We start from the raw sequence: 56,266 nt of genomic DNA, 5'->3' as shown, positions 1-56,266 counted from the left end.
AGCTTTCGCCGGGGTTTGTCCTGTACTGCTCGTCGATGTCGGCACTGTTCGGCGGCGCGGGGCATCTGGATTATTCGGCAGCCAGCGGCGTGCTCGACGGCTTCGCGCATTACCGTCCGGATACGTCCAATACTTGCCTGCGCTTGGGGATCAACTGGGACATCTGGCGTGACATCGGCATGGCCACGACCAGCAACGGCGGGGACGCTGCGCATCAAGAGCATCTGACGGTCGGCTTGTCGGCCGAAGAGGGTTGTCGGGTGTTTGAGCTGGCGATGACGGCGCAGTTGCCGCAATTGCTGGTTTCCACCACCGGCATCGACATCGCGCGACGCTTCTATCCGGTTCGCCATGGCGCTATTGCTGTACCGGTCGCAGTGCCGAAGGGCGTGGATCTTTCCGTGCGCCTGCGTGAATGCCTGTGCAAATGGCTCGGCGTGAGCGAGCTGGGGGACGACGACTCGCTGTACGACCTGGGCGCGGATTCGCTGACCTTGCTGGATCTGATCGATGAACTGCAAGCGGCCACCGGCGAGGTATTTCAGTTGTCGCAATTTAGCCACAAGGTCAGCCTGGGCGAGGTGTTGGGGCTGGTGGCGGATTCTACGGCGGAGGCTTCAGATGACGCGCCGCACAGCTGGAACGACGCGGTGCGGATCGATCAATGGCATGCCGGCGCCGGTCGCGAATGGCTGTATTTGATCCATCCGGTGGGCGGCGATGTTCAGGCCTATCGGGAACTGGTCTCGGCGCTGCCAACTGATCTGGGGGTGTGCGTGATTGCCGACCCTGCGTTGCGTGTACCGGCGCTACCGAATATCAGCATTGTCGAGCGGGCCCGGTTGTATCTGCAGGCGATCAAGACCCACCTCCCGGACGGTTGCGCCTGGCGCCTGGCGGGTTGGTCGTTTGGTGCCTGGGTGGCGCAGGCGCTGTGTCAGCAAGCCCAGGCTGACGGATTCAGGCAACCGCTGCTGTACCTGATCGACCCGCCGGCTCCGGATGCCGGTGCGGAACTGGCCGGCATCGACGAGCGGACCATCGAGCAGGTGTTCCAGCGTGAGTTTGCCCAGCGCTGGCCTGACGTCGAAGGGCAGGGGATGTCCGAGGAACGTCAGGCTTATTTGCAACGGCTGACGGTGTGCTGCCGCAATAACATGGCCAGCATGGTCGACTTCCAGCCTCCAGCGCTGAGCAACACACGGGTGCAGATGTTCATCGCGGGGCACGCCAACCCTTATGGGTTGGGCAACGCCTGGAACATGAATGACCTGCAACGCAACTGGCAGGCCTTGCTGCCGCAGTTGCAGAGCTGGCAGCGACTGGACACCGACCACTACGGCATCGTCGCGGGTCGTTGGGCGCGGTTGCTGGCCGAGGTCGTTGGCACGGAGGGGCCGTCGAGATGAATGAGCCGATCTTTATGCCCCGGTGGTTGCCGACCTTGGCGCAGGTGCTGTGTGAAGAGCAGCCCGAAGTCTTGCTTCAAGGGATTTACAGGGTTGATGAACCACAGTCGCTTCGTCTGATTCATCGTTGGCAAGCCGATGTTGTCGTGCCGATGTTGTGCGAGGCATTGCCGAAACACCGGCCAGCGCTGTTCGCATTGCAAAGCCTGCATCAACGGGCGGCCCTCGGTTTGTCCGGGCGTCAGGGCGAGTGGCGGGCCACCCTCAAACCGGTGTTGCTGGCGCTGTATCGTCGGGCCTATGCCTACGACGCGGCGTACACCCAAGCCCATGCCAGTGCGATGACTTACGGCCTCGCGCCGAGCAACACCGCCATGATCGCCGAGCACTTCGGCGATGCCGAGGCGTACGCGGTGTATTACGCGCAACTCAATACCGACGCCAGCGCCTCGGCGTTCGCTCAGGCCCATGCCACCGCCAATGTTGAAATCTCGTCCCGGGCCTTCGCGGCTGAAGACGCGGATGCGTATGCGCAGGTTTGCGCAGCGTCGGCGCGGGTCTACGTCTGGGCCTGTGCCCAGACCGACGAGCAACGGCGTGTGCTGTTCAACCATCTCGCAGAAGGGCTGGTCCGGCACCTGCAGTCCCATCCAACAGGAGAAACGACATGAATGACGCACAGCTGCAATTCGATGTGGTGATCAACGCTCAGGGTCAGTATTCCCTGTGGCCGGCGGGCAAGCCGATGGCCAGCGGCTGGAACGCGGCCGGGATGCGTGGCGAACGCCAGGTCTGTCTGGATTACATCAATGAGCACTGGATCGACATGCGCCCGCGTTCTCTGCGCGAGCAGTCATCGGTGTCGTTCCAATAAGAAAGGTGAGAGAGCATGGATCAGTTGGCACTCAAGGCAATCGAGCGCATCGCCGCAGAAAAACGTGCGCCGTATCAGCGCATCACGGTCGACCGGATCACGCCGATCATCGGTGCGGAAATCGGAGGCATCGATCTTTCGCAGCCGCTGGATGACGCTCAGCTCGCGGAAGTCCGCCGGGCCTTTCTGGAGAACCACGTGCTGGTGTTTCGCGATCAGCATCTGACGGTCGAGGAGCACAAGGCATTTGGTCGGCTGTTCGGCGAATTGCGGGCGTTGCCGGTGGAGGACATCGACGGCGATGACCCGGAACTGGTGGTGATTCGCGCCAATGCGCAATCGCGTTACGTGGCCGGAGAAACCTGGCACACCGACGGCACCGCCGACCTGGCGCCGTCCATGGGGTCGATGCTGTACGTCAAGGAAACCCCGGCCATCGGCACGGGCGGCGATACGCTGTTCGCCAACATGCACCTGGCGATTGAAATGCTCTCGCCGACGATGCAGCAGTTTCTCGGCGAATTGACCGCGATTCACGACGGTGCAATTCCGTGGAAAGGTTATGAGGCGCCGGCCAACCTGCCCAAGACCGAACACCCGGTGGTGGTTCGTCACCCGGAAACCGGGCGCAAGTCGTTGTTCGTCAATTCCGGATTCACGTCGCACATCGTGCAGTTGTCCGGGGGCGAAAGTCAGGTGCTGTTGAACATGCTGTTCGACCTGGTGGCCCGGGAGCCGTCCCTCAGTTGCCGTGTTCGCTGGGCGCCGAACACGCTGGTGTTCTGGGACAACCGCTGCACCCAGCACCACGCGATCTGGGACTATTTTCCGCATTCGCGATATGGCGAGCGGGTGACGATTCTCGGCACGCAGCCCAAGGCTTGAAAACATCGGAGGGAGCAATGCGCTCCCTCTTTTTCTAGACGCCGCGCCGGATCAGCTGCTCGACGATCAACTCACCGAACGCCAGATTGCCGTGCAGCGGATCATCCACTTCGCAGAACGCCTCACGCTTAAAACCCTGCTCATCGTTCGCCGCCTCGCGCACGTCGATCAGCTCGACGCCAAGCCCTTGCAAACGTTCGATCAACAATGACTGCGCCGCCATGAACACGCGCGGGTCGGACAACTCCGGCACCCGTTGCGGCGGCAGCGCGGCGTATACCTTGAGGTTCAGCGCCAGCGCCTGTTCATAGAAGGCCAGGGCGGGGCGGGACAGGGTGTCGATGACCGCCTCGAACAAGGGCCCGGCGAGAAAACCGTCGTCGAACTCACCTTGCGCATTCTGGTAACAGGTCCAGTTCGGCGCGGTGGCCAGATAGTGCAGGCTCAGGCCGATCGTGCTCACCAGCGGCACCTCGATCTTTGCCAGATGCGGCACTTTCAGCGTGTCGAGAGCCTGGCGGTACAGCCGATCCATTTCCGCATCCCGAAAGGTCACGTCATGACGGGTCAACTGGAAGAAGTCGACGGCGAAATCCCGACCGGTGCCCAGCGGACCACCACCGAAAGACACCTCGCGAGCCTGCGCCGCCTTGCCGATGACGCCGGCATGGGAGTCACCCAGCAGCAGAAACCTAGGCGTAGTAATCGAGTACGGCGTCTTCACAGACAAGATCCTCGCTGGACACACTAGTGGAGGTGGTCGGCGCCTGCACCGACTGGACGGCTTCAAGTCCGGCAAAGAATTGCTGCATCACGAACGCCACACCCTCGGGTGTGACTTCCCGCTGGTTGGGCTGGTAGAACGCGCCCTTGAACGGCGTGCCGGTGATGATTTCGTAGGACGGGAAATAGTCGACGTCGGGCAGGTCTTCACACAACTGCCCGGCGACGGCGCGCAGCACCGATTTGGAGTAGGTCGTGGCGCTCAGCACATGTTGCCCGGTGGCGGTTGCCGTCAGGGGCACCGGTGAAACGGTGAGCAGCAGACGCAGTTGCGGGTTGATCGAACGCATCAGTTCCAGCGCCCTGACCATGTCGCCGTAAGTGTCCATGAAGCCGAAGTTGCAGAACCGGTGGAGCAGCGGATCGAAGGTGCCGCGCACGGTGCCGGGGCATACGGGATACACCAGACCAGTTTGCCGATGTTGCCAGGCTTCGGTCAGACCGAGGGTGAACACAAACACTTTGGCGTGGCGCAGTGCTTCGCGAATGGCGTCCAGGGTGGCTTCGCGCGATTCGAACAGGGCCTGCTCGCTGGCAAAACCGTCGGGCTCCACGGCGGGGCGGAACGGATCGTAGAAGCGCCCGTCATGAACCCAGGTCTCATCCGGCGGAGCGCTTACGCCTAGCGCCCATTCGAGCCATTGGCACAACATCGCCGGGGTATAAAGATTGCCGGTGCGGAACGAAAACACCCCGTAGTTGTGGGCTTTCCAGTCGGCCTCGGGCAACGCGTCCGGGGCGGGTTCCGCGTCCAGCCAGTTCATGCCGCGCGCAACCAGCGCGCGGCCGATGTGCTGGGCGAAACAGGAACCGGCGGTGACGATGGCGTCCTTGTTGCCGATCTCGAATTGCGGGGTCCACAGTTCACCGATGTCCGGTGCGGACTTGTCGGCGACGGCCGTACGCCAGAAAGCGCGGGGTGGCAGGCATTGATAGGGATTCACGACGAGAGGCCTCCTTGGCGAGTCGTTGAGCGAAAGGCTCAGCGGATTTGATAGTGGTAGATCAGATCGTCGAACCACCGATCACCGATCTGGTAGGCCTGCGGCACACGACGTGCGAACACAAAGCCGCATTTTTCCAACACCTTGCAGGACGCGATATTGCCGTCGGTCACGGTCGATTCCAGCGAGTTCAGCCCGATGGCCGCAGCGTAGTCGATGATCGCTTTTCGCGACTCGGTGCCGAAACCTTTGCCCTGATGCTCCGGCAACAGCAGGCAACCCACCTCGGCATGCCCCGGCGAAAGAATGCGAAAACCGGTCACGCCCAGCTCGTGCCCGCTGGCCCTGTCGGTCACCACCAGGCACAGCCAGTGCTCCGACTGTGGTCCCCACGCCGGAAGCCGGTGCTCGAAGCCTTGGCGAACCTGTTCCTCGGCAATCTCACCGAACACGTACTGCATGGTCTGCGGCTCGGAATGCAGCCTGAGAAACAACGGCCAGTCGGACTCGACCATCGTGCGCAGGTCCAGTCGATCCGTGGATAGCTCGAGCATCCGCTGCTCCTTGCGAGGGTGGAAAAAAGGAGAGGGTTTTTTACTTGGTGTGAGGGGAAAGATCAATGAGCGGATGGGGGGATGTTGAAGGTAATGGAGGGTGCCGGCCATTGATGGGTACTGGCACGCAGACTGGAGGGCTCGTTGATGAAGGGAAGTCCCGGTTGGCGGGTCGGTGCGGAGAAAGGCGTTCGTGTCCGAACGGGCAGGCGCAACGCCTCTCTCCAGAGGTGCCTGTCAGCCCGCCAACGTCGCGTTATCAATCACAAACCGATACTTCACATCGCCCTTGAGCATCCGCTCATAGGACTCGTTGATCTGATCCGCGCGAATCAGTTCGATGTCCGACACGATGCCGTGTTCGGCACAGAAATCCAGCATCTCCTGGGTCTCGGGAATGCCGCCGATCATCGAGCCGACGATGGTGCGGCGCTTCATGATCAGGTTGAACACGTTCGGTGATGGATGCGGCGAGGCGGGGGCGCCCACAAGTGTCAGTGCGCCGTCGCGCTTGAGCAGGACCAGGAACGCATCGAGATCATGAGGGGCGGCGACAGTGTTGAGGATGAAGTCGAAGCTCTTGGTATGCGCGGCCATTTCTTCCGGATTGCGCGACACCACCACTTCATCGGCGCCCAGTGCTTTCGCTGCTTCGCGCTTGGATTCCGACGTGGTGAACGCCACCACGTGTGCGCCCATCGCGTGGGCCAGTTTGATGCCCATGTGGCCCAGACCACCGATGCCGACCACGCCGATTTTCTTGCCCGGCCCGGCGTTCCACTGACGCAGCGGCGAATAAGTGGTGATGCCCGCGCACAGCAGCGGTGCGACGGCGGCCAGTTGTGCTTCGGGGTGGCGGATGCGCAGCACGTAACGCTCATGCACCACGATGTTTTGCGAGTAGCCGCCGAGGGTCCAGCCGGGGGCGTCCGGCGTCGGGAAGTTGTAGGTGCCGATCATGCCGTCGCAGTAGTTTTCAAGACCGGTTTCGCAGTCTTCACAGTGTTTGCAACTGTCGACGATGCAACCGACACCGACCAGATCGCCGACCTTGTATTCGGAAACATGGGCGCCGACCGCTGAAACGCGGCCGACGATTTCGTGTCCTGGTACGCAAGGGAATTGCGTGCCGGCCCACTCGGAGCGCACCTGGTGCAGATCGGAATGGCAGATGCCGCAGAAGGCGATGTCGATCTGGACGTCATGGGCCGCAGGGGCGCGGCGATTGATCTGGATAGGCTCAAGGGGTTTGTCGCCCGCGTGGGCACCGTAGGCTTGTACAAGCATGGGAGCGTACTCGATGGATCTGTCGGACAGTCATCTTCCTGCTCTGAAGTTGCATTCCGTTAGTGCATTCCTATCGAATGCTTGCCTGATCCTGTGCGTCAGCGCCGCGCAGAAAGTTGCTGCGGGGCCAGGAACGCATCGTGGAAGTAATTGCGCAAAGCCTGCATCGCCGGGCTGAATTCGCGCTCGCGGTGCCAGGCCAGGCCGACGCTCATCGGGGTCACCTTGTCGGTGATCGTCAGGGTCTCGATGCGCTTGCCTTCCAGTGACCAGGGACGGTGCACCAGGTCCGAGAGAATTGCCACGCCGCTGCCATTGGCGACCATGCTGCGCACGGCCTCTACCGAACTGGTACGCACCCGCACGTTGGGTTGTTGGCGGGCGTTTTCCCAATAGCGCATGGCACTTTGTTCAGCTTCATCCACGGTCAGCAGGATGTAGGGTTCCAGCGCGACATCCGCGAGGCTGACGGCCGAGCGCTCACAGAGTGGATGGTGGCTGGGCAGCCACAGACGACGTTCGGAGTTGAACAGGGTTTCCGAAACGATGTCGGGGTGCGTGAGGTTCGCGGTAAGCACCACCGCCATATCGAATTTTCCTTCCAGCAAACCCTGTTCGATGGCCTGCCGTTCCTGCTCGTGGACTTCGATGGCGACGTCCGGGTGCCAGTGTTCCAGCCGTTGCAGATGATGCGGCAGAAAATAGCCGATCACCGTGTAGCTCGCGGCCAGGCGAATCAGGCCGCTGGCGCGGATGTCGGGTAGCGGGCTGTTCAGCGCGTCGTCGACGCTGCGCAAAATCACGTAGGCGCGGTTCAGGAAGTGTCGACCGGCATCCGTCAGGCTCATGCCTTGTGCCGAGCGCTGGAACAGCAACGTGCCGAGCATGCCTTCCAGTTCCTTGATCGCCGTGGTCACCGCCGACTGGGAAATATTTAAATGAATCGCTGCCTGGGATATCTGCCCGATCTCGGCGGTGGCAACGAAGTAGCGAACCTGACGCAAGGTCAACGACATGGGTGTTCCTGTTTTTCAGGTATCTGTTTTTCAGAAGATACCCTATCTGTTAATAGATCTTCCCAAGGGGTTGGCGGGAATTTAACGTGGCCTGCATGAAGTCACAAGCGTCAGGAGCAAGGGTTATGCAGGCAGTAGATTTCAACTCGGACATGGGCGAAGGCTTCGGCCCGTGGACCATCGGCGATGGTGTCGACGACGAACTGATGACATTCATCAGTTCCGCCAACATCGCCACCGGTTTCCATGCCGGGGATCCCGGCACCATGCGTCGCACCGTCGAGCTGGCCAAGCGTCTGAAGGTCGGCATCGGTGCGCATCCGGGGTTTCGCGATCTGGTGGGATTCGGGCGCCGACACATCAATGCACCGGCTCAGGAACTGGTCGACGACATCCTTTATCAACTGGGCGCACTGCGAGAACTGGCACGGGTGCAGGGCGCGGCGCTGCAACACATCAAGCCTCACGGCGCGCTGTACATGCATCTGGCCCGGGACGAAGAAGCAGCGCGTCTGCTGGTGGAAAACCTGCAACGGCTGGAACCCGATCTGTTGCTGTATTGCATGCCGGATTCGGTTATCTGGCGTGTCGCCAAAGAGCTCGGCCAACCGGTTGTTCGCGAATTCTATGCAGACCGCGAATACGACTTGAGCGGCTCCATCGTCTTCACCCGCAATGTTCGCGCCTACGATCCGGAATTTGTCGCCGCCCGTGTGTTGCGCGCTTGCCAGGAGGGCGTGGTGCGCACCGTCGAGGGTGAGGATCTGCCGATCGAGTTCGACTCCATCTGTCTGCACAGCGATACGCCGGGGGCTTTGGCGCTGGTCGAGGCTACCCGCAATGCGCTCGATGCCGCCGGGATCGAGGTGCGCCGACCTCGCTGAATAAAAAACGAAACACCCGGCACACAGACGCCGGGGTTCAAACATCGATTTTTTGCCTGCCTTTCTACAACTATTCCAAGAGGAACAGACATGGCCGAACACTCTGTCATTACCCCGTTACCCGGGACTTTCTACCGAAAGGCCACGCCGGATTCGGCGAACTACGTCGAGGTCGGCGATCCTGTCAGCGCCGACACGGTGATTGGCCTGATCGAAGTCATGAAGCAGTTTTCCGAACTGACCGCCGGGACGGCGGGGCGCCTCAGTGCCTTTCAGGTTGAAGACGGTGATCCGGTGGAGCCGGGTCAGGTCGTCGCTACGCTTGATAGCGAGTGAGGGCGTGAACATGACTCAACCCATTCGTAAATTGCTGGTCGCCAACCGTGGCGAAATCGCCGTGCGGATTATCCGTGCAGCCAAGGCCCTGGGCATTCCCACCGTTGCCGCGTGCAGCGAGGCCGATATCGACTCTCAGGCTGCACGCCTGGCTGATGAAGTGCATCTTCTGGGGCCGGCCCGTGCCGATAAAAGCTACCTGAGCATCGAGGCGTTGCTGGGTGCCCTGCAAGCGACGGGCGCCAATGCGGTTCACCCTGGATATGGTTTCCTGTCCGAGAACGCCGGGTTTGCCGAAGCCGTGATTGCCAGCGGTGCGATTTTCGTCGGGCCGGACCCGGACACGATCCGGCGCATGGGCGACAAGGCCGAAGCGCGGCGTACTGCTCAGGCGGCAGGTGTTCCAGTGGTGCCGGGTTCGCCGGGCGAGCTGTTTGATGTCGAGTCGGCGCTTCGGGCGGCGGAATCGGTTGGTTACCCGTTGCTGATCAAAGCCTCGGCCGGTGGCGGCGGGCGGGGTATTCGCCTGGCAGAAAATGCCGCGCAATTGAGTGAAGAATTTCCCCGTTCGCAGCGCGAGGCGCAGGCCGCTTTCGGTAATGGTGCGGTGTATCTGGAGCGCTTTATCGGCAAGGCCCGGCACATCGAAGTACAGGTTCTGGGCGACGGGAAAAACGCCGTGCACCTGTTCGAGCGCGAGTGTTCGCTACAGCGCCGGCGTCAGAAAATCTTTGAAGAAGCACCGTCGCCCGTACTGAACGCGCAGCAGCGGGAGGCACTTTGCGCCAGTGCCGTACGCTTGACCGAATCCCTCGGCTACAAGGGGGCGGGCACGCTGGAGTACCTGTATGACGACGTCACCGGCGAGTTCTTCTTTATCGAGATGAACACCCGAATCCAGGTGGAGCACCCGGTCACCGAACTTGTCACCGGCATCGATCTGGTGCAGACGATGTTGCGAATTGCCGGTGGGGAACCACTGGGCCTGAAACAGAGTGACATTCGCCTGAATGGCTCGGCCCTGCAAATGCGCTTGAATGCCGAAGACCCGGCGCGGGATTTTTTCCCCAGCCCCGGTCTGGTCGAATCGCTGGTCTGGCCGCAAGGTGAAGGTGTTCGTGTGGACACCCACCTGTATGAAGGTTATCGGGTGCCACCGTACTATGACTCGCTGTTGGCCAAGCTCATTGTGCATGGGCCGGATCGCTCCACAGCCCTGGCGCGTGCCCGGACAGCAGTGGCGCAAACCTTGCTGACGGGCATGGCCAGCACCTTGTCGCTGCACGCTGAACTGCTGCAACAACCGTGGTTGCAAACCGCCGACTTTCATACCGGGACGCTGGAAAACTGGCTGTCCGCACGCCGCAGCGGGGGGGAAGCATGAGTCGTCCGATCCGCTACAGCTTTGGTGCCGATGAGCATCTGTTTGCCGAAGTCAGTGAAAGCATGTCCCTCGAGGCGTTTTTCAAGGGCATGGCGGTCATCCGCGCCGTGGAGCGGTTGAAACTCGATGGCGTACTCGATGTGTGTCTGGCCAACGCATCCTTTCAGATCCGCTTCGATCCGGATCGCATTGCGCCGCAGACCTTGCTCGAGGCGGTGCAGGGCGCCGAGGCAGAAGCCGTTGCCGAGCGCACATTGCAGACCCGGATCATCGAGATCCCGGTGCTGTACAACGATCCCTGGACCCACGAAACGCTGATGCGTTTTCGCGACCGGCACCAGGACCCGAGCGCCACGGATCTGGAATATGCCGCGCGCATCAATGGTCTGGCGGACGTCGATGCGTTCATTGCGGCTCATAGCGGTGCGCCATGGTTTGTCTCGATGGTGGGATTTGTCGCCGGTTTGCCCTTCATGTTCCAGATGGTCGAACGCGAACGTCAGTTGCAGGTGCCCAAGTATCTGCGTCCGCGTACCGACACGCCGAAGCTGACACTGGGGCACGGTGGCTGCTTCGGTTGTATCTACTCGGTGCGTGGCGCCGGTGGCTATCAGATGTTCGGTGTCACACCGGCCCCCATCTACGACCCGCAACAATCGCTGGCGTACCTGAAGGAGCACATGGTGTTTTTCCGTCCGGGCGACATTGTGCAGTTCAAACCAATGGATCGTGCAGCGTATGACCAGGCCGTTGCGGAGGTGGAGGCCGGGCAGTTCGATTTACGGATCCGGCCGGTAGAGTTTTCACTGGATGCGTTTCTCGCCGACCCGGTCGGTTATCCCGTGTCGCTGCAGGAGGTGTTGGCATGATCAAGGTACTCAAACCCGGTCTCGCCACGTCGGTTCAGGATCTGGGTCGCGAAGGTTACTACCACCTCGGCATCCCGCCGTCCGGCGCGCTCGATCAATATGCGCTGAGAGCGGCCAATCATCTGGTCGGCAACGCGGCGGATTGCGCCGCACTGGAGTGTACGTTGCTGGGCCCTGAGCTGGCGTTTCAGCAAGACGCACTGGTCGCGGTGTGTGGCGCGCACATGGCGCCTCGACTCGATGGTGTGGAAATGCATCACGCCACCGCGTTCGCGGTGAAGGCCGGCCAGGTTCTGCGTTTCGATTTTCCCAAGGCCGGTGCCCGGGCTTATCTGGCGGTGGCAGGCGGAATCGACGTGCCGCTGGTGCTGGGCAGTCGGTCGACTTATGCGCTCGGGGCGTTGGGCGGTTTTGCCGGACGCCGCTTGATCGCCGGAGACGAATTGCCGGTGGGCAAAGCCAGCGGCAAGGGGCGTGCCGGGGCCAGTCTGCCCATGGCGCTGCGCCAGTCACTGGGCGGGGAGATCACGCTGCGCGTGGTGCCGGGGCTTTATTACGATCGCCTGACCGCTGCGGCAGCGAAGAGCTTTTTCGCCGAGCCGTGGACTGTCGGATCGGAAGCTGACCGCATCGGCTATCGCTTCAAGGGCGGCAGCGCGCTGGATTTCCAGCCGCGAGAGCAACCATTTGGTGCTGGCTCCGATCCGTCGAACATCGTTGACAGCTGCTACCCGATCGGCTCGATTCAGGTACCTGCCGGCCTCGAACCCATCGTGCTGCATCGCGATGCCGTATCGGGTGGCGGTTACGCCATGATCGGCACCGTCATCAGTGCCGACCTGGATCTGATCGGCCAGATGCAGCCCAACCAGAAGGCTCGCTTTGTAGCGGTCAGCCTCGACGAGGCCCTGGACGCACGGCGTTCCTACAAGAAAAAACTCAGCTGCCTGAGCAAGCTTTTCCCTTCCTGACTCTGCCCGCCGCACCGCGCGGGCCCTGCCACACGCCAGGCCAACGCCGCACTTCGGTGCGGTGAAGGCTGCCCGCGCTTCAACCTTTGACTGGTTCTGGAGTACACGCATATGGCTGCTTTATCGCAATCGAGTCAAACCGGGCAAGATCCGGCCCATCATCCTGTTCCCGCCGAAGCCCGCATGGGCCGACTGTCTCTGACCATGGCCTGGTGGGCCGTGTGCAGCGCCATGTTCTACATCGTGGTCGGCGCTTCGCTGGCCTTGTCTTTCGGCGCACGCAATGCGCTGATCGGGATGGTGCTGTCGGTGATCAGTTATGGGCTGGTGAACAGCGTTCTCAGCCGTTTCGCCATGCGCAGCGGCTGGTCGGTCGCGTTGTTTTCAAGCGTGTTGTTCGGCCGGACCGGGGCATGCCTGGCCACGCTGATTTTCTTTTCGACGGCGATTTACTACGCCGTGTTCGAAGGGTCGGTGATCGCTGTGGCGCTCAATCATCTGTATCCGGAACTGGTCTATCCACTGGCTGCCCTGCTGGTGGTGCTGTACAGCGTGCCGATGATTCTGGGTAGCGTGCAGCACTGGCTGGACAAGCTCAACGGCGTGTTGTTGCCGGTGTACCTGGGCGGTTTGCTGGTGGCGGTCGGGCTGTCGATCAGCCGTTATGGTTACCAGCCGCAATGGCTCGATTTCGGCCCGGAAACCCCTGCGACCTTCGGCTGGTGGGATTGCTTTGTGGCCTACATGGGCGTCTGGATCCTGATGCTGTTCACCTTCGACTACGCCCGTTTCGGCAAGCCGCAGGACGCTCAGTATCATGGGCGCTGGAACTTCGGCATGCCGTTTTATGCCGTGACGTTTCTGCTCAACGGCGCGGCAGGCATCTATCTGGTCAGCAGTATTCCCCATGAAGGCGCGCTGAACGAAGTCTCTGTGGTAATGGCAATTCTTCAGTTGATGGGGCTGTGGGGCCTGCTGTTCGTCTGGGCCACGCAAACCCGGATCAACACCGCCAACTACTATCTGGCGACCCTCAACATGCAGGCATTCTTCGGTCGTTTCGGCATACGCGGTTCGTACCTGCTGTGGGCAGTGGTGGTCGGGGTAATCGTGTACGGCTTGATGCTCGCTGACGTGTTTTCCTACTTGCTCAAGGCATTGGCGTATCAGGGCATTTTTGTGGTCGCCTGGGTCGGTGTGGCATTGGCGCAGATTGTCTATGGCAGCAATGACGAGGGTGCACTTGAACGCAGCCCGGCGTTCAACCCGGTCGGCCTGATGGCGTGGTTCGCTGCCACGGCACTGGGGTTGTTGCTGATGTGGACGGGCGGTGTTCCCGGCAGTTTTTCTGCGCCGGCGACGGTGGTGCTCGCGTTCGGCTTGCAGGCCGGGCTTGCCTATCGGCATCGGTGGGTAGGGCAGAGGGCAAGTTGAGAGGATCAGCGTTGGCCCGCTCGACGGCGGGCCAGCGTCGCGAGTGCACACTTATGTGATTCTGATATCAGTGCTATCCAATTAGTGCTGTTTATCAATCAATCTTCGAAGGGTAGTTTGCATCGCCGCCGCACGGGTGAAGCTGCGCTCTTGCGCCACCGCCGAAAAGATCGCGAGCAGGTCGTAGCTTTCAACGGAAATTGATGCGCCCCTGTTATGAACTGCTGGCGATTATGCCATCAGCCATAACAATCAGCCGACTCTAAAAACCTGCGTAACGGCTCGGGTCAGGTCGATTTTTTACGCATTCTTTACGGTGGAGGATTGGGTTCGCATCGATACTGGCCGCGTTTTTTTGACCGCACCTGAGCCTTGTATTCCTGAAGGCTCCGGTCCGTGTATTGCCCAAGGATGGCATGCCACTACTTCCCGCCGTTCGAGAGCCGCGACCCTTGAGTAAAACCAACGAAAATTCCCCAACCAAGACCTCGGGCGCAGCCATGCTGGTGGCCGCTGTCGGTGTGGTTTACGGGGATATCGGCACCAGCCCCCTCTACACCCTCAAAGAAGTGTTTTCCGGCCACTACAGCGTGCAACTCAATCACGACGGTGTGCTGGGCATTCTGTCGCTGGTTTTCTGGTCGTTGATCTGGGTGGTCTCGATCAAGTACGTGCTGTTCATCCTGCGGGCCAACAACCAGGGTGAGGGCGGCATCATGGCGTTGACGGCATTGGCCCGTCGCGCGTCGGCGCCTTACCCGCACTTGAGCAAAGTGCTGGTGTTGCTCGGTCTGTTCGGTGCGGCGCTGTTCTACGGCGACAGCATGATCACTCCGGCGATCTCGGTGCTCTCCGCGGTAGAAGGGCTGGAGCTGGCGTTCGATGGCATCGAGCACTGGGTGGTACCGCTGTCGGTGGTGGTGCTGGTGGCGCTGTTTCTGATCCAGAAACACGGCACGGCGCGGATCGGCATCCTGTTCGGCCCGGTCATGGTGCTGTGGTTCGTGGTGTTGGGCGCGCTTGGGATCTACGGCATTTTGCAGCGCCCCGAGGTGTTGCAGGCGCTGAACCCGATCTGGGCGGTGCGCTTCTTTACGGCCCATCCGGGCATGGGCGTGGCGATCCTCGGCGCGGTTGTCCTGTCGCTGACCGGTGCGGAAGCGTTGTACGCCGACATGGGCCATTTCGGTCGCAAACCGATTGCCCGCGCCTGGTTCATGCTGGTCCTGCCCGGCCTGGTCCTGAATTATTTTGGTCAGGGCGCGTTGATCCTCGGCAACCCGGAAGCGGTGCGTAACCCGTTCTATCTGCTGGCCCCGGAATGGGCGTTGCTGCCGATGGTCGCGCTGTCGACGCTGGCGACGATCATTGCTTCGCAAGCGGTGATTTCCGGTGCGTTCTCCCTGACGCGCCAGGCCATCCAGCTGGGCTACGTTCCGCGCATGTTCATCCAGCACACCTCAAGCCAGGAGCAGGGCCAGATCTACATCGGCACGGTCAACTGGGCGTTGATGGTCGGTGTGGTGCTGCTGGTGATCGGTTTCGAATCCTCCAGCGCCCTGGCTGCCGCTTATGGCGTGGCGGTGACGGGCACCATGTTGATTACCACGCTGCTGTCCGCCGCCGTGGTGTTGTTGCTGTGGAAGACGCCGCGCTGGCTGGCGATCCCGATGCTATTCGGTTTTCTGTTGGTTGACAGCCTGTACTTCGCGGCCAACGCGCCGAAGATCCTGCAGGGCGGTGCGTTTCCGGTGATCGCCGGCATCGGCCTGTTCATCCTGATGACGACCTGGAAGCGCGGACGCAAGATCATCGTCGAGCGGCTCGATGAAACCGCGCTGCCACTGCCGTTGTTTATCAGCAGCATTCGTGCGCAACCGCCTCATCGGGTGCAGGGCACGGCGGTGTTCCTGACGGCGCGGGCCGACGCCGTTCCCCACGCGCTGCTGCACAACCTGTTGCATAACCAGGTACTGCACGAGCAGGTGGTGCTGTTGACCGTGGTGTCCGACGACAGCCCGCGAGTGCCAGTGGATCGTCGCTTTGAAGTCGAGTCCTATGGCGACGGCTTCTTCCGGGTCAACCTGCATTTCGGTTTTACCGAGGAACCGGATGTGCCAATGGCGCTGAGCCTTTGCCACCTGGCCGAACTGGATTTCAGTCCGATGCGCACCACGTACTTCCTCAGTCGTGAAACGGTCATCCCGACCAAGCGTATCGGCATGGCCAAGTGGCGCGAGTATCTGTTCGCGTTCCTGCTCAAGAATGCCAACAGCAACCTGAAGTACTTCAAGTTGCCGTTGAATCGGGTGATCGAGCTGGGCGCGCAGGTCGAAATGTAAGGCCGGGATGCGGCTCAGGGCTGCTCGATTCTGACGGTGACACACAGACCGCTGCGCTCGATGACGTCGGTAAACCCCAGATCAACCTTGAGCCCCGTGCGATCGGCAATCGCCTTGACGATGGACAGCCCCAGCCCCGAGCCCGACTCATCGGTGCCCAGGCTGCGGTAGAACGGGTCGAAGACGCGCGCCTGTTCTTCCACGGCAATCCCGGGGCCGGTGTCGCTGACTTGCAGGACGACCGCCGCTTGCTCGCGCTTGACCGAGAGGTCGATACGCCCGCCGGGCGGGGTGTAGCGGATGGCGTTGTCCACCAGGTTGCGGATCAGGATCAGCAGGTCGGTTTCATTGATGCTGACCTGCACATCCTCGCTGCTCTTGACGCCGATATCGATATTCTTGCGGTCCGCCAGCGGCAGCAGGTCTTCCAGAATCCGACGGTAAATGTGCAGGACTGAAACGCGGGTCGGCGCTGCATTTGAACTCGACTGCGCGGCAGCCAGGCTCAGCAATTGATCGATCAGGTTTCGGCTGCGCTCTATGCCCCGGGACAGCGGCAACAGGCGTTCGCGGGCGGCGGCCGGCATTTGCGTGGCGGCCAGTCGTTCGGCTTGCAGGGACAGGGCAGTCATCGGCGAGCGCAGTTCGTGGGCAGCATCGGCGACAAAACGCCTCTGGTTGTCCACGGACTGGGCGACGCGACCGAGCAAGCGGTTGATGGCCACCACAAACGGCCGGATCTCGCTCGGCACATGGCTTTCGTCCACCGGGTGCAGGGCCTGTTCGTCACGCTGGTCGATATCGGCCGAGAGCGTGGCGATGGGGCGGAACATCTTGCGCACCAGATCGCCCACCACCAGCAACAGCACCGGAAACAGAATCAGGAACGGCAGCAGGCTGCGCCAGGCGCTTTCGCGGGCCTCCTTGTCGCGCACGCCGGTTTCCTGGGCGACGACGATGCGTTCGCCACGGGCGGTGGTTCTGACCAGCACGCGAAAGTCTTCGCCGGTCACCTTCAAGGTCGACAGGCCGTCGGGCAGTGTGGTGGGGAAGGGCAGTGGCAACAGGGCGTCGTCATTGCCGTCCGCTTGGCTGCCGTCGGCCAGGTATTGCACGATGACCCTGGATTCTTCGTTGTCGTCGTCCACGGCCTGAGCGGCGGGGTAGTGCAGGGTCATTTGCTGGCGGTCGTACAGGGCCGCCACCTGACGCAAGGTTTCATCCTGCATTTCGTGGGCCTCGTCCAGCGCCGAAACGAACGCAAACGCCGCGGCCAGCAGCGCAACGACCAGAATCGCCAGCGACAGGGTGAGCGACAGCCGCAGTTGCACCGAATCCCTCAGGCGCCTTTTGAAACCATCCATCCCATTCCCCTGACGTTCTTGATGACGTGACTGCCGAGTTTGCGTCGCAGGGCGTGAATCAGAAACTCCACCGCGTTGCTTTCCACTTCATTGCCCCAGCCATAGAGCCGGTCTTCCAGTTCACTGCGCGAGAGGATTGCCCCAGGCCGGATCAACAGGGCCTGCAACAGGGCGAATTCGCGACTGGACAACTGCACGTCCGGGTTGTCGGCGGTTGAGGCTTGTTTGGAGACCAGATCGAGGGACACCACGCCGTTGTCGAGCAAGGACAACGCAGTCCCGCCCTTGCGCCGCAATACTGCGCGCATCCGCGCCAGTAACTCGGCCATGTCAAAAGGCTTGAGCAGGTAATCGTCAGCACCGCCATCGAGGCCGCGCAGGCGATCGTCGAGGCCGTCCCGGGCGGTGATGATCAGCAACGGCACCGGGTTGTTGCTAGCGCGAATGCTGTCGAGCACGTCCAGTCCGTCCTTGCCGGGCAGGCCGAGGTCCAGCAGCACCAGGTCGTAATGCTGGGTGTCCAGCGTGGCCAGTGCGGTGAGGCCGTTCTTCACCCAGTCGGTGGCGTAGCTGGCGTCGTTGAGGGCGCCCTGGATGGCATCGCCGATCATCGGATCGTCTTCGACCAGTAATATCCGCATGACCCGCTCTCCAAAAAAATAGCGCGACGGGCAGGGCCGTCGCGCTTGTATTGAAGCATCTGTGCCAGGGTTTGTCCGGCCCCGGATCAGGCGTTGCCCTTCAGCGAGTCGAAGGCCTTGAGCAATTCGTCCATCCGCGCCTTGCAGTCTTTCTGCTGCGGGGCGCTGGCGCGCAAGGTGTCGAGCGAGCGGTCGATGGCCTTGTCCAGCATGTGCCAGTCGCCGGCGGCACGGGGTTTGATCCCGGCTTCGGCCGAGTCCCAGGCGGTTTCCAGATCCTTGATCCGGGCCTTGGCGCCGGGCAGATCGTTTTTATCGACCAGGGCAGCGACGTCGGCGGCGATGTTGCGGAACTCGGACAGATCACCCAGTTTGGAGGCGGCCTGGCCTTGTGTGCTGACGGCTCCTGCAGCGGCGTTTGCAGCAGGTTTGTCCGCCGGTTTCGAGCAGCCGGCAGCAATGCTCAGCAGGCAGATGGACGAGACGATGGCAACGTGACGAATGAGGTTTTGAATCTGGCGCATGATGATTCCTTGATGAAAGTCTGAAGGTTTACTGAGCGATGGCTTTGCGATTGCCGACGCTGATCTGCGCGACGGTGACCAGCAGGACGATGACGCAGAGGAAAATCGCGCTGGTCCAGGTCGCGCCCATGCCTAGGCCGCCGTAGGTCTTGGCCTGCGTCAGCAGGTCGCCGAGGGACGCGCCGAAGGGGCGCGTCAGGATGTAGGCGATCCAGAACGTCAGTACGGTGTTGGCCCCCAGACGCCAGGCGATCAGGGTGGCCGCGATCAACGCGCCGAAAATCACTGCGCCGACGGTGAAGCCTAGGCCCAGTGCTTCAGTGGCCAGGTCGCCGGCGGCGGTGCCTAGGGCAAAGGTGCAGAGCACCGTGGCCCAATAGAACAGCTCCCGGCGCGGGGTGACGATTTCGCGGATCGACAGGCTGCGTTCGGTCCGGTACCAGATCAGGAAATTCACCACCAGCAACACAGAGAACACCGCCGTGCTGGTGTAGAGGCTGACGTCCAGCATGTCGGTCAGGATGTCGGTGATCTGCGTGCCGACGATGCTCACCAGCACCACGGTCAGCCAGTAGATCCAGGGGGTGTAGGCCTTGGTACGCAACTGGGTGAACAGCGCGATGGCCAGCAGCGCGGCCATGCCGAGGCTGGTCGGGCCGGCGCCGAAACCGGCGTCGACGGCCAGAAAGTCGGCACCGGTTTCACCCACGGTCGTGGACAGGATCTTGATCACCCAGAAGGACAGCGTCACTTCGGGCACTTTGTTGAGCCAGTCGGCTATGGCGGGTTTCATGGGTGGATGGCCTCTCCTGAGCAGCGCTGAATGTGCGCAGGAGAGAAGGTATCCAGTGAAACTTAGCTGAGCCTGAGGGGCGCGCGATTGTCAGCGCAGCGGCACGTAAATATCCGTTTGCCACTGATCCTGCGGGATCTCGGGACTGATGCTCAAGTACTCGAAAAACAGCGGGTGATCGCGCAGTTCTTCGCCGCTGGCGGGCAGCCAGTCACGGTAGACCGGGTAGATGGTTTCACCGATGTGATCGGTGGAACCTGTGTGACGCACCACTGCGCAGCGGCCGGCAGGAATGTTCAGCTCGCGGACATTGAATTCATTCGACGCCACCGCTTCACGGATTTCGCCGCAGATCGCGAAATGAAAATCCTCTGGCGGCGTCGTGTCAGGGTTGCCGTAAGGAATCCCGAAGGTGCGGCTCGATGCCACCGGCGACTGCCCGCTCTGCTGTCGCCACTGGATGAAGCGTTGCACGCTTTGATTGACGAGGCCTGGTGGCCCACGGTGATCGAGCGCCGCGACCTGGACTCCGGGGAAGTCGACGATTCGTACCTGCATGGTAATGCTCCTTGAAAAGTGAGGTATGGCGAAGACCGTGTGCCAGACGCTCCAGTCCGGAGCCTTGCGAAATGCCCCCGGCGAAGTGCCGAAGGCTCGCTTGAATGCCCTGGAAAACGCTTCGGGACTTTCGAACCCCGCGTCGAGCGTGGCTTCCATCACCGAATGGTCGGGCAGGGTGCTCAAACGGTGCGCGGCACGGCGCAGGCGCATCAACTGCACATAGCGCGAGACGGGCACGCCGACGTATCCCGTGAACTGCCGGTGAAAGTGGAACTCGGAAAAGTTCGCTACCTGGCTCAGCGCTTTCACCGACAGATCGCCCTCAAGATTGGCGTCGATGTAGGCGAGTACGACGGTGAAGCGCTTCGCGTAGGCAGTTTGCGTCGGTGCGTCTGGCACGGAGTGAAGCTCCTGAAGTAACGGTCGGCCCTAGAATCGTCGAAAGTGGCGTACAGATACCTAGCCGGACTTGCTCAGGGTTTGACCTCTTCAGGCATTACATCCGAACCACCCTGTACGTATCAATCGCGCGCCTGAGCGACGATTGCAAAGTTGCCCGGGGCTTTCTCCAGCAATCCAAGGAATCTCACCAGATCCACCGTGCTGCCATCGACTTTCAAGTCTTTGGAGGTGAGCGCGTCCTTGAACCCCGCCGTACCGCCCAGCAGTTGCACAAAAAGATCCTTGGTGACGCTCAACGTGGCGTTGGCATTGCTGGCCGGTGCGCCCCGGCGATAGTGCAGCACGGCGTTCTCGATCCACAGCACGAACGATTCCTTCGTATCGGTCAGTTGCAGGTTGAAGGTCCAGTTCTTGCCGTCGGCGGCCGGGCCGTTGAGGCTGGCGGCCATGGCTTCGAGGAAGCGTTCGGTGGGCGTCTGCTTCATCAGCTCGATGAGATCCGAGCGGCGCACGCCTTTTTCCGGCGGGCCGTTGCGCAGTTCCTGGGCGGCGGTCAGGTAGCTGTTGCGCCAGGTGGCCGATTCCGACTGATAACCCAGCTGTTCATAGGTCCTGGCCAGCAGTTCCTTGGCGGCCTTGTCGCCGGGCTGGTCGAGGACGGCTTGATCCAGCAGCTCGGCCACCCAGCGGTATTCGCCTTTGTCATAGGCCACGCGTGCGGCTTCGAGCACTTTGGCGCTGCCGCCCATCAACTCGACGTAGCGCCTGGCGGACTCTCTGGGAGGCAGCGGGTTCAGATGCGCCGGGTTGCCATCGTAGGCGCCGAGGTACATCTGGTAGATCGCCTTGACGTTGTGTCGCACGTCGCCGTAATAGCCGCGGGTGCCGAAGTACGAGGCTAGCGAGTCGGGCAACTGGATCTTCTCGGCGATCTCGTCGGGCGTGTAGCCGGCATTCATCAGTCGCACGGTCTGGTCGTGCATATACTTGTAGACGTCGCGGTGCTTGGTGATGAACTCGCGGATTCGCTCATTGCCCCAGATCGGCCAGTTGTGCTGGCCGAAATAGACTTCGGTGTCGCCCAGTTCATCGAGGGCGACCTGGGCGTAGTCGGACCAGAGCAACGCGTCGCGCACCTTGGCACCACGGATCGGCAACAGATTGTGCATGGTCTGCGCCAGCAGCTCGGCACCGCCGTAGGCTTTGCGTTCGGGGATGGAGAAAGTCAGCTCGGCCGGGGCCTCAGCGCCGGGAATGTTGTGGAACACGAAGGTCACTCCGTCGATCACCAGTTCCTGCGTCGGCTGATCGATGATCTGCGTCGGCGCCAGAATGCCGATGCTGCCGTAGGCGACGTTTTTGCCCAGCCCGGTATCCACCATGCCGGTGGCGCCCGGCGCCAGGTTCTTGCCGAACTGATACATCGAACGGCGCGACATCGCAGGTCCCGCCAACACGTTTTCGCTGGTGGCTTCCTCCATGAAACCGACAGGGGCCACCACGGGAATCTTGCGCTCGGCCACTTCGGCGACCGAGGTGATGCCCAGTACTCCGCCGAAGTGGTCGGCGTGGTCATGGGTGAAGATAACGGCGGTAACGGGCTTGGCGCCGAGTTGCTCGCGGGCAAAGGCGAGGGCAGCGGCGGCGGTTTCCTTCGAGGTTAGTGGATCGACCACGATCCACCCGGTCTGGCCCTCGATCAGCGTCATGTTGGCGATGTCGAAGCCGCGCAACTGGTAGATGCCGTCGGTGACTTTGAACAGACCGATCTGGGCATTGAGCATTGCGTGGCGCCAAAGGCTCGGATTGACGGTCGCGGGCGCCTTGCCTTCGACGAATCTGAACGCATCGAAATCGATCAGCACAGAGCCGTCGGAGCCGAGGATCTGGCCTGTCGGGCGGGCGACGAATCCGCGCTGGGCGTCAGTCATGTCCCGAGTGTCGTTGAGGTCCAGGCCCTTGATTGATGCCTCTATCACCGCCGCAGTGGCGGGCGTCGCTTCGCCGCTGGCAACGCTGGGTGGTTTGTCACAGCCGGCGAGGGAAACCAGCGTCAGGGCAATCAGTGTGTGAAAGGTCGGTCTCATTCTTGTTGTTCTCCGATGATCGATTTATCAGAGAGTAGGGAGCCAGGCGCGATGTATCCAATGCATTGTTTACATCCGGACAATGCGTGGCTAGCATCGGCCAGATGGACCTCAAACGACTGACACACCTGCTGGCCCTTGCCGATGAACGCCATTTCGGCCGCGCTGCCGAACGCGTGCACCTGAGCCAGCCGGCCCTGAGCCGCAGCATCCAGGCGCTTGAAAGCGAAACCGGCCAACGCCTGTTCGATCGGGACAGCGGCGACGTGCGCCCGACGCCGGCAGGGGAGTTTCTGATCGAGCGGGCGCGACGGTTGCTGTTCGATGCACGCTCGCTGGAGCGGGACCTGGCGCTTTACGGCGATGGCCGGCTCGGCAATCTCGCGTTCGGCGTCGGGCCGTTTCCGGCGGCGATGTTGATGCATCAGGTGGTGCCTCGGTTGCGCCGGGAATATCCGCAAGTCAGCCTGCGGGTAGAGATCAATAACTGGCAGATTCTTGAAGCCCGTTTGCGGGATGAAACGATCGAGTTTTTCGTCGCGGACATTCGCAACTTCTCGGCCGCCACCGATCTGCTGATCCGTTCGCTGGGACAGGCCTCGGCGGGGTTCTTCGTCCGGCCACAACACCCGTTGGCCGGGCGCCTGGTGACGATGAGAGACCTGGAAAAGTACGGCATCGCCACGACGCGCCTGCCGGCCGTGGTGAAGGAGGAGACTGCGCATACCCTGGGCATTTCCGCTCGCCAGGCCTTGCCGCTTGCGCTGGAGTGCGACGATGTGGCGTTGCTCAGGACGGTGGCTTGCTCGACCGATACCATCCTCGGCGTGATTCACGGCGCCGTGGCGGAAGACCTGCACAGCGGCAATCTGATCGAATTGCAGGTCGTGGACCGGCCCGGATTGCACTCCGAAATCGGTGTCGTCAGCCTGCCCAACAGAAGCCTGTCACCGACCGCTCGCTGCGTGATCGACGCCATCGTCGACGAGATGGTGCAACGCAATATCTCGACCTGACCGGCGCTCCGGTCGGCGGCCAAAACGCCAAAGCACAAGACTTCCCGCTCAAAAACCGGATAATGGCGGCCATTCTGTTCAGCTCGCTATTCTGGTAGTTCCCCATGGAAATCAAGGTCAACTTTCTCGACAACCTTCGACTTGAAGCCAAGTTCGACGACTTCACGGTGGTGGCCGACCAACCGATCCGCTACAAGGGCGACGGCTCGGCACCGGGTCCGTTCGACTACTTCCTGGCTTCGTCGGCGCTGTGTGCGGCGTACTTCGTGAAGCTGTATTGCGAAACCCGCAATATCCCGACCGATAACATCCGCCTGTCGCAGAACAACATCGTTGACCCGGAGAACCGCTACAACCAGATCTTCAAGATTCAGGTCGAGTTGCCGGCAGACATCTCCGACAAGGACCGCCAGGGCATCCTGCGCTCCATCGACCGCTGCACCGTGAAGAAGGTGGTGCAGGCCGGTCCCGAGTTCGTCATTGAAGAAGTGGAAAACCTCGACGCCGACGCCCAGGCCTTGCTGATGCCGGGCGCGAACTCCAGCGCGAGTACCTACATTCCGGGCAAGGATCTGCCGCTGGAGCAGACCATCGCCAACATGTCGGGCATCCTCGCCGACCTCGGCATGAAGATCGAAATCGCCTCTTGGCGCAACATCGTGCCCAATGTGTGGTCGCTGCACATTCGCGACGCGCACTCGCCGATGTGTTTCACCAACGGCAAAGGCTCGACCAAGGAAGGCGCGCTGGCGTCGGCATTGGGCGAGTTCATCGAGCGCCTGAACTGCAACTTCTTCTACAACGATCAGTTCTGGGGTCTGGACCTGGCCAATGCGCCGTTCGTGCACTATCCGGACGAGCGCTGGTTCAAGCCGGGCAGCAATGACGAGCTGCCGAGCGAAATCCTCGATCCGTACTGCCTGAAGATCTACAACCGCGACGGCGAGCTGCGCGGTTCGCACCTGATCGACACCAACTCGGGCAATGAAGAGCGCGGCATCGTTTCGCTGCCGTTCGTGCGTCAGTCGGACGGCGAGGTGGTGTACTTCCCGTCGAACCTGATCGAAAACCTGTACCTGAGCAACGGCATGAGCGCCGGCAACACCCTGGCCGAAGCCCAGGTGCAGTGCCTGTCGGAAATCTTCGAGCGTGCGGTGAAGCGCGAAATCATCGAAGGTGAATTCGCGTTGCCGGACGTGCCGCAGGAAGTATTGGCCAAGTACCCGGCGATCATGGCCGGCATTCAAGGCCTGGAAGCCCAGGGTTTCCCGGTGCTGGTGAAGGATGCGTCGCTGGGCGGCGAATTCCCGGTGATGTGCGTCACGCTGATGAACCCGCGCACCGGCGGTGTGTTCGCTTCGTTCGGCGCACACCCGAGCTTCGAAGTGGCGCTGGAGCGCAGCCTGACCGAGTTGTTGCAAGGCCGCAGCTTCGAAGGCCTGAACGATCTGCCGCAGCCGACCTTCGAAGGGCAGGCGGTCACTGAACCGAACAACTTCGTTGAGCATTTCATCGACTCCAGCGGCGTGGTGTCGTGGCGCTTCTTCAGTGCTCAGGCGGAATACGAGTTCGTAGAGTGGGACTTCACCGGCCAGGGTGAAAACTCCAACGTCGAAGAGGCCGAAACTCTGTTCGGCATCCTCAAGGGCATGGGCAAGGAATCGTACATGGCGGTGTACGAGCACATCGGCGCCACTGCTTGCCGCATCCTGGTGCCGGATTACTCGGAAATCTACCCGGTGGACGACCTGATCTGGGACAACACCAACAAGGCGCTGTTCTTCCGCGAAGACATCCTCAACCTGCATCGCTTGAACGAAGAGGAACTCCAGTCCCTGGTCGAGCGTCTGGTGGAAAGCGAACTGGACGACTACACCGACATCACCACGCTGATCGGCATCGAGTTCGACGACAACACCGTGTGGGGTCAACTGACGATCCTGGAACTGAAACTGCTGATCTGGCTCGCCCTGGGACAAGTCGAGGAGGCTAAAGAAGCGGTGGAGATGTTCCTTCAGTACAACGACAACACCGTCGAGCGCGGTCTGTTCTATCAGGCCGTCAACGGGGTGCTGGAGATGCAATTGGACGAAGACCTGGAGCTGGCCGACTACGAAGCCAACTTCCGCCGCATGTTCGGCAACGAGCGGATGGACGCCGCGATCGGCTCGGTGGACGGCAGCGTACGCTTCTACGGCTTGACGCCGACCAGCATGAAGCTGGAAGGTCTCGACCGCCATCTGCGACTGATCGACAGCTACAAGAAACTGCACACGGCCCGGGCCAATGTGACGGCTTCGGTTCGCTGACCGCGCTGACAACAAAAAGCACCTCCGGGTGCTTTTTTTGTTTTTAATGGTCAGCTATCAGTCAGGAGCTCTGCAATGGATCTGAAGTTCAGTCACGTCGATGTACTGGTCAACAACCTCGAAGAAGCCTTCGCCTACTACGCGCAGATCCTGAAAGCCAGAATCTCCAGAACCCTCGTCTGGGGGCGGGGCGGTCTGCACGTTCGCTATGCGGTTGCGCTGATCGGCCAGGAGCGTTTCATGCTGGTCCAGCCATTGGCGGGCAACCTCAAGGAGCTGCTGGATTCGTCGGGGGAGGGGATGATCTATCGCCATTGCTATTCGACGCCGGACATCGAGAAAGCCTATGACGAACTGGTAGTCGCCGGCGTGCAGCCCGAAGACGAAAACGGACAGCCATTGGAGCGCGCCAACCTGCAATCACCGTCCGGGACACGCATCATCTGGCTGCCCAAGCGCTTCGGACATTTTTCTATCGAAATTCTTGAAGAGCAGACGCTGGAGGCGTTCATCACATCTGCATTTGCCTGAGTTTTTTAATGGGGACAGATTTATTTTCATGATGAATCTGTCCCTATTGAAGTCCGTGATGCATCCGATTGCGCGCCTGCTCCGTACATTCAGCACCCTCATTCGGAGGGGCGAAGAATTCAGGAGACACACCATGCACTCGCTCATCAAACGCATTGCCATTGCCTGCTTCACATTGCTCTGCCTTGGCGCAGGATCGAGTTTTGCCGCTGACTCCGTGATGGTCGGCGGTGCAGCCATGTACCCGAACAAGACCATCGTTGAAAACGCCGTCAACTCGAAGGATCACACGACGCTCGTTGCAGCGGTCAAGGCGGCCGGGCTGGTTGACACCCTCAACAGCAAGGGGCCGTTCACGGTCTTCGCGCCGACCAATGAAGCCTTCGCCAAGTTGCCCGCCGGCACCGTCGATACGCTCGTCAAACCGGAGCACAAGGCCGACCTGACCACGATCCTCACCTACCACGTCATTGCCGGCACTCACACGGCAAAACAACTGATGGATGACGCCAAGATGCACGGCGGCAAAGTCATGCTCAAAACCGTTCAGGGCGAATCCCTGACCGTCATGCTGCACGACGGCAAATTGTGGGTGGTGGACGCCAAAGGCGCGAAGGCAGCGATCACCATTGCGGACGTGATGCAGTCCAATGGTGTGATTCATGTAGTGGATACGGTGCTGATGCCGAAGTAGTCTTTTTATTGGGGACAGATCTATTTTTAAATAAATCTGTCCCCAATAAGGGGCTTGGAATTGGCCAGTGTGCCCTCATAACAAGGGTTACCTCCAACATCCCCGAGGGGAAGGACAGACCATGACCAGCCAAACCGAAACTGCCATCCTCGCCGGCGGCTGCTTCTGGGGCATGCAGGATCTGCTGCGGCGTTACCCCGGCGTCCTGCAGACGCGCGTCGGTTATTCCGGTGGCGATGTGCCGAATGCCACCTACCGTAATCATGGCAACCATGCTGAAGCCATCGAAATTGTCTTCGATCCTGCCGTTATCAGCTATCGGCAGATCCTGGAGTTCTTCTTTCAGATCCATGATCCCACCACGCCCAACCGTCAGGGCAATGACATTGGTCCCAGCTATCGTTCGGCGATCTATTACCTCAACGAACAGCAACGCGATGTCGCTGAAGAAACTGCTGCCGATGTCGATGCTTCCCGCTTGTGGCCAGGGCGAGTGGTGACCGAAATCGAACCGGCCGGGCCGTTCTGGGAGGCGGAGCCGGAGCACCAGGATTACCTGGAGAGGATTCCGAATGGCTACACCTGCCACTTCATACGCCCGAACTGGAAGCTTCCAAAACGGGCCTGAGATTCAGTAGCAACCTTGTGAAAAAGGAAAACCGGTCTGTTTTTATGAAAAACAGACCGGTTCTTTTTTGTTCGATATGCGGCCTTATGTCGCTCAGGCGCAGAGCGTGCCGAGCGCCGGGTTTCAAGACTTTGTTCGGGAAGATACTTTCACCAAAGGCTGACGCGATCGTGTTGCCGGGCCATGACGATCTGCAGCGGTCATAAACTGAAATGTCTGCGTCAGTTGTGGATTGATTACAGGGCATTTCAAAGAGCGGATTCTGGCACAAGATAGCTATCCCGCATCTTGTCCAAAGGGGCAGTTTTCCTGCGTGCTTGCGTAAATCCCAAGGCGACGATGTTTTTCACTGCGCTGTTCCCGCATTGCATCGACCAGGGCGCGACGCTGTTGCCACAGTTCCTGATCCTGACGTCGATTTTCATGGCGCTGTCGGTGACGTCCCTGACGCTTTACGCTGCGCTCGCATCCCGGGCCAAAGGCGTGTCGACCCGTCCGGCTTTTTCCCGTTGGGTCAGCCGGGTGGTGGGGTCGACGTTCATCGGCTTCGGCGCAGCGATCCTGACCATGCGCCGGCAGGCTGCCTGAGGGGCAGCCTCTATCTCTAACGTCAGCGGGTCATAAAGCTTCGAATCGCCTGAGTGGTTTCCACCGGTGCTTCTTCCATCAGCCAGTGGCCCGCTTTGGCAATCACCACTTCGGTGACGTTGTCGGCGGCGTTGCGCATCACGATCGCTTCGTTGTTGCCGAAGGACTTTTCACCACCGACGGCCAGGACCGGCATCGTCAGCCTGTTCTTTGACGACGCTTCGTTGTCTACCGCGTCCTGGCGAATGGCGCGGAACTGAGCGAAGGCAGCGTGCATCGCGCCGGGGCGGGCATAGAGTTTGGCGTAATGCTGGCGTGTGGCTTCGTCGACTTTTTTCGGGTCGCCGGCGAACTCGTTCCAGAAACGATCCAGGTAAATGCGCTCACGGCCGGCGACCAGTCGCTCCATGTCCGGGCCTCCAAAATCGAAGTGCCAGAGCATCGGCGAGCGAACGATGTCGTTCCACGGTGCAATGCCCGGAACGGGCGCATCCATCACTACCAGGCGATCGGTCTGTTGCGGATACCGCGAGGCATAGGCGAACGCGACCATAGTGCCGATGTCGTGACCGATGACGACCGAGTGTTCAATGCCCAGCGAAGCGAGCACGGCGCGGATGTCTCCCGCCTGGTTCTTCTTTTCATAGCCACCGTCGGGAATCGACGACAACCCCATCCCGCGCAGATCAGGGATCACCACGGTGTGATCCTTCGCCAGATCGGTGGCAAGTGGCACCCACATGTCCCCGGTATCACCAAAACCATGCAACAACACCACGGCCGGACCTTTGCCGCCGATGCGCGTGTGGATCTTCGCGCCGTCCACGGCAATGTCTTGTGTGCGGAACGAAGCGGGGAACGGTTTTACGTCAGCATGTGCCGGAGCACTCAGGGCCACCAGCAAGGAGGCGGTCAGCAAGGCGCGGATCATCACGGAGACTCCAGAAGAGGTAGTGGATGGAGCGTAGACCGCTTTTAGAACCCCGTCTTTTAGCGTTGAGTGTTTTGCACGGGAGTCTGCCTCTGGCTGACTTGAGGCGTGGTGCAAAGCCTGTCGAGAAAGGTCGAAATCTGCCGTTTGTCACGCAATTGCACCACCGGAATTTCTGGCCCGATTGACTGGCGCACGTTGTCGATACCCGGGCGGTAATCCCGGTCAAAGGTCCATACGAACTTCAGAAACGTCAGGAATTTCCGATCGATTTTTTCTCTGCAGCCTGTCGCGAGATCCGGGCGAGGGTGGATTTGCCGCTGCCTGCGTTGCCCAGAATCACAATCCGTTGCATGGGGACGTCCTGTCAAAAAAAGCCGGTAATTGTGCAGGTTCCGGATGTTCAATCAATGCGGATTCAGTCGTATTTCTTGCCTGACCCGCCGATATCAGGGAAGCTCCCGCGAATCTGTCTCGGGCAAGTCGGCTGGACGATCGAATCGTTAGGGAAGCGTTGCATGGCGTTCAAGGTGTTGGTGGTCGGTGGGTATGGAAACTTCGGCAGCATCGTCTGCCGGCATCTGGCGTCGATGCCCGATGTTGATCTGGCGATCTCGGGTCGCGATCCGCACAAGTTGCTGCGCAAGGTCGAGGCGTTGCAAGCCGCTTCAGGAAAAACCTGCGCCAGTTGGTGCGGCGATGCCATGGGGCCCGGGTTCCAGTCTGCATTGGGCTCGATGGGGATTGAGTTGGTCATCCACACCGGCGGCCCGTTTCAGGGGCAGTCCTATGCGGTTGCCGAAAGCTGCATCGAGGCCGGGGTTGACTATTGCGACCTGTCCGACTGCCGAACCTTCGTCAACGGTATCGCTGTACTCGATGCGCGCGCGAAAGAGGCGGGCGTGGCGATTCTCAGTGGTTGCAGTTCGGTGCCGACCCTGTCTTCGGCCATCATCGATCAGCAGCGCAATCGCTTTCAGCGCATCGATTCGATCGAACATGGCATTTCCTCTTCCGCGAAGATGCCGGGGCTGTCTACCGTCGAAGGTGTGCTTGCCTACGCGGGCAAGCCGATCAAGCAACTCAAGGATGGTCGGGTTCACGAGGTGCCGGGCTGGCAGGATCTGACGTTGCGCAAAATGCCGCACCTGGGCACTCGCTTGCTGGCCAATGTCGACGTGCCGGATATGGATATTTTCGCCGGCCGTTATGGCGCCCGGACACTCAGCTTCAAGGCCGGTGCTGGTCTCAAGCTTGGCGGTGTCGCCAATGCCTTGTTTGCCCAGGCCCAGAAGAAGGGGCTGATTCGCGACCATACCCCTTGGGCCGCACGACTGCATCGCCTGGGCACCTGGTTCGAGCGGCTCGGCGATGGCAAAAGCGCGATGTACATCGACGTGCAAGGTAGTGGGGTTGAAGGGCAACCGCTGTCCATGACCGCTCAGCTGACGGCATGGAATGACAAGGGCCCGGAAATCCCGAGCTGCGCCGCTGTTGCCCTGGCCGCCAAAATGGCCCAAGGCTATGTGCCTGAATCCGGGGCCCGGCCCTGCGTCGGCGAAATCACCGTCGACGAATACATGGCCGCGATCAACGACCCTGAAAACCTCAGCCTGTCCGTGAGTTTCTCTGACGGGCAGAACTGAACATGCTTTATCTGTGCCTCAAGTACATTCATGTGATCGCCGCGGTCTTCCTGTTCGGATTCGGCATGGGCTCCTACCTTTACCTGATCGCTGCCAGCCGCACCGCCAACCCTCAGGTGATCGCTCACGTGGCGAAAATGGTCGTGCGCTTCGACGCCTGGATCACCACCCCGGCAGGCTTCATTCAGATCGCATCGGGCTATGGGCTGATCAAGCTGGCCGGCCTTCCGTTGACCACGGAATGGGTGCTGACGTCGTTGATCATCTTTCTTTGCGTAGGATCGCTCTGGCTGCCGGTGCTGGTGCTGCAGAAGCGCTTGTACGTGATGGCTTCGAATGCGGTCGAGACCGGAGGAGGGCTTGCGGATGAGTACCGCTCGGTCTACCAGAAATGGTTCTTGATGGGGGTGGCCGGTTTTCTGGGGATGTTCGTGATCGTCTTGATGATGGTGACGAAGATGACGCCCATGCAGGTAGCCGGACTGCTGCTGTAGCGGGGCGGTGGCATATAGGCCGGCGGCCCGACGCGATGCATCGGGCCGCGGCGACATCGTGATTTAAACAGTCACGACAATCTTTCCGACCTGCTGGTTGGCCTCAAGAAAGCGATGCGCCTCTTGAATGTCCTCGAGGGCGAACGTCTTCGCGATGATCGGTTGCAGCGCGCCCGATGCGAGACCGTCGCTGATGAACGCCTTCGCCCGGGCCAGCGCCGCAGGATCCGCGACGACCTCCGCGTAAAGGTAGCCCTTGAGGGTCAGGCATTTACCCAGCACGGTGAACAGCGGGAACGGCGTGGGTTCCGGGCTCAAAGCGCCGTACTCAAGCAGAATGCCGCCCCTGGCCATGCTCTGGGTGAGCTGTTCAAAAGCGGGGCCGCCGATCGGATCGAACACCACGCGTGCGCCCTGGCCATCGGTCAGGGCCATGACGGTGGCGACGATATCCTCTTCATCGCTGACGATGACGTGCGCGGCGCCGGCGTCCAGTAAGGCTTGCTTCTTGGCGCGGGTGCGGGTCACGGCGATCGAAGTCGCGCCGACCATTCGGGCAATCTGGAAGGCCGCCAGGCCGACGCTGCTGGAGGCGGCGGTGACCAGCACAAAATCGTTCTTCGTCAGCTTGGCCTGTTCGACCAGCGCGCCCCACGCGGTGACGTATTGCATCCAGGAAGCTGCAGCCTGCTCGAAGGACAGGTTCGACGGGTGTTTGACCGTCAGCTCGGCGGGCACGTTGGCCAGTTCGCCGTAGGTGCCCCATTTGGCGATGTCCAGCGGCGGAATCAGGCTGACTGCATCGCCGACCTTGAACTCGCTGACACCTGCGCCGACGGCAGCCACCACACCGGCGGCTTCATAACCGAGGCGGCTGGGAAATTGCGCTTCCTGCAGATAAGCGTGATTGCGGAACATGACCTCGGCCCGATTCAACCCGAAGGCCTTGACCTCGATTTGCACCTCGCCGGGTGCCGGAGCCGGAATATCGACCGATTCCAGTTTCAAAACGCTTGCGTCGCCGTATTCATGAATCCTGACAATGCGTGCCATGGTTACCTCTTCTGTGATCAATGAGGCCGGTGTGGCCGGCCTGAATTCGCGCCTGTTGCAGTTGCGCGCGTCGTTGCCATGGCCGTCAATTTAGGCTTTGGCCCGGGTCGGATAAAGACCTACGATAGCGCAACACTAGAAACACAGGGTTTCCAATGGATCGCCTCACATTGATGGCCGTCTTCGTCAAAGCGGTGGAGCTTGGCTCCTTCAGCGCGGTGGCCGATGAGCTCAATCTGTCTCCGCAACTGGTCGGCAAACAGGTCAAGATGCTTGAGCAGCATCTGGGTGTCTCGCTGCTCAATCGCACCACCCGCAAACAGAGCCTGACCGACTTCGGCCGCACCTTCTATCAAAGGGCGAAGCTGATCCTGGCCGACATGGACGCCGCCGAAGAAATGGCCGCGATGACCCGAGGCGTGCCCAGTGGCCGGCTCAGAATCAACGCACCGGTCACCTTTGGCGTCAGCACGCTGGCGCCTCGACTGCTGGAGTACATGGTCAGGTATCCGCAGGTGTCGGTGGATTTGACCCTGTCCAACGAGCTCGTTGACCTGCTGGAGGGCGGGTATGACGTGGTGTTTCGAATCGGTGAGCTGTCTGACAGCGGTCTGAAGGCATTGCCTTTGAAGCCATATCAAATGGTGCTGTGCGCGGCGCCTGCCTATCTGGCCAGGCGTCCACCGATTACGACCCCGCTGGATTTGCAGGAACATGAATGCCTGGCGTTCGCCTATTCCGACGGTCGCTCCCACATTCGCCTCGAAGGGCCGGACGGTTGCATCGACGTGCCGATTAAAAGCAGATTGACGATCAATCAGGCCGACCCGTTGCTGTCGGCGGCGGTGGCCGGGCTGGGTGTGGTGCTGCTGCCGCTGGAGCTGGTCAAGGATGCGCTGAGAAGCGGAACGCTGGTCGGGCTGTTGCCGGACTACAACGTTCCGGTTTCCCCGATGAATCTTCTGTATGCCCCGGACCCTCGGTTGACGCCCAAGCTGCGAAGCTTCGTGGATTTTGCGAGGGCTGTGTTTGGCGCGGGTGCGTGAAGGAAGATTGTGGCCGTCATTTCTGATTTTCTGGCTGGCTTGTAGCCCATTGCTCCCTGGTCAACCCGTAACACTTGCACCAGGCCGGTGTCGTGGACAGCGTCAGTTCGGCATCATACAAGTGCACCGCACCGATCTTCATGGCGGCTTTTTGTGAGCGGATGTTCGACGGGGCGATGTGGAGATAGACCGTGTCGTATGCCTTGAAGGCGTGTTCCAGCATCAGTTGCTTCAGTTCGCGATTGGTCTCGCCACCCCATTTCGCCCGCACCAGAAAGGTATATCCGATGGCGATACTGTCCGGCAGGTCGGGCGGTGTGTAGTAACTCGACATGCCCACGATCAGCCCCGTGTCGATATCGATGACGGCCAGGGTTTTACCGGTGGCCAGCCGCGCGGCGAAGTACGTTTCGAATACCGGCCGCTCATGGCGGTCGCTGGCGGGGTGGCCCGCCCAGATCTGCGGGTCCGAGGCCGCCAGAAACGGACCTTCAAAATCGTTTTCGGTCAGAGGCCTGAGCCTCAGCGTGCTCCCGCATACGTGATAAGGGGACTGATTTATTTCAGGAACCGATCCGAAAACCCTCTGGCCAGCCTCACCACAGCAACGCTTCAACTTCATCAAATTTACCGGCGACCCTCAAAAAGGTATCCGCCCATCCGCTGCTCATGCCGAGTTCCTGCAACGGTCCGGTCGGTGCGAACAACACGGCGACCTTCAACCGCTCCGGCAAGGTGCCAGCCTTTAAGGAGTGAATCAGGGCTTGCAGTTCTGTTTTCGCATCGAGCTCATCAGCCCAGGACGACCAGCAGAAGTCGTTATCCGGAATCGACACCAACTCGATAACGGCCTCAAGTATGAGGATGAGTGATTCGATATCGGACTCACACTGGGTGGGTCCTTGGAGTAAACGACGCAGGTGACGGGTTTCCATGGGGCATTCCAGATACGGTTTCTAAGTTAAATGAGGCAGGTATTGATTGTGCGAGCCGCACATCCTGTGTCGACTCAACGCCCGAATCAAACCAGATTGGGCCGCAACTCGTGCACCAGATCAATCAGCGCACGCAACCGCGCCGGCACGAAGCGATGGCCCGAGTAATAAAGCCTCAACCCGCCAAACGACGGACACCACGGCATCAGCACCGGCACCAGTGCGCCGCTGGCCAGTTCTTCCTGGATGAACCACTCGGAAATGAAACCGATGCCCAGGCCCAGCACCACGGCCTGTTTGATCGCCAGCAACTCGTTGAACACGAAACGGGTCGGCAGATCCATTTGCAATTTCTCGCCGTCGCGCTCCAGCTCCCAGTGATAGAGGCCGCCGTGGGCCATGCGCATGCCGATGCTCTGGTGGGTGAGCAGATCCCGTGGGTGTTCGGGCACGCCATGGCGTTTGAGATACTCCGGCGTTGCCACCATGAGCATGCGGATGTCGCCTGACAGCGCCACCGCAATCATGTCTTGCGGCACGGACTCTGCCAGGCGGATCCCGGCGTCGAAGCCCCCGGCGACAATGTCGACCATGCTGGCCTCGCTGACGACGTCGATGCGCACTTCGGGATAACGTCTTGCGTACTGATTGAGCAGCGGCTCCAGCAGCAGGTACGCCGCGCCGTGCGGTGCGTTGATGCGCAGTGTGCCGCTGGGTTCATCGAGACCGACGCTGGCCTCTTCGCCGGCACTCTTGATCTGCGCCAGGGCCGGGGCGATGCGCTCCACATAGCGCTGCCCGATATCGGTGAGGGCAACGCTGCGCGTAGAGCGGTTGAACAGGCGTACCTTCAGGCGCGCTTCGAGGCCGGCCACCGCGCTGCTCACGGCGGTAGTGGACATACCCAGTTCCTGTGCCGCGCCGCGAAAACTGTTGCGTCGGGCGACGGCCAGTACCACTTCCAGCTCGGGCATTCCTGTTCTGTGCATTGATTGTCCTGAAAATAGGGATGTTTCATCAGCCAAAGGATAGCTTATCGGAACAATCAACCCTTCTTAGACTTCGCTTCATCGAGGCTCGCTTCAAGCGGGTCATTTTCAGCGAGGAGTTGCCATGCAGCGCATTGAACACATCTACATCAACGGCGAGTACGTCCTCCCACACGGTCAGGAGTGGTTCGACCTCCATAACCCCAGCACCGAAGAAGTCATCGGTCAGGTTCGATTGGGCGATGCACTGGACGCCCAGCGCGCCATCGCCGCCGCCAAGGCTGCGTTCCCGGCCTGGTCTCGCACAACGCGTGAGGAACGCATTGCCGTCCTGCAACGCATGCATAAGGCCGTGGCGGTCAGAGAGGAAGAACTGCTGGAAGCTATCCTTGAGGAGTATGGCTCGCCTGCGGTTCGCGGGCGCTGGATGGCGACGTACCCGGCGGATGTGATTGTGCAAGCGATCGAAGCGCTGGAGGCGTTCGACTTCGAAGAGCAGGCCGGTATGGCCAAGGTCATTCTGACGCCCGTGGGCGTGACCGGGCTGATCACGCCGTGGAACAGCAATGCCGGCTTCATCTGCAACAAGCTGGCCACCGCACTGGCGGCGGGCTGCACCGCCGTCATCAAGCCCAGCGAGATGAGCGCGTTGCAGACGCAGGTCGTGATCCGGGCGTTGCACGAAGCGGGGCTGCCACCGGGTGTCTTCAACATCGTCAATGGCCGAGGCGACGTGGTTGGCGAGGAGATCGCCCGGCATCCCGACGTGGCCAAAATCTCGTTCACCGGGTCGTCCGCGGTCGGTCAGCATCTGGTCAGAACCGGTGCCGACACCCTGAAACGCGTGACCCTGGAATTGGGCGGCAAGTCGCCCACCGTGGTACTCGATGACGCGGACTTCCAGGCGGTCATGCCGTTGGCACTGCACGCCGGATTCCTCAACAGCGGCCAGGCCTGCATCGCGGGCACGCGCATTCTGGTACCGCGCTCACGGCTCGCAGAGTTCGAACAGGCTGCGAAGGAGGGCGTCGCACAGTTTCAATCGGGCGATCCGCGCGACGCCGATACCGACATCGGCCCGATGGTCAGCCAGAAACAATGGGAGCGGGTGCAGCGCTACATCCGTATCGGTCAGGAGGAGGGCGCGAGGTTGCTGGCGGGTGGCGAAGGTCGTCCTGAAGGCCTGCGCGCCGGATGGTTCGTCAAACCTACGATCTTCACGGACGCCAACAACCAGATGCGCATCGCGCGAGAAGAAATCTTCGGGCCAGTGCTGACGATCATCCCTTACGAAGACGACGCCGATGCGATCCGCATCGCCAACGATACGGATTATGGGCTGAGCGCCCTGGTGCTGGGCCAGAACCCCGAACGCTGTGTGAATATCGCCCGTCAGATCGACTCGGGACGCGTACTCATCAACACCCTGGCCCACGAACCGCGCGCTCCTTTTGGCGGATTCAAACACTCGGGCCTGGGGCGCGAAATGGGCAAGTGGGGGATGAGTGCGTATTTGGAGCCGAAGACGTTGATCACCCATGACGCGGTGAAGTGACCGGATCGCGGGGATCGGAAACCGGGCGAAATTCATTCCTGGTTTCCAGCAGCGCTACGCATGATCGCCCGGGTTTGAAGTTGACCGTCCATGCTGCCCTATCGCAGCATGGCTTCTCCCGAATTCCATGCCTGGAAACTCATGTCTGAACCTTTGGATCTTGATGAATTGTTGGAACATGTCAGTGATGAAGCCTCGTTCATTCGCTTCATCAGGGCGCTGGGGGCTGATTTTGCCCACGAGCGATCATTGGAAGACCTGTCACCTTCAGCGCCCTATGGGGCAGGCGCTTCAGGGTGGGAAAACGGATCCGTTGACTCGTTCCTTGATGCGGCGGCCGCGTGGGCGGACTCGAGCAGCCGATCCTCTTCATACGAAGGTGCGGTATCGAACGTATGGCAGCGTTGCGCAGCCATTCTGCTGGCCGGAAAGTTTTATGAGTGAGCTGCCCGCGACCTTCGCGTCTGACCGGAAGAACCCCATGCCCAGAGTGTTACCGGACAGCGAACTCAACGCGTTATTGGTGGAAGCCGAAGCCAACGGTTTAACGCTCAGTGAGCTTGCCGCCACTTGCACGCAGTTCTCTATTGCACCGCGAGATCTGCTGAACGAACTCTCCATAACCATTGCCGAGGGCTATCTGGAGAGATCGCTGGACTATGAGTTTTGCGATGGTGTGATGAACGGAATCATCAATGCCGTGGTTGAGGTCGCCATGACTGAAGAAATGCCTGAGCCCGCCTTCTCGCTCTATCAGGCGTTCGATCTGGGTGAGTGGATCCGCAGTGAAGACCCGCCGGGAACAGATCCCGGTGAGAAATACGCGAGGCCAGTGGTTGAGGACATAATGCGTGCGTTGAGGGGCTGAGGTTCAGTGTCGATTCTGACGGACGACTGACGTGGAATCGGGCTTGCGCTTGCTGTCATCAGTCACACTGACTCCTCCGCCGAACACCAACGATTGCGCCCCAGCCGCTTCGCCTGATACAGGCAGGTATCTGCCGACTTCAGCAACATGGCCGGGGTCACGGCGTCGTCAACCGCATGACGGGTCGCAATGCCGGCGCTGGCGGTGACGTACCCGAGAGGATGCCCGGTGTGTTCCAGTTCCAGCAAGCGGATGGCTTGCAGGATGTCCTCGGCGACTTGAATGGCGCCGGCGTTTTCGGTGTTGGGCAGCAGCACAGTGAATTCTTCGCCGCCGTAGCGCACGGCGAGATCGCCGGGGCGTTTGACCGCTTGCTGGATTACGCGTCCGACGGCGTTCAGGCAGTCGTCGCCGGCGGCGTGGCCATAGCGGTCGTTGTAGCGTTTGAAGTGGTCGACATCGAGCATGATCAACGACAGCGACGAGCCCTGGCGCCGGGCCAGACGAATCTCGTCCGCCAGCGCATTGTCCAGGCGCCGACGGTTGCCGAGGCCGGTGAGGCTGTCAGTCAGTGCCATGTCGCGCATGGCCTGGTGGGCGGAACGGATTTCCCGTTCCATCGCGATCCGCTGACGCAGTTGGCTCAGTACGATCAGCCCGAAACCGGCGAGGAGCAGAATCAGGAAAATCAGCACGAAGCCGTTTTTCAGCAAATCCCGACGCCACGGCGCGGTGATGGAATCTTTCGACAGGCCGGCCTCCACCACCAGCGGATAGGTGGTCAGGGCGCGATAGCCGTACAGGCGCTCGGTGTCATCGACCACTGCCCGGATCTGGGCAATGCCTTCGTTGGAGGCGGGCAGGTAGGTCTTGAAGATCTCGCTATTCGCCAGGCTTTTGCCCACCACGGAGGCGATGAACGGACGGCGAACCAGAATCGTGCCGTTACGCATGGCCAGCACCAGTGCGCCTTTATCATCGATCCGGAAATCGCCGTAATAGTCGACGAAGTAACTGACCTTGACCGTCCCCAGCAGCACGCCGGCGAACGAGCCATCGGGGTTGTTCAAACGGCGGGAGATGGGAATGATCAGGTCATGGGTGGAGCGGCTCTCGACCACCTGGCCGATGCGCACTTGCCGATCCTCATGGGTGCGGTGGTACTGGAAATAATCGCGGTCGGCGTTGTTGGCCATTTCCGGGGTGACTTCTTTGTCGGTCACGATCCAGTGGCCGTCCGGCCCGTAGATGAACAGACCGTGCAACTGCGGCATGATTTTCGATTGCTGCACCAGCAGCTTGTGAATGCGCGGGACATCGAGGTTCTGCAAACCGTCACCTTCGACACGCTCGGCCAGCCCGGCGGTGACCACATCGACCTGGCGAATCGTATCTTCGGCGTGCTGGGCCGTGGCGCGGGCCAGGTTGGTCACCGAATCGCGCGCGGACGCAAAAACCGAACGATAGTCACGCCACGTCCGCCAGCTCTCGACCGCCAGAAACGCCACGACCACCACCAGCATGAAGCTTACGGTCAGTCGAAAGGTCGAACCGGCCTTCATCGCTTTGCCGGCGGGGCGCCGCGTGTCGTTCGCAGTGGGCGCTTGTGTGTTGCGTCCGAGCATCAACTTTTCCCTGGATGTCGTTCTGAACGTGTTGCTGGCGAACATTATGACAAGGATCGGCGGGAAGATCGGGACCGCAGCGTGATTGAGCCTCGCTTTGATCGGATTGTCTCGTTTGGGGTGACGGTTAAACGCTTTGCAGGTGATTTATCGCTTTCAGGCGAGTCATTAATCTGTGCCCATCTTGAGCGCAAGCGAACTTCCACAACTAAAAAGGGATTCAAAATGAGCACTGCAACCTACAACCGCCTGAACAAAGACGACGCTGTGGTTCTGCTGGTCGATCACCAGACCGGTCTGATTTCGCTGGTACAGGACTTCTCGCCGAACGAGTTCAAGAACAACGTGCTGGCACTGGCCGACCTGGCAAAATTCTTCGAGTTGCCGACCATTCTCACCACCAGTTTCGAACAAGGCCCGAACGGCCCGCTGGTGCCGGAGCTCAAGGAAATGTTCCCGGATGCGCCGTACATTGCCCGCCCGGGCCAGATCAACGCCTGGGATAACGAAGACTTCGTCAAGGCGATCAAGGCTACCGGCCGCAAGCAGATCATCATTGCCGGTGTCGTGACCGACGTATGCGTAGCGTTCCCGACCTTGTCGGCACTGGCGGAAGGGTTTGACGTGTTCGTGGTGACGGATGCCTCCGGCACCTTCAACACCACCGTGCAGCAAGCTGCGTGGAACCGCATGACCCAGGCCGGCGCACAGATGATGAACTGGTTCTCCGTGGCCTGTGAGCTGCACCGCGACTGGCGCAACGATATTGAAGGGCTGGGCAATCTGCTGTCCCAGCGGATTCCGAACTATCGCAATTTGATGAATGGGTATGCGGCGCTGACGGCGCGTCAGGGTTGATCGAGACACTGCAATAAATACAAAAGGCCTGCCTTCAAAAGCAGGCCTTTCTTCATTTTTTGAAGCACTTTGAACGTGATAGTCATTCGATGCGCTGCGCTCTATATGTTTTATAGAGCTGCTGTACCTCTGGGTTGTCGAGGTTGTCGTAGGTGATCCCTTCTTTATCCCGCCCGACCAGACCTTTTATTCCACCGATCATTTCCGGCCGTTCGTCCCTGCCGGAGATATCGAGAAGGTAGGGCTTCAGGCTCAGCTTCTTTTTGGAGCGCCACTTTTCCGCAAGATAACGCCCTTGAAATGTCATGATCTCCGATTTGTTCAGAACACCTTTCCTTTTGAGATTGACGAGTAATTGCTCAACGCCATCCAGCTCAACGACATCACCCGCCAAGCGCGTAATGGTGACCGCCATGCAGCTAATGCTGTCACGGTCAGCGGTGACATGATGTTCCTTGGCCCGCTTGCGAACCTCGGTTGCAACACTGTCAGCGGCTGGTTTAGTCATTTGGGAAACCCTTGTCTGCGTGCTCTGAACGCAGCATGGCGCCGGTTCCTCAAAAGATGAAGGATCAGAACCAAACTGCAACAAAATCCCCAAGATTGAGCTTCACATCTTTTCATCGCCAGTCGACAATGCGCGCTCTGTTCCGGGGTAGTTCAGCGGTAGAACACTCGGCTCTTAACCGGGTGGGCGCTGGTTCGAATCCAGCCCCCGGACCCATTACAACGCAGGGTCGCAAGGAAGAATGTCCAGGCACGATAGTGAATCGGATGCGTTTGTCGGGATAAATGACGGTTATGCGCACTTTCAACTATCTCGAGCGCTGACTGCCGCACGAGAAAACGACGCTGACCCACAAACGCTTGATCGGATCGAGCGTTGGCGACAGGTGGTCGGGCATCTCGTGCAGGGCAGCGCGCTGTACGGTTCACGCAAACCGTTTGCGGATTTACCCGAATGGGTCACGTTGGAGGTGGCCACTGGCGGCTTTGCCACTGGCAAGCTTCTGGCTGGCGGCGAGTTAACGCTTTATGAGCGCCGGTTGGCTGCATTGATCCCCGGCATTCGCGTCGGGTTTGAACGACTCGATTTAAATACCTGGCATCTTTCAGATGAGGGCGTTGGGTCGCTTCAAGCGTGTCTGGCGAAAGGGAATTATCAAATCGATGTGCCGGAAGAGGCTGCGCTGCTGACAGTTGTCTGGTTTCTGAAGCACCAGCGCATCGAGGAAGCACGAACGCTGATCGAGCAGATTGCGCCTTTTTTCGAGCGGCTGCGTTTCTTTCCGACAGTCACTGACAAACAGCCGCTCTCGATGGCTGAAGTTGAGGTTTTCAATGTCGGTTACATCAGGCCGCGCCTTTCCAAATCAACTGCGCAACCGCGTCTGGCCGTTCAAAAGCACGTTGTCGAAAACAGTTTGCCTCTCTACGACGCAGCCATCTCGCTTTTCCTTCTGACCTATCAGGAAAGCTGGCCTTGCAGGTATTACCCTGAGGGTTGGTTCGAACGTGCAATTGCGCTTGGCGCACAGTTTGATAAGACATTTGAGTCTGATCCCCGCAGTGCTGGCTCCTCCATGAACCGGGTGGTGGAGTTGCATGCATTGCTCAAGCAGTGTTCCTTTGATCCGGCATCGCTGACGGGGCGTCAAGTGGGGCGTATCCGGAAGATCGTCGATGACTTCCTGGCCAAGCATGGTCATCCAGAATCCGAAAGACACTCCCAAAAGCGAGCAAAGCAACGCGATCATGTGAAAGCGTCGGCACATCATCTGATTGCCAAGGCTGTCTCCGCGCGTCTGGCGAATTATCCAGACTCTGAAGGTATCTCTGATTTTTCCCCTCTGTTGGAACCCATCACCAATGAGGAAGCGAACCTGCATGCATTAATGGCTGGAGACGCCGTTCCCCCCTCGGTTCGTCGACGCCTCGAACGCTGTCGCAAGGGAACCGTCGCGGAGTTGATTGACCAGGGAGTGATTACATCCGGAGATACGGTGGCGCGAGTACTGCCGGCCATGACAGCGGAAATCTGTAGTGCGGGATATCGAGACGCAACGCTGAGGACATTGTCTGTCGCTACTTACCGTGCTTTCAGGCGTCGACGCTCTTTGTTGCTATTGGATATGCAACGTCAGGTGAAAATCGGAGATATTCCGTGGGTGTCTGCGCTTGAAAGTGAGTATGAAGCGAACGCATCTGCGGTCGAAGGCGCCAAACAGGCCCTGATCGAAGCGTCAGCACTGACGCTATCGGCGTTTCCACAAGCGATTATCCCGAACAAATTGCTTCAGGAATTTTCGTCCCTGGTTGAAGCGGCGAAGCTGGATCTTCCAATCGTGGAGGAAGTCGCGGCAGACATTTTCATGGGCGCTTTCTCAAGTAAATTCGTGAAGTCCGCCAGACAATCAGCCCGTATGTTGACTGGATCGCTTTACGCCCGATATTACGATATCGATACGGATCAGTTGGCAAACCTTCCCGACTCGCCGAAATCGAGGCGCACCAAATCGTATTGGCAACGTTCGACAAACAGCAGCGATGCGCTGGCCCGACTGTGCGCGCAGCGTGCAAATGTCGATATCGGTACTCGGCATCCTGCAACCAACGGCACCATTATCGAGCAGCAACAGATCGTGACAACACAGAACCTGGCAACGCTGTTTGGTGTGTTGGGACTGAGAGAGGTGTTACATGATCGCCTGAGTGCAATGGCTCAGTCGTGCTTCGAATGGGTTTGCCGTCGCCAACAGATTCAGATCCAGCTTTACCACGCACGTTTGGTCATGTTGAAAAATACGGCATATGCCTGGCGTCAGATGATGTTTTATTTGTCGATGTTGGATCCGGTTCAGTTGCAGAGTGCACTCAAGACTATTGAAATGCATTTTGCGGCCCAATCCAGTGAGTTTCGGGAAAGGTTTCTTCCGGCCATGATCGGGTTGCGTATAGCAGCATCCGGGCATCCGTTGACTGAGAGTCGCCAGAAACGCGAAGGCGGGGAGGTGTTTCTCGGATGGACCACTGAACGACACTGGCTGATGCCTTCCTGAACATTTATCGCCAAGCGAAAGGCCTGCCGTCAAAGCAGGCCTTTCGCTTTTTCAGAAACGAGCCAGCCTGTAAAGCTCGACACTCGGCAGCTCCACCCCCCGAGTCGCAGCCAGCGGCGATACCATCCGCTCAACCATCTCCGCCGTCACCGCCGCCTGAGTCAGCCCCAGATGCTGATGCCCGAAAGCGAGCAGTACCTTGCCGTCAGCTGTCTGATCGATGATCGGCAACGAGTCCGGCAGCGAAGGCCTGAACCCCATCCACGGTGTGGCCGCCTCGGCACTCAACTCCTCACGGAACAAGCCTTTGCTCAGCCGATGCAGCTGCCAGGCCCGTGCCATGGTTGGCGGTGCTTCAAGCCCGGCGAACTCGACGGTGCCCGCCAGACGCAAGCCTTCGGACATCGGCGTAATGATGAACTTGCGTTCCAGTGACGTGACGGGGAAGGGCAGCCGGTTGTGCTCCTGAGGCAGCATCAGGTGATAACCGCGCTCGGTGTCCAGCGGCACTTTCTTGCCCGTCAGCGCTTTAGTCAGCGTGGCCGAGTGAGCACCGCAGGCGATCAATACCCGACGGGCACCCAGGCTGCCTGTTCCGGTATTGAGCGAAACGCCCTGGGTATGCAGTTGCCCGCCCTCGACCCGTTGCTTCACAAACTGTACGCCGCAGGCCTTGGCGGCGCTGACCAGTTCGCACACCACCCGGTAAGGATCGATGAAGTGCCCGGTACTCGGGAAAAACAGTCCGCCCTGAAGATGTTCGCTCAGTTGCGGTGCGCTGTCCCGCACCGCAGCCGCTTGCCATAAATCGACTGGGACCTGTTGCTGACGCAAGCGCGCCTGCAACGCTTCAATGGCCGGGCGCGAATCGGGACGTTCGAACACCAGCAGCGAACCCTCCACCTTCAGCAGATCAGGTCGCTGGATGTCACCGAGCAACCGGTGCCAGGCCTCCAGCGAACTCTCATTGAGCGCTCGCAGACCTGCCACCGTGCGCTGGAACGGCGCCGAGCGCAGATTCAGCAACAGGCGAGTGAACCAGGGCAGGGCGCAGGGCAGGTATTTCCAGTCCAGGCGCAACGGCCCCATCGGGTCCATGAGCATGGCCGGCAAGCGCTTGAGGATCGACAGGTCGGCAATCGGAAAAACCTGCTCGGTGGCCAGGTGCCCGGCATTACCGAACGATGCGCCGTGGCCGGGTTCCTGCGGGTCGATCACGACCACCTGCAATCCCTGCCGCGCCAGACGCAGTGCGCAGGCAACGCCGATGATGCCCGCGCCGACCACGGCGATTTCATGGGTGAGGTTCGACATGGTTTCAGGCTTCCCTTTGGCCATCGAACAGGCGTCGCAGCGCCAGTGGATTGGCCTGTTTGAGCGCAGTTGGCAGCAAGGCGTCGGGGAAATCCTGATAGCAGACCGGGCGCAGGAAACGCAGGATCGCCGCCGTGCCGACCGACGTGGTGCGCGGGTCGGACGTGGCTGGGAACGGCCCGCCATGCACCATCGCATCGCAGACTTCGACCCCGGTCGGCCAGCCGTTTACCAGCAAGCGTCCGGCCTTGCGCTCCAGCGTCGGCAGCAGTGAACGGGCCTGATCCAGATCCTCGTCATCCAGATGCAGGGTGGCGGTCAGTTGACCTTCCAGCTGTTCCAGAACCTGGCGGATTTCATCATGGCTGGCACATTGCACGACCAGCGACGCTGCGCCAAAAGCTTCGGCGTGCAGCGCGTGATCGGCGAGAAAGTCCGCAGCATCGGCGACAAAGACATGGGCCTGACCCTGGTTCGGACCGGTCCCTCTCTGGCCGACCACTGCAAGACGTGCGCGCGGATTCTCCGCCAGGGCATTCACGCTGGACTCGTAGGCATTGAAGATACCGGGCGTGAGCATAGTCTGGGCCGGACTGCGCTGGATGAACTCGGCGGCAGCGCCAATGAAGGTGTCCAGCGTCGGTCCCTTGAGGGCGATCACCAGGCCGGGATTGGTGCAGAACTGTCCGGCACCCAGCGTGAGCGAGGCAACAAAACCTTCGGCCAGTACTTGCGGGCGATTGTGCAACGCAGCGGGAAACAACAGCACCGGGTTGATCGAACTCATTTCCGCATACACCGGAATCGGTTCGGGGCGAGCCTGAGCCGCTTTGATCAACGCGAGTCCGCCGCTGCGCGAACCAGTGAAACCGACGGCTTTGATGCGTGGATCGCTGACCAGCGCAATGCCGACTTCGCGTCCGGAACCATACAACAACGAGAACACACCCTCAGGCAGACCGCAGGCCTTGACGGCCCGAGCCACGGCGCGGCCGACCAATTCGCTGGTGCCGGGATGGGCGCCGTGGGCCTTGACGATTACCGGGCATCCGGCGGCCAGTGCTGAAGCGGTATCGCCGCCAGCGACGGAGAAGGCGAGGGGGAAATTGCTCGCGCCGAACACCGCCACCGGCCCCAGCGCAATCTGGCGTTGACGCAGATCCGAGCGCGGCATCGGCTGGCGCTGCGGCTGAGCGCTGTCGACCCGCACATCCAGCCATTCGCCGGCCCGTACGGTGCGGGCGAAAAGGCGCAATTGCTGGCAGGTACGTCCGCGTTCGCCCAACAGGCGAGGGCGCGGCAGACCGGTTTCGGCCATGGCGCGTTCGATCAACTCATCGCCGAGGGCTTCGATTTCGTTGGCAATGGTTTCGATAAATTCGGCGCGTGCGTCCAGCGCGGTTTCGCGATAACGGTCGAACGCGGCCCAGGCCAGTGCGCAGGCTTTCTCGACATGTTCGGCGGAGCCGCCGGCGTAAGCGGGCTCCAGCGGCGCGTCGGTGGCCGGGTTGATTCCCTGAATGACCTCGCGATTGCCCGAGAGGTTTTGCTGACCGATCAGCAGTTTGCCCGTAAGAGACATGGCATGTTCCTGAAAAGAAAGAAGGCCCGCCGCCGGTAATCACGGCGGGCTGAAACGAGGCTGCGGGTCAGGCGAAGTTCTGTTCCGCCGACCAGTTTTCGTACCAGTGACGGAACAGCGCGTACTGGGCTTCCGCGTAGCGACGTTGTGAGTCGCTGAGGGCGTCGGTCTCGTTGAAATGCAGGGTGTATTCCTTGTCGCCGTTGAGCACCATCAGGTGTTTGTAATACAGCACCAGATCCGTGCCTTCGTCGAAGGACGACAGCACTGCCAGCGCCGATTCCAGCTCCCGGGCCTGACGTCGGGCCTTGGCATCCCCCTTGGCGGCTTGCTTGCTCAGGGCCACCAGTTGCAGCACTTCGCGGGGCAGGGCGTTGCCGATGCCGGTGATCGCGCCGGTGGCGTTGCAGTTGACGAAACCATGCACCACTTGAGTGTCGACACCCACCATCAGGGTCACGTCATCGTCCTTGGAGGTGATGTTTTCAGCGGCGTAGCGCAGGTCGGCGCCACCACCGAACTCCTTGAAGCCGATCAGGTTCGGGTACTCACGGCGCAGTTCGAAGAACAGGTCGGCACGGGTCGCGAAGCCGTAGTAAGGGCTGTTGTAGATCACTGCCGGCAGGTTCGGTGCGGCTTGCAGAATCGCGGAGAAGTGCGCCTTTTGCGCGGCGAGCGAAGCACCACGGGACAGCACCCGTGGAATCACCATCAAACCCTGAGCACCGACTTTGGCCGCATGGGCCGCGTGGGACACCGCTTCACGGGTGTTGATGGCGCCAGTACCGACGATCGTTGGAATCCCTGCAGCCACCAGTCGCGCCACGCCTTCCTGGCGCTCGGCCTCGGTGAGCAGCGGCCAGTCACCCATGGAGCCGCAATACACGACAGCGCTCATGCCGATATCGATCAGCTCGCGACCCTTGGCCACCAACGCATCGAAGTCCGGTTTGCGTGCGGCGGTGCACGGTGTCATCAGGGCGGGCATGCAGCCGGTGAAGATGTTGTCGCTCATTATTGTTCTCCTTGGAACGGTCATTCAGATGGGTTTGGGAAAGCAGCGCAGCGGCTCAGATGCCCCACGCGAACGGATCGTCTTCGTCGATCAGCAGCGTGCTGTCGGCGGTCATGTAGGCGCGGCCGGTGATGAACGGGCGCACGCGTTCACCTTCCCGTTCGAAGCGACCTTCGAACTGGCTGCCGGTGATGCTGGCCTGCACCCAGCGCTGGCCGGGCTGAAGTTTTTCATCGGCGGCCAGGCAGGCGAGTTTGGCGCTGGTGCCGGTGCCGCACGGTGAGCGGTCGTAGGCTTTACCGGGGCACATGACGAAGTTGCGGCTGTCGGCGTGGTCGTCATCGGCGAACAGTTCGACGTGGTCGATGACAGCGCCATCCTCGCCATGAATGCCTTGGTCTTCGAGAGCCTTGAGCATTTTCCAGGTGAAGTCGGTCAGGGTTTCGACGTTGTCCATCGTCAGCGTGTGGCCGTGCTCCGACACCAGGAAAAACCAGTTACCGCCATAGGCGATATCGCCGAGGAAGCGTCCGTAGCCCGGCACCTCAACCGCCACTTGTTTGCGCAATCGATAAGCCGGCACGTTGCCCAGGGTCACGGCGCCGTCCTCATGCAACGTCGCGCTGACGGGGCCGACCGGTGTGTCGACCTTGTGCACGCCTGGGGCGATCAGCCCCAGGTGCTGCAACGAGGCGATCAGGCCGATGGTGCCGTGGCCGCACATGCCGAGGTAGCCGGCGTTGTTGAAGAAAATCACCCCGCAGGTGGCGTCCGGCGACACCGGTTCGCAATACAGCGCGCCTACCAGCACATCGTTGCCGCGCGGTTCCAGCAGGCAGGCCCGGCGCCAGCGGTCGTGCTGGTTGCGCAGGGCATCGCGCTTTTCGGCCATGGTGTTGCCCGGCAGATCGGGGAAACCCTTCATCACCAGGCGCGTGGGTTCACCGCCTGTGTGGGAATCAATGACGTGTACGCGTTTCATGTTCGTGTCCCTTCAAGAGGTTTCAATAAGCGCCGGCAGCGCGCGGGTTGGCAGCGGAGGCCGGAGACGGCGAAGCGACTTCGCTTTCATCCTCTTCGGACTCCAGACGTAGCAGGTGCGACGGCACACCGGTGGCGGCGCCCCAGTAGTAAATGCCAGTAGCGAAAGCGGCGACGACCAGCGTGTCGAAAGGGTGGGCGAGGATGCCCAGACCACCGAAAGTGCCGAGTTTCGACAGGACGATGGTCACGGCGTAGAAGGCGATCAGCCACGCGGATGAGCGCACTTGATGGGCAAGGCTCAGATGTCTGGTCGGAACGAAACGACCGCACAACAGGTACACGACAAACATCAAAATTTGCAGGCCGAGTAGCCAGGACACGGTGTCCCAGCCCGACCAGTAGACGATCAGCGCAGCGATGATGAACGACACCGGCCCCAGCACGCCCATGCACTTGACTCGAAACGGGCGCGGCATGTCGGGTGCATTGCGACGCAGCGCGGCGACGGTCACCGGGGCTACGGCGTAGCTCAACACCAGTGCGGCGGATACCACGTTGATCAGCGCTTCCCAGGACGGGAACGGCAGGGTCCAGAACACCGACAGGGCAAAGGTCAGCCACAGTGCCGGGCGCGGGATGCCGGATTTCTCATCGATGCGGGTGAAGACTTTGAAGAAGGTGCCGGTCTGCGCCCAGCCGTAGATCACTCGTGGCGTGGCATTCATGTAGATGTTGCCGCAGCCGCTGGGCGAGATCACCGCGTCGGCAACCACCAGATAGGCCAGCCAGCCCACGCCGAGCGCCAGGGCGATATCGCGATACGGCAGGGCGAATTCCTTGGAAACCCCGGCCCAGCCATTGGCGAGCAGTTCAGTCGGGATGCCGCCAAGGAACGCCGTTTGCAGCAACACGTAGATTGCAGTCGACAGCAGCACCGAAAGGATCAGCGCAATGGGAATCGTGCGTTGTGGATTCTTCACTTCGCTGGCCACCGAGATGATCGGGGTCAGGCCGAGGTAGGCGAAGATCACGCCGCCAGCAGATACGGCCATCTCGATGCCCGAGAGCCCGAAAGGTGCGAAACCCTGAACCTGGAAATTCTCCGGTTTGAAGAAGGTGAACAGCACACTGATCACCAGCAGCGGCACGACGAACTTGAACACGCTCACCAGGTTGTTGGCCTTGGCGAAGGTTTTCACGCTGCGGTAATTGAGCAGGAAGAACACGCAGAGCAGCGCGAACTGCACTAGCCAGCCCAGCACTGTTGGATCACCGCTGCCGGCTTTGGTCAGGCCGGGAAACCACGCCGCCGCATATTGGCGAGAGGCAACCACCTCGATCGCCACCAGGCTGGAAAACGCGATCAGCGTGATGAAACCCATCAGATAACCCAGCAGCGGGCCGTGGCTGTAGACCGGATAACGCACCACTCCGCCGGCCCGGGGCAGCGCGGCGCCCAGTTCGCAGTAGACGATGCCCAGCAGCAATACGGCGAAACCGCCCAGCAGCCAGGAAAAAATCCCCGCCGGCCCGGCAATCGCAGAGACGTGACTGGCCGCGAACAGCCATCCCGAACCGAAGATCGCTCCGAGCCCGATAAAAGTGAGGTCGATCAATGAAAGCTGTTTTTTGAACTTGCCTTGGCCTGACATGGCGTCGCCTTCTTGTGAGTTATTGGATAGGCAGGTGTATGTCACTGGGACGGGCCAACATTGAACTCATCGGCCGTCGCGTGATTGATGTTTTGCGCAGGGATGGATGACGAAATCAGCACAATTGCACTGAACGACGGCAGGCCTCGACAGGCTGCTGACGTTGCTGCACTCTGCACGCGAACGCCGTTTGGCGGGCCGTTGGCCGATTCACCCGCGAAGGAAAACACCGACGATGCAGAACGCATTTGCGCGCCTGTGCGAGGGCGATGAGCACAATCGCCCCCAGACCCTCGAAGCCTTGGTGGCGGGCGTTGCTGCGCTGTTGCCGATGCTCGACGTGATCCCGAATGCGGTGATTTTCATCAAGGATCCGGACGCGCGTTACGTCCTGGCCAACCGCACACTGGTGCAGCGCTGCGGGTTGAAAGACCTGAAGCCGCTGCTCGGCAAAACCAGTGCGCAGGTATTTCCCGCGCAATTGGGGCCGGGTTACACCGAGCAGGATCGGCGGGTGCTGGAAGAAGGGTGGGTGCTGGAGGATCAGCTGGAATTGCACCTCTACGGCAGCCGCGAACCGGGTTGGTGCCTGACCCACAAGCGACCGTTGTACAACCGCGATGGCGCGATCATCGGTCTGGCGGGGATTTCGGTGGATCTGCAATCGGCCAGCGAAACCCACCCGGCCTTCGAGCGGCTGGCCGCCGTCGACGAGCACATTCGAACGCATTTCAATCGGCGGGTGACACTGGGCGAGCTGACGCGGATCGCCGGTATTTCGGTGGCGCAACTGGAGCGCTACTGCAAACGCGTGTTCCACCTTACGCCCCGGCAGATGATCCAGAAGGTACGGCTGGAACATGCCCATCGCTTGCTGCACACCGACCTGCCGATCACCGAAGTCGCCCTGCAGTGCGGCTACACCGACCACAGCGCCTTCACTCGCCAATTCAAGGCCTCGACCGGATTCACACCGCGTCAGTACCGGCAGGCGACGGAGCAATGAACGGTTCCCGGGTCATTGCGGATAAACTGAGCCCGTCAGTCCCAAGTTGCGCAGGTAAAACGAGATGAACCGGATACAGATACGCCATTGCGCGTATTTTCTTTGCGCGATCATGCTGACGTTGACGACAGGCTGCTCCAGCAAGGCTCGCTATGCGACCGTGGGTGATCGCTGCTATGCCAAAGCCGTGCCGACGATGGGCGAGGGTGGCCTGGCCTGGGGACAGACCCTGGGCCAGGCACAGAAAAAATCCATGGATAACTGCATGCGCTACGCAAGCCGCTCCGGCGGTACGCCCGGTACTTGTCAGGTGGTGTTGGCCAAGTGCAAGAATTAACAGGGCGCTATAGCCACCCACATCACATCGACCGAAAAGGACTTCAGTGAGTCTTCATCTTGAAATCGAGCGGATTTTTACCGAACAGGCCTTCGCAAGGCCCCTGTTTTATTCCTGCCCGGGAGGACTGCGTTTCGAACTCTCCGAAACCGGAGGAATGATCGAACAGTTCCTGTTGGCCTTGCGAAAATCGACCGAGATCTGTACCGACATTTTCAGTGACGAGCCCACGCTGGTGACGTGCCTGCGCTTTCACTCCGGCGGCCAGCGATTTGCCCATCGAGCGTTGCTTCAGTCCGTTCGATCTGGAGTGAACGCACCGATCCGGATGACTGGTTCTGCAAAAGCGAGCCCGAGTACTGGATCAACCTCGCGTTCGAAGTGCCCGCAAGGATGCTTCAGGCATTGCTCTGGTGCGCACTGGCCACGGATTTTGGTGCGATTGCGCCGAATCCACGCTGCGCGATCTACCTGTTCAACCTGAAGGCCGGAGTGATGGTTTTTCCTTACGACGACCGAGGGATGGACGTGGTCGGGCCCAACAAGGATCTGCTTTCAAGGCTGTATCGCCGGCATCATGCATATCTTCTCGATTACGACCGGCCCGCGATGGACGCTGACTTCGCGGGCTTCTTCTGAGCCTGGGTCCAACCCGGGCATTCAGGCCCGGGCCTGATCAGCGTGCGCGTTTCAACGATTGCGAAAGAGCCTGTTTGGCGATCAGTGAGGCAACGTCCTTCGCACCGAAACAGCGGAATCTGACGCTGTACGCGTCGGTGTCGAGACGGACGATCTTCGTCACGAAACCACCTTCGACGGTGACCTTGCGGATCGATGTCATCGGTAGTTCGACGTCGAGTGTCCCGTCCTGAGCCATGCGGTTCATGGCATTGGCGTTCAAGTGAACAGCGTTCTGGGTCACGGTTACTTTGCCGCCCACCCAGAACCCGCCGTAGTGATTTCTGAACCCCTCGAGCACGCCGGCCAACACGCCGACATTGCCGCTGCCGACGACCTCGTAGAACTCGCCCACATCCTCGTAGTTCACTTCGGCGTCGGTCACCAGAAAATTGGCCATCTTCGACTTCAATACTGTTTCGGCCATCCCTGCATCTCCTTTGTTTGATTACAGTCCAGAAACTCAGACGCCTGTTTACCTGACAAAAAACAAAATCACCATGTGTTTACTTCGTTCATTCATACGTCGCAGTTCTCACTGCCCGTAACTGTCTGTCTGGAGTTCTCTCGATGCCCTCGCTCAAAACACTGCCCGCCGCATTGCTGGGGCTGGCCCTTGCCTGTCCGGTCGAAGCCGAGTCTCAGGGCATGGAGTTGGGGCAGGTGCTGATCGGGGCTGAAGAACAGACTGGCGAAGACCTTTCGCTGGAGGAGGCCAAGGCCCGGTTGGCACAGGTTCCCGGTGGCACCAACGTGGTCGATATGCGCCGCCCGATGCAGGGGCGGGTGGCAAGCAATCAGGATGTGCTGGCGTATCAGCCGGGCGTATATGCGCAGTCGGCGGGCAACGAAGGGGTGAAGATCTCGATTCGCGGCTCGGGCATCAATCGGGCTCCCGGTGCTCACGCGTCGGGGTTGTACACGATGCTCGACGGTCTGCCGCTGAGCGGGCCCGGCGGTACGCCCTACGAGTTGCTGGAGCCGCTGTGGCTTGACCATGTGGAAGTGTTGCGCGGTGCCAATGGTTTTGATCGTGGTGCGCTGGCGTTGGGTGGGGCGGTCGATTACATCAGCCACACCGGCTACAACGCGCCGTTGCTGAATGTGCGTTACGTCATGGGCAGCCACGGCTATGCGCAACGGCAAGTCAGCTCGGGCCAGGTGCTGGGCGATTTCGATTACTACCTGTCGATGACCGATGCACACTCCGATGGTTATCAGGATCACACCACCAGCAAGAGCCAGGGTGTGATCGCCAACTTCGGTTATCGCTTCAATCCGAATCTGGAAACGCGCTTCTACATCCGTCACCGTGAGACTGACAACGACCTCGCCGGGCGGGTGACCAAGCATTCCATCGAACATGATCCGCGTGCGGCCAACCCGGCCTACGTGACGCGCAACGACAGCCGCGATCAGCCGGGCAGCACCTTCATCGGTAACAAGACCACGTACTACATCGATGACGATTCGAGCATCCAGACCGGTCTGGTTTATCACGATTACCCGATGGACCTGCGCGAAGGCCCGAACCGCTTGAAGGTCGCGTACACCGATGTCAGCGGTACGTTCGACTACAAGCGCCGCGACACGCTCTGGGGCATGGAGAGCAACAGCACCGTGGGCCTGCGGGTGACCAAACACCTGCCCAACGACGGGGCCAGCGAACGGGTGCGAATTCCTACCGGCAACACCGCCCGTTATGCGCCGGGCACGCCTATGCGCAACTTCACTTATCAGGGTTCGGACTCTGTCCTGCACGTGGGCAACGATCTGGAAATCGCCGACGACCTGTGGCTGACCACCGGCCTCGCAGCGATCTACACCCGCCGCGAAAGCGCCGTGACCTATCCCGAAGGTGGCGGCAAGACCAGCCTCGGTGACTGGGACTATGCACCACGTCTGGGCCTGCGTTATCAGGTGACGCCGGATCTGCAACTGTTCGGCAACCTCAGCCGCTCGGTCGAAGCGCCGCATCCGTGGTCATTGATCTACAGCTCCAACGTACGGTTCCCGGCGGGCAGCGGCGCCGCCACCGGTACCCAGCGTGATCCGGTCAAACTGCAGAACCAGACCGCGACGACGCTGGAACTCGGCGGCCGTGGCGACAGCGCACTCGGCGAATGGAGCCTGGCGTGGTACTACGCCCAGGTGCGCCACGAATTGCTCTCGGTATTGCCGGACGCCAACGCCACCACACCTTACGAACTCAACGCCAGCCCGACCGTGCACCAAGGTGTCGAAGCCAGCCTGAACAGCAACCTGTGGTCAGCGAACGATGGTGGCAAGTTGAGCCTGCGCCAGGCCTACACCTTCAGCGACTTCCACTACCGCGACGACGACCGCTTCGGTGATAACCGCCTGCCAGGACTGCCGATGCATTATTACCAAGGTGAACTGCGCTACGACTTCCCGAAGGGTTTCTTCGCGGCAGTCAACACGCAACTGGTGTCGAAAGTCGCGGTGGATTACGCCAACAGCTACTACGCCGACCCTTACGCCACCTTCGGCGCGACCCTCGGTTACAACGCACCGAAGGGCGACTGGCAGACCTGGCTGGACATGCGCAACCTGACCGACAAGCACTACGCCGCTACCGTTACGCCGGGCTACGACGATAAAGGCCTGGACGCCGCACGCTCCACGCCGGGCGAGGGCATGGCGATGTATGTCGGAGTGTCGTGGAGTCTGCTTTGATCCGACGAAAGCGCGGTGATTGAAACCGTTCGATCACCGGACACCCGAACCTTCGTCCAATTGCCCGATCCTGCTCGCCGGCGTACTGTGACCGGTGGTAAGGAGTGACAACATGAAAGACGCAATCCGCCTCGGCGACTCTACCACCCACGGTGGCAAGGTCCTCGAAGCCTTCTCCCAGACCGATCTCAACGGCAAGCCGATTGCCGCGATCGGTCCTGAGGTCAGTTGAGCCCCCCGATAGACTGGCCTAAGCTAATGCAAAAAAGATATTTGTTCGGATTTTTATATATCGTTTAGTTTTGATTCACAGATGAATCAAAAGCATCAAACCGACAGACCCCCGATTGCCATGACGGCACACGCTGAATCGATCACAGGCTCTTCAGGTTTGATTCACACGGGAGTGAATCATGCCGCATACCTTGGACATCACCGCATTACCGACCCTTGACCTGTCGCAGCTCGACGGTACGCCGCAGCAGCGCCAGGCCTTTCTCGATGAGTTGCGTCACGCCGCACGGGACGTCGGGTTTTTCTACCTGACCGGCCATGGCATCGACGCCAATCTTCTCAAGCAGGTTCAGGATCACGCCCGCCAGTTTTTCGCCTTGCCTGACAGTGAAAAAGCCGCTGTCGGGATGATCAATTCGCCGCATTTTCGCGGTTACAACCGCGCAGCTTCGGAGATCACTCGCGGCCAGCCGGATCAACGTGAACAGTTCGATCTGGGTGCCGAGCGTGAGGTCTTGCCGCTGACGGCCGACAGTCCGCTGTGGGCGCGTCTGCAAGGGCCCAATCAATGGCCCGAAGCGTTGCCGCAACTCAAACCATTGCTGCTCGATTGGCAGCAAGCAATGACCCAAATGTCTTTGCGCCTGCTGCGCGCTTTCGCCCAGGCACTCGCGCTGCCGGAGAACGCCTTCGACCGGTTGTACGGCGACAAACCCAACGAACACATCAAGCTGATGCGCTATCCGGGGCAGTCCTCGACGGCGAGCAATCAGGGCGTCGGCGCGCACAAGGATTCGGGTTTCCTCAGTTTCCTGCTGCAAGACCAGCAGGCCGGTCTGCAAGTGGAGATCGAAGAGGGGCGCTGGATCGATGCGTTGCCACGGGACAACACGCTGGTGGTCAACATCGGCGAGTTGCTGGAACTGGCAACCAACGGCTATCTGCGTGCCACGGTGCATCGCGTGGTCTCGCCGCCGGCGGGGAGCGAGCGCTTGTCCATCGCGTTTTTCCTCGGTGCGCAACTCGACGCGGTGGTGCCGCTGTACCCGCTGCCGGCGGTGTTGCTGCGTGAAGCACGGGGCCCGGCGAGTGATCCGCTCAATCCGCTGTTCCGCGATGTCGGCTGGAATTACCTCAAGGGCCGGCTGCGTTCGCACCCTGATGTGGCGCGTCGGTTCTATGCCGACGCCTTGCTGCCCGAACCAGCGGCTCGCAAGACCGCAAACGCCTGATCCATCACTCGCTAAAGGATTCTCTCATGTTGAAAACAGCAGGTTTGACCCTGGCCGTCCTCGGCGCGCTGGTGACTTCGTTCAGCGCTCAAGCGCTGGAGCCATTGCGCGTTGCCGCCGACCCGGTGCCCCACGCGCAGATTCTGGCGTACATCCAGAAGCTTGATCCGCAACTGAACCTCAAGGTGATCGAAATCCCGCAGGGCGTGAACTCCAACGAGCTGCTGGTACACGGCGATGTGGACGCCAACTACTTCCAGCATCTGCCGTACCTGCAATCCCAGGAAAAGGCCCTTGGCGAGAAACTCGCAGTGGCCGCGACGGTGCACATCGAACCGTTGGGCATTTACTCCCATCGCCACAAAA

General features: G+C 60.5%; 54 protein-coding genes, 1 tRNA gene and 5 pseudogenes (2 of these 60 cut by a window edge). 33 read left to right on the top strand and 27 right to left on the bottom strand.

The features are described 5' to 3' along the window. The 4 genes in view from CAF87_RS28450 to CAF87_RS28435 are tightly spaced (at most 15 nt apart) and all read left to right on the top strand, a layout consistent with a single transcriptional unit that may run on beyond the window. A protein-coding gene (locus CAF87_RS28450; RefSeq protein ID WP_085733945.1) for a non-ribosomal peptide synthetase crosses the window boundary here: on the top strand, positions 1–1,409 show its end. 7,687 nt of this gene lie to the left of the window's left edge; only the last 1,409 of its 9,096 coding nucleotides appear in the window; its start codon lies off the left edge, out of view; it ends in the stop codon at positions 1,407–1,409. A 14-nt stretch (positions 1,410–1,423) separates the two neighbouring features. Beyond that, positions 1,424–2,080: a hypothetical protein gene (locus tag CAF87_RS28445; protein ID WP_085734040.1), complete on the top strand. Its 657-nt coding sequence runs from the start codon at positions 1,424–1,426 to the stop codon at positions 2,078–2,080. After that, a complete protein-coding gene (locus CAF87_RS28440) occupies positions 2,077–2,283 on the top strand; it encodes an MbtH family NRPS accessory protein (RefSeq protein ID WP_085733946.1) in 207 nt (68 codons plus the stop codon). Before CAF87_RS28445 ends, CAF87_RS28440 begins: the two co-directional genes overlap by 4 nt. A 15-nt stretch (positions 2,284–2,298) precedes the next feature. Continuing rightward, complete coding sequence (locus CAF87_RS28435; protein WP_085733947.1) at positions 2,299–3,168, top strand: TauD/TfdA family dioxygenase; 870 nt, start codon at positions 2,299–2,301, stop codon at positions 3,166–3,168. A gap of 34 nt (positions 3,169–3,202) precedes the next feature. Here CAF87_RS28435 and CAF87_RS28430 read toward each other — a convergent pair whose 3' ends face one another. From CAF87_RS28430 to CAF87_RS28410, 5 genes are all read right to left on the bottom strand, one after another. Beyond that, the gene (locus tag CAF87_RS28430; RefSeq protein ID WP_085733948.1) at positions 3,203–3,892 is read right to left on the bottom strand and encodes a hypothetical protein; all 690 of its coding nucleotides are present in this window, start codon (positions 3,890–3,892) and stop codon (positions 3,203–3,205) included. Beyond that, on the bottom strand, positions 3,861–4,895 hold the full coding sequence (locus CAF87_RS28425; RefSeq protein ID WP_085733949.1) for a GSCFA domain-containing protein: 1,035 nt from the start codon (positions 4,893–4,895) through the stop codon (positions 3,861–3,863). The genes CAF87_RS28430 and CAF87_RS28425 overlap by 32 nt, the downstream gene beginning before the upstream one ends. Positions 4,896–4,933: 38 nt before the next feature. Next, positions 4,934–5,449 carry a GNAT family N-acetyltransferase gene (locus CAF87_RS28420; RefSeq protein WP_085733950.1) on the bottom strand — a complete coding sequence of 172 codons (516 nt, stop codon included), beginning with the start codon at positions 5,447–5,449 and terminating at the stop codon, positions 4,934–4,936. Positions 5,450–5,686: 237 nt separating this feature from the next. Then, a complete protein-coding gene (locus tag CAF87_RS28415) occupies positions 5,687–6,736 on the bottom strand; it encodes an NAD(P)-dependent alcohol dehydrogenase (protein ID WP_085733951.1) in 1,050 nt (349 codons plus the stop codon). A gap of 98 nt (positions 6,737–6,834) precedes the next feature. Further along, positions 6,835–7,752 carry a LysR family transcriptional regulator gene (locus tag CAF87_RS28410; protein ID WP_085708517.1) on the bottom strand — a complete coding sequence of 306 codons (918 nt, stop codon included), beginning with the start codon at positions 7,750–7,752 and terminating at the stop codon, positions 6,835–6,837. A 125-nt stretch (positions 7,753–7,877) separates the two neighbouring features. On the opposite strand from CAF87_RS28410, the gene CAF87_RS28405 reads away from it, so the two are divergent. The 7 genes from CAF87_RS28405 (at position 7,878) to CAF87_RS28375 (ending at position 15,972) form a co-directional block, all read left to right on the top strand. Further along, positions 7,878–8,636, top strand: a complete 759-nt coding sequence (locus CAF87_RS28405) for a 5-oxoprolinase subunit PxpA (RefSeq protein ID WP_085733952.1) — start codon at positions 7,878–7,880, stop codon at positions 8,634–8,636. A 90-nt stretch (positions 8,637–8,726) separates the two neighbouring features. After that, positions 8,727–8,972, top strand: coding sequence for an acetyl-CoA carboxylase (locus CAF87_RS28400; protein WP_085708515.1), 246 nt, complete (start codon positions 8,727–8,729; stop codon positions 8,970–8,972). 10 nt (positions 8,973–8,982) lie between these two features. Beyond that, a complete protein-coding gene (locus tag CAF87_RS28395; protein WP_085733953.1) occupies positions 8,983–10,356 on the top strand; it encodes an acetyl-CoA carboxylase biotin carboxylase subunit in 1,374 nt (457 codons plus the stop codon). Then, complete coding sequence (locus tag CAF87_RS28390) at positions 10,353–11,225, top strand: allophanate hydrolase subunit 1 (RefSeq protein WP_085733954.1); 873 nt, start codon at positions 10,353–10,355, stop codon at positions 11,223–11,225. The genes CAF87_RS28395 and CAF87_RS28390 overlap by 4 nt, the downstream gene beginning before the upstream one ends. Beyond that, positions 11,222–12,196, top strand: coding sequence for a biotin-dependent carboxyltransferase family protein (locus tag CAF87_RS28385; protein ID WP_085733955.1), 975 nt, complete (start codon positions 11,222–11,224; stop codon positions 12,194–12,196). The genes CAF87_RS28390 and CAF87_RS28385 overlap by 4 nt, the downstream gene beginning before the upstream one ends. 183 nt (positions 12,197–12,379) lie before the next feature. Then, on the top strand, positions 12,380–13,630 hold the full coding sequence (locus tag CAF87_RS28380) for a cytosine permease (RefSeq protein WP_256576067.1): 1,251 nt from the start codon (positions 12,380–12,382) through the stop codon (positions 13,628–13,630). 500 nt (positions 13,631–14,130) lie between these two features. Beyond that, positions 14,131–15,972: a potassium transporter Kup gene (locus CAF87_RS28375; protein ID WP_085733957.1), complete on the top strand. Its 1,842-nt coding sequence runs from the start codon at positions 14,131–14,133 to the stop codon at positions 15,970–15,972. Between the two features lie 14 nt (positions 15,973–15,986). Here CAF87_RS28375 and CAF87_RS28370 read toward each other — a convergent pair whose 3' ends face one another. The 6 genes from CAF87_RS28370 to CAF87_RS28345 all read right to left on the bottom strand — a co-directional run bounded on the left by CAF87_RS28370 (position 15,987) and on the right by CAF87_RS28345 (position 22,344). Beyond that, positions 15,987–17,336 carry an ATP-binding protein gene (locus tag CAF87_RS28370; protein WP_085733958.1) on the bottom strand — a complete coding sequence of 450 codons (1,350 nt, stop codon included), beginning with the start codon at positions 17,334–17,336 and terminating at the stop codon, positions 15,987–15,989. Next, entirely contained in the window at positions 17,312–17,977 is a 666-nt protein-coding gene (locus CAF87_RS28365; RefSeq protein WP_085733959.1) for a response regulator transcription factor, read from the bottom strand. Before CAF87_RS28365 ends, CAF87_RS28370 begins: the two co-directional genes overlap by 25 nt. Positions 17,978–18,063: 86 nt before the next feature. Next, positions 18,064–18,501, bottom strand: a complete 438-nt coding sequence (locus tag CAF87_RS28360; protein ID WP_085733960.1) for a hypothetical protein — start codon at positions 18,499–18,501, stop codon at positions 18,064–18,066. A 28-nt stretch (positions 18,502–18,529) separates the two neighbouring features. Continuing rightward, complete coding sequence (locus CAF87_RS28355; RefSeq protein WP_085733961.1) at positions 18,530–19,294, bottom strand: hypothetical protein; 765 nt, start codon at positions 19,292–19,294, stop codon at positions 18,530–18,532. 90 nt (positions 19,295–19,384) lie between these two features. Then, complete coding sequence (locus CAF87_RS28350; protein WP_085733962.1) at positions 19,385–20,254, bottom strand: GyrI-like domain-containing protein; 870 nt, start codon at positions 20,252–20,254, stop codon at positions 19,385–19,387. 122 nt (positions 20,255–20,376) lie between these two features. Next, positions 20,377–22,344, bottom strand: a complete 1,968-nt coding sequence (locus tag CAF87_RS28345; RefSeq protein ID WP_085733963.1) for an alkyl/aryl-sulfatase — start codon at positions 22,342–22,344, stop codon at positions 20,377–20,379. A gap of 86 nt (positions 22,345–22,430) precedes the next feature. Between CAF87_RS28345 and CAF87_RS28340 the strand changes: the two genes are divergently transcribed. The 6 genes and pseudogenes from CAF87_RS28340 to CAF87_RS28315 all read left to right on the top strand — a co-directional run. Beyond that, on the top strand, positions 22,431–23,360 hold the full coding sequence (locus CAF87_RS28340; RefSeq protein ID WP_256576068.1) for a LysR family transcriptional regulator: 930 nt from the start codon (positions 22,431–22,433) through the stop codon (positions 23,358–23,360). 104 nt (positions 23,361–23,464) lie between these two features. Continuing rightward, positions 23,465–25,669 (top strand): OsmC domain/YcaO domain-containing protein, encoded by a 2,205-nt coding sequence (locus CAF87_RS28335; RefSeq protein ID WP_085733965.1) that lies wholly within the window; start codon positions 23,465–23,467, stop codon positions 25,667–25,669. 75 nt (positions 25,670–25,744) lie between these two features. Next, positions 25,745–26,200 (top strand): VOC family protein, encoded by a 456-nt coding sequence (locus tag CAF87_RS28330; RefSeq protein ID WP_085733966.1) that lies wholly within the window; start codon positions 25,745–25,747, stop codon positions 26,198–26,200. Between the two features lie 133 nt (positions 26,201–26,333). Then, a complete protein-coding gene (locus CAF87_RS28325) occupies positions 26,334–26,894 on the top strand; it encodes a fasciclin domain-containing protein (protein WP_085733967.1) in 561 nt (186 codons plus the stop codon). A gap of 121 nt (positions 26,895–27,015) precedes the next feature. Then, a complete protein-coding gene (msrA, locus tag CAF87_RS28320; RefSeq protein ID WP_085733968.1) occupies positions 27,016–27,522 on the top strand; it encodes a peptide-methionine (S)-S-oxide reductase MsrA in 507 nt (168 codons plus the stop codon). 300 nt (positions 27,523–27,822) lie between these two features. Next, positions 27,823–28,110 (top strand): annotated as a pseudogene (locus tag CAF87_RS28315) (LysE family translocator); the annotation flags it as partial. A gap of 22 nt (positions 28,111–28,132) precedes the next feature. Here CAF87_RS28315 and CAF87_RS28310 read toward each other — a convergent pair. Both CAF87_RS28310 and CAF87_RS29595 read right to left on the bottom strand, forming a co-directional pair. Further along, positions 28,133–29,041 (bottom strand): alpha/beta fold hydrolase, encoded by a 909-nt coding sequence (locus CAF87_RS28310; protein WP_085733969.1) that lies wholly within the window; start codon positions 29,039–29,041, stop codon positions 28,133–28,135. Between the two features lie 59 nt (positions 29,042–29,100). Then, positions 29,101–29,396, bottom strand: a pseudogene (locus CAF87_RS29595) (hypothetical protein). Between the two features lie 163 nt (positions 29,397–29,559). Here CAF87_RS29595 and CAF87_RS28300 point away from each other — a divergent pair. Beyond that, positions 29,560–30,687, top strand: a complete 1,128-nt coding sequence (locus CAF87_RS28300; RefSeq protein WP_085733970.1) for a saccharopine dehydrogenase NADP-binding domain-containing protein — start codon at positions 29,560–29,562, stop codon at positions 30,685–30,687. 2 nt (positions 30,688–30,689) lie between these two features. Continuing rightward, positions 30,690–31,181, top strand: coding sequence for a DUF2269 domain-containing protein (locus CAF87_RS28295; protein ID WP_085733971.1), 492 nt, complete (start codon positions 30,690–30,692; stop codon positions 31,179–31,181). A 63-nt stretch (positions 31,182–31,244) separates the two neighbouring features. Here CAF87_RS28295 and CAF87_RS28290 read toward each other — a convergent pair whose 3' ends face one another. Beyond that, positions 31,245–32,234 carry a zinc-dependent alcohol dehydrogenase family protein gene (locus CAF87_RS28290; RefSeq protein ID WP_085733972.1) on the bottom strand — a complete coding sequence of 330 codons (990 nt, stop codon included), beginning with the start codon at positions 32,232–32,234 and terminating at the stop codon, positions 31,245–31,247. 155 nt (positions 32,235–32,389) lie between these two features. On the opposite strand from CAF87_RS28290, the gene CAF87_RS28285 reads away from it, so the two are divergent. Beyond that, positions 32,390–33,280 carry a LysR family transcriptional regulator gene (locus CAF87_RS28285; RefSeq protein WP_085733973.1) on the top strand — a complete coding sequence of 297 codons (891 nt, stop codon included), beginning with the start codon at positions 32,390–32,392 and terminating at the stop codon, positions 33,278–33,280. Between the two features lie 16 nt (positions 33,281–33,296). Here the strand turns inward: CAF87_RS28285 and CAF87_RS28280 are convergent, their stop codons facing one another. The 3 genes from CAF87_RS28280 to CAF87_RS28270 all read right to left on the bottom strand — a co-directional run bounded on the left by CAF87_RS28280 (position 33,297) and on the right by CAF87_RS28270 (position 35,204). Next, positions 33,297–33,902, bottom strand: coding sequence for a GNAT family N-acetyltransferase (locus tag CAF87_RS28280; protein ID WP_085733974.1), 606 nt, complete (start codon positions 33,900–33,902; stop codon positions 33,297–33,299). Then, on the bottom strand, positions 33,877–34,215 hold the full coding sequence (locus CAF87_RS28275; RefSeq protein ID WP_085733975.1) for a hypothetical protein: 339 nt from the start codon (positions 34,213–34,215) through the stop codon (positions 33,877–33,879). Before CAF87_RS28275 ends, CAF87_RS28280 begins: the two co-directional genes overlap by 26 nt. 86 nt (positions 34,216–34,301) lie before the next feature. Further along, positions 34,302–35,204, bottom strand: a complete 903-nt coding sequence (locus CAF87_RS28270; RefSeq protein WP_170929556.1) for a LysR family transcriptional regulator — start codon at positions 35,202–35,204, stop codon at positions 34,302–34,304. 124 nt (positions 35,205–35,328) lie between these two features. On the opposite strand from CAF87_RS28270, the gene CAF87_RS28265 reads away from it, so the two are divergent. The 3 genes from CAF87_RS28265 (at position 35,329) to CAF87_RS28255 (ending at position 37,627) form a co-directional block, all read left to right on the top strand. Then, complete coding sequence (locus CAF87_RS28265) at positions 35,329–36,759, top strand: aldehyde dehydrogenase family protein (RefSeq protein ID WP_085733977.1); 1,431 nt, start codon at positions 35,329–35,331, stop codon at positions 36,757–36,759. 90 nt (positions 36,760–36,849) lie between these two features. After that, complete coding sequence (locus tag CAF87_RS28260; protein ID WP_170929557.1) at positions 36,850–37,203, top strand: hypothetical protein; 354 nt, start codon at positions 36,850–36,852, stop codon at positions 37,201–37,203. Beyond that, the gene (locus CAF87_RS28255) at positions 37,196–37,627 is read left to right on the top strand and encodes a hypothetical protein (protein WP_085733979.1); all 432 of its coding nucleotides are present in this window, start codon (positions 37,196–37,198) and stop codon (positions 37,625–37,627) included. The genes CAF87_RS28260 and CAF87_RS28255 overlap by 8 nt, the downstream gene beginning before the upstream one ends. Positions 37,628–37,689: 62 nt before the next feature. Here CAF87_RS28255 and CAF87_RS28250 read toward each other — a convergent pair whose 3' ends face one another. Then, positions 37,690–39,252 carry a sensor domain-containing diguanylate cyclase gene (locus tag CAF87_RS28250; protein ID WP_085733980.1) on the bottom strand — a complete coding sequence of 521 codons (1,563 nt, stop codon included), beginning with the start codon at positions 39,250–39,252 and terminating at the stop codon, positions 37,690–37,692. A gap of 225 nt (positions 39,253–39,477) precedes the next feature. Between CAF87_RS28250 and ycaC the strand changes: the two genes are divergently transcribed. Beyond that, positions 39,478–40,110: an isochorismate family cysteine hydrolase YcaC gene (gene ycaC / locus CAF87_RS28245; RefSeq protein ID WP_085708478.1), complete on the top strand. Its 633-nt coding sequence runs from the start codon at positions 39,478–39,480 to the stop codon at positions 40,108–40,110. 82 nt (positions 40,111–40,192) lie between these two features. Here ycaC and CAF87_RS29385 read toward each other — a convergent pair. Beyond that, positions 40,193–40,360: pseudogene (locus CAF87_RS29385) on the bottom strand (cell filamentation protein Fic); the annotation flags it as partial. Beyond that, positions 40,361–40,618, bottom strand: a pseudogene (locus tag CAF87_RS29380) (hypothetical protein); the annotation flags it as partial. 141 nt (positions 40,619–40,759) lie between these two features. Between CAF87_RS29380 and CAF87_RS28235 the strand changes: the two are divergent. Continuing rightward, positions 40,760–40,834: transfer RNA gene (locus CAF87_RS28235), tRNA-Lys, on the top strand. A gap of 25 nt (positions 40,835–40,859) precedes the next feature. Further along, positions 40,860–43,169 carry a hypothetical protein gene (locus CAF87_RS28230; RefSeq protein WP_085733982.1) on the top strand — a complete coding sequence of 770 codons (2,310 nt, stop codon included), beginning with the start codon at positions 40,860–40,862 and terminating at the stop codon, positions 43,167–43,169. A 51-nt stretch (positions 43,170–43,220) separates the two neighbouring features. Here CAF87_RS28230 and CAF87_RS28225 read toward each other — a convergent pair whose 3' ends face one another. The 5 genes from CAF87_RS28225 to CAF87_RS28205 all read right to left on the bottom strand — a co-directional run bounded on the left by CAF87_RS28225 (position 43,221) and on the right by CAF87_RS28205 (position 49,716). After that, the gene (locus CAF87_RS28225; RefSeq protein WP_085733983.1) at positions 43,221–44,483 is read right to left on the bottom strand and encodes an FAD-binding oxidoreductase; all 1,263 of its coding nucleotides are present in this window, start codon (positions 44,481–44,483) and stop codon (positions 43,221–43,223) included. 4 nt (positions 44,484–44,487) lie between these two features. Continuing rightward, a complete protein-coding gene (locus CAF87_RS28220; protein ID WP_085733984.1) occupies positions 44,488–46,065 on the bottom strand; it encodes an aldehyde dehydrogenase (NADP(+)) in 1,578 nt (525 codons plus the stop codon). Positions 46,066–46,132: 67 nt separating this feature from the next. Further along, a complete protein-coding gene (locus CAF87_RS28215) occupies positions 46,133–47,080 on the bottom strand; it encodes a dihydrodipicolinate synthase family protein (protein ID WP_085708475.1) in 948 nt (315 codons plus the stop codon). 55 nt (positions 47,081–47,135) lie between these two features. Beyond that, the gene (locus tag CAF87_RS28210; protein ID WP_085733985.1) at positions 47,136–48,062 is read right to left on the bottom strand and encodes a 4-hydroxyproline epimerase; all 927 of its coding nucleotides are present in this window, start codon (positions 48,060–48,062) and stop codon (positions 47,136–47,138) included. A 22-nt stretch (positions 48,063–48,084) separates the two neighbouring features. Further along, positions 48,085–49,716 carry an APC family permease gene (locus CAF87_RS28205; RefSeq protein WP_085733986.1) on the bottom strand — a complete coding sequence of 544 codons (1,632 nt, stop codon included), beginning with the start codon at positions 49,714–49,716 and terminating at the stop codon, positions 48,085–48,087. 235 nt (positions 49,717–49,951) lie between these two features. Between CAF87_RS28205 and CAF87_RS28200 the strand changes: the two genes are divergently transcribed. Together CAF87_RS28200 and CAF87_RS28195 are read left to right on the top strand one after the other, a co-directional pair. Continuing rightward, positions 49,952–50,722 (top strand): AraC family transcriptional regulator, encoded by a 771-nt coding sequence (locus CAF87_RS28200; RefSeq protein ID WP_085733987.1) that lies wholly within the window; start codon positions 49,952–49,954, stop codon positions 50,720–50,722. Between the two features lie 64 nt (positions 50,723–50,786). Beyond that, positions 50,787–51,059, top strand: coding sequence for a hypothetical protein (locus CAF87_RS28195; protein WP_085733988.1), 273 nt, complete (start codon positions 50,787–50,789; stop codon positions 51,057–51,059). 43 nt (positions 51,060–51,102) lie between these two features. On the opposite strand, the gene CAF87_RS29590 is transcribed toward CAF87_RS28195, so the two are convergent. Further along, positions 51,103–51,339, bottom strand: coding sequence for a hypothetical protein (locus CAF87_RS29590; protein WP_256576069.1), 237 nt, complete (start codon positions 51,337–51,339; stop codon positions 51,103–51,105). 113 nt (positions 51,340–51,452) lie between these two features. Here CAF87_RS29590 and CAF87_RS29585 point away from each other — a divergent pair, with 113 nt between their 5' ends. Next, a complete protein-coding gene (locus CAF87_RS29585) occupies positions 51,453–51,698 on the top strand; it encodes a DUF3885 domain-containing protein (RefSeq protein ID WP_256576070.1) in 246 nt (81 codons plus the stop codon). A gap of 37 nt (positions 51,699–51,735) precedes the next feature. Here CAF87_RS29585 and CAF87_RS28185 read toward each other — a convergent pair whose 3' ends face one another. Next, positions 51,736–52,164: a hypothetical protein gene (locus CAF87_RS28185; RefSeq protein ID WP_085733989.1), complete on the bottom strand. Its 429-nt coding sequence runs from the start codon at positions 52,162–52,164 to the stop codon at positions 51,736–51,738. A 143-nt stretch (positions 52,165–52,307) separates the two neighbouring features. On the opposite strand from CAF87_RS28185, the gene CAF87_RS28180 reads away from it, so the two are divergent. The 4 genes and pseudogenes from CAF87_RS28180 to CAF87_RS28170 form a co-directional block, all read left to right on the top strand. Next, positions 52,308–54,434 (top strand): TonB-dependent receptor domain-containing protein, encoded by a 2,127-nt coding sequence (locus CAF87_RS28180; protein WP_085733990.1) that lies wholly within the window; start codon positions 52,308–52,310, stop codon positions 54,432–54,434. 112 nt (positions 54,435–54,546) lie between these two features. Next, positions 54,547–54,663: pseudogene (locus CAF87_RS29150) on the top strand (PAAR domain-containing protein); the annotation flags it as partial. 184 nt (positions 54,664–54,847) lie between these two features. Further along, positions 54,848–55,900, top strand: coding sequence for an isopenicillin N synthase family oxygenase (locus CAF87_RS28175; RefSeq protein ID WP_085733991.1), 1,053 nt, complete (start codon positions 54,848–54,850; stop codon positions 55,898–55,900). 26 nt (positions 55,901–55,926) lie between these two features. After that, positions 55,927–56,266: the beginning of a MetQ/NlpA family ABC transporter substrate-binding protein gene (locus CAF87_RS28170; RefSeq protein ID WP_085733992.1), read on the top strand. 470 nt of this gene lie beyond the right edge of the window; 340 of the gene's 810 nt are visible here — the first part of the coding sequence; it begins with the start codon at positions 55,927–55,929; its stop codon lies beyond the right edge, outside the window.

It is taken from the genome of Pseudomonas sp. R38(2017) (genome assembly GCF_002112395.1).
Lineage (GTDB): Bacteria > Pseudomonadota > Gammaproteobacteria > Pseudomonadales > Pseudomonadaceae > Aquipseudomonas.
The sequence above is the reverse complement of the archived record's forward strand: the minus strand, read 5'-3'. Positions and strand labels throughout refer to the sequence as shown.

Coding starts and splice junctions, on each gene's coding strand:
- CAF87_RS28380 (WP_256576067.1), top strand. CDS start 12,380: ATGGGCCGACTGTCTCTGACCATGGCCTGGTGGGCCGTGTGCAGCGCC.
- CAF87_RS28195 (WP_085733988.1), top strand. CDS start 50,787: ATGAACCGGATACAGATACGCCATTGCGCGTATTTTCTTTGCGCGATC.
- CAF87_RS28220 (WP_085733984.1), bottom strand. CDS start 46,065: ATGTCTCTTACGGGCAAACTGCTGATCGGTCAGCAAAACCTCTCGGGC.
- CAF87_RS28310 (WP_085733969.1), bottom strand. CDS start 29,041: ATGATCCGCGCCTTGCTGACCGCCTCCTTGCTGGTGGCCCTGAGTGCT.
- CAF87_RS28260 (WP_170929557.1), top strand. CDS start 36,850: ATGCTGCCCTATCGCAGCATGGCTTCTCCCGAATTCCATGCCTGGAAA.
- CAF87_RS28285 (WP_085733973.1), top strand. CDS start 32,390: ATGGATCGCCTCACATTGATGGCCGTCTTCGTCAAAGCGGTGGAGCTT.
- CAF87_RS28200 (WP_085733987.1), top strand. CDS start 49,952: ATGCAGAACGCATTTGCGCGCCTGTGCGAGGGCGATGAGCACAATCGC.
- CAF87_RS28280 (WP_085733974.1), bottom strand. CDS start 33,902: ATGAAGTTGAAGCGTTGCTGTGGTGAGGCTGGCCAGAGGGTTTTCGGA.
- CAF87_RS28265 (WP_085733977.1), top strand. CDS start 35,329: ATGCAGCGCATTGAACACATCTACATCAACGGCGAGTACGTCCTCCCA.
- CAF87_RS28275 (WP_085733975.1), bottom strand. CDS start 34,215: ATGGAAACCCGTCACCTGCGTCGTTTACTCCAAGGACCCACCCAGTGT.
- CAF87_RS28185 (WP_085733989.1), bottom strand. CDS start 52,164: ATGGCCGAAACAGTATTGAAGTCGAAGATGGCCAATTTTCTGGTGACC.
- CAF87_RS28180 (WP_085733990.1), top strand. CDS start 52,308: ATGCCCTCGCTCAAAACACTGCCCGCCGCATTGCTGGGGCTGGCCCTT.
- CAF87_RS28345 (WP_085733963.1), bottom strand. CDS start 22,344: ATGAGACCGACCTTTCACACACTGATTGCCCTGACGCTGGTTTCCCTC.
- CAF87_RS28410 (WP_085708517.1), bottom strand. CDS start 7,752: ATGTCGTTGACCTTGCGTCAGGTTCGCTACTTCGTTGCCACCGCCGAG.
- CAF87_RS28330 (WP_085733966.1), top strand. CDS start 25,745: ATGGATCTGAAGTTCAGTCACGTCGATGTACTGGTCAACAACCTCGAA.
- CAF87_RS28415 (WP_085733951.1), bottom strand. CDS start 6,736: ATGCTTGTACAAGCCTACGGTGCCCACGCGGGCGACAAACCCCTTGAG.
- CAF87_RS28400 (WP_085708515.1), top strand. CDS start 8,727: ATGGCCGAACACTCTGTCATTACCCCGTTACCCGGGACTTTCTACCGA.
- CAF87_RS28365 (WP_085733959.1), bottom strand. CDS start 17,977: ATGCGGATATTACTGGTCGAAGACGATCCGATGATCGGCGATGCCATC.
- CAF87_RS28215 (WP_085708475.1), bottom strand. CDS start 47,080: ATGAGCGACAACATCTTCACCGGCTGCATGCCCGCCCTGATGACACCG.
- CAF87_RS29590 (WP_256576069.1), bottom strand. CDS start 51,339: ATGGGCAAATCGCTGGCCGCCGGAGTGAAAGCGCAGGCACGTCACCAG.
- CAF87_RS28355 (WP_085733961.1), bottom strand. CDS start 19,294: ATGAAACCCGCCATAGCCGACTGGCTCAACAAAGTGCCCGAAGTGACG.
- CAF87_RS28405 (WP_085733952.1), top strand. CDS start 7,878: ATGCAGGCAGTAGATTTCAACTCGGACATGGGCGAAGGCTTCGGCCCG.
- CAF87_RS28175 (WP_085733991.1), top strand. CDS start 54,848: ATGCCGCATACCTTGGACATCACCGCATTACCGACCCTTGACCTGTCG.
- CAF87_RS28360 (WP_085733960.1), bottom strand. CDS start 18,501: ATGCGCCAGATTCAAAACCTCATTCGTCACGTTGCCATCGTCTCGTCC.
- CAF87_RS28335 (WP_085733965.1), top strand. CDS start 23,465: ATGGAAATCAAGGTCAACTTTCTCGACAACCTTCGACTTGAAGCCAAG.
- CAF87_RS28250 (WP_085733980.1), bottom strand. CDS start 39,252: ATGCTCGGACGCAACACACAAGCGCCCACTGCGAACGACACGCGGCGC.
- CAF87_RS28300 (WP_085733970.1), top strand. CDS start 29,560: ATGGCGTTCAAGGTGTTGGTGGTCGGTGGGTATGGAAACTTCGGCAGC.
- CAF87_RS29585 (WP_256576070.1), top strand. CDS start 51,453: ATGCTTCAGGCATTGCTCTGGTGCGCACTGGCCACGGATTTTGGTGCG.
- CAF87_RS28230 (WP_085733982.1), top strand. CDS start 40,860: ATGTCCAGGCACGATAGTGAATCGGATGCGTTTGTCGGGATAAATGAC.
- CAF87_RS28255 (WP_085733979.1), top strand. CDS start 37,196: ATGAGTGAGCTGCCCGCGACCTTCGCGTCTGACCGGAAGAACCCCATG.
- CAF87_RS28205 (WP_085733986.1), bottom strand. CDS start 49,716: ATGTCAGGCCAAGGCAAGTTCAAAAAACAGCTTTCATTGATCGACCTC.
- CAF87_RS28270 (WP_170929556.1), bottom strand. CDS start 35,204: ATGCACAGAACAGGAATGCCCGAGCTGGAAGTGGTACTGGCCGTCGCC.
- CAF87_RS28435 (WP_085733947.1), top strand. CDS start 2,299: ATGGATCAGTTGGCACTCAAGGCAATCGAGCGCATCGCCGCAGAAAAA.
- CAF87_RS28395 (WP_085733953.1), top strand. CDS start 8,983: ATGACTCAACCCATTCGTAAATTGCTGGTCGCCAACCGTGGCGAAATC.
- CAF87_RS28370 (WP_085733958.1), bottom strand. CDS start 17,336: ATGGATGGTTTCAAAAGGCGCCTGAGGGATTCGGTGCAACTGCGGCTG.
- CAF87_RS28375 (WP_085733957.1), top strand. CDS start 14,131: ATGCTGGTGGCCGCTGTCGGTGTGGTTTACGGGGATATCGGCACCAGC.
- CAF87_RS28385 (WP_085733955.1), top strand. CDS start 11,222: ATGATCAAGGTACTCAAACCCGGTCTCGCCACGTCGGTTCAGGATCTG.
- CAF87_RS28325 (WP_085733967.1), top strand. CDS start 26,334: ATGCACTCGCTCATCAAACGCATTGCCATTGCCTGCTTCACATTGCTC.
- CAF87_RS28445 (WP_085734040.1), top strand. CDS start 1,424: ATGCCCCGGTGGTTGCCGACCTTGGCGCAGGTGCTGTGTGAAGAGCAG.
- msrA (WP_085733968.1), top strand. CDS start 27,016: ATGACCAGCCAAACCGAAACTGCCATCCTCGCCGGCGGCTGCTTCTGG.
- CAF87_RS28420 (WP_085733950.1), bottom strand. CDS start 5,449: ATGCTCGAGCTATCCACGGATCGACTGGACCTGCGCACGATGGTCGAG.
- CAF87_RS28440 (WP_085733946.1), top strand. CDS start 2,077: ATGAATGACGCACAGCTGCAATTCGATGTGGTGATCAACGCTCAGGGT.
- CAF87_RS28290 (WP_085733972.1), bottom strand. CDS start 32,234: ATGGCACGCATTGTCAGGATTCATGAATACGGCGACGCAAGCGTTTTG.
- CAF87_RS28295 (WP_085733971.1), top strand. CDS start 30,690: ATGCTTTATCTGTGCCTCAAGTACATTCATGTGATCGCCGCGGTCTTC.
- CAF87_RS28210 (WP_085733985.1), bottom strand. CDS start 48,062: ATGAAACGCGTACACGTCATTGATTCCCACACAGGCGGTGAACCCACG.
- CAF87_RS28225 (WP_085733983.1), bottom strand. CDS start 44,483: ATGTCGAACCTCACCCATGAAATCGCCGTGGTCGGCGCGGGCATCATC.
- ycaC (WP_085708478.1), top strand. CDS start 39,478: ATGAGCACTGCAACCTACAACCGCCTGAACAAAGACGACGCTGTGGTT.
- CAF87_RS28390 (WP_085733954.1), top strand. CDS start 10,353: ATGAGTCGTCCGATCCGCTACAGCTTTGGTGCCGATGAGCATCTGTTT.